The sequence below is a fragment of the Streptomyces daliensis genome, assembly GCF_054782395.1.
In genome coordinates this window covers 57,672-114,195 of record NZ_BAAGSO010000088.1, presented here as the reverse complement: position 1 = coordinate 114,195, position 56,524 = coordinate 57,672, and the positions used below count along the sequence as shown (strand labels likewise).

The 56,524-nt window shown below is 71.4% G+C and carries 48 protein-coding genes, 1 tRNA gene and 1 pseudogene (2 of these 50 only partly in view); 28 read left to right on the top strand and 22 right to left on the bottom strand.

The window, feature by feature from the left end; all coding sequences use genetic code 11:
* Both ACYVOO_RS19925 and ACYVOO_RS19920 read right to left on the bottom strand, forming a co-directional pair.
* A protein-coding gene (locus ACYVOO_RS19925; RefSeq protein WP_461016994.1) for an aminotransferase class III-fold pyridoxal phosphate-dependent enzyme crosses the window boundary here: on the bottom strand, positions 1–1,223 show its 5' portion. Its footprint begins 160 nt before the window's first position; 1,223 of the gene's 1,383 nt are visible here — the first part of the coding sequence; its start codon is at positions 1,221–1,223; its stop codon lies beyond the left edge, outside the window.
* A gap of 15 nt (positions 1,224–1,238) precedes the next feature.
* Positions 1,239–2,747 carry a CoA-acylating methylmalonate-semialdehyde dehydrogenase gene (locus tag ACYVOO_RS19920; protein WP_461016993.1) on the bottom strand — a complete coding sequence of 503 codons (1,509 nt, stop codon included), beginning with the start codon at positions 2,745–2,747 and terminating at the stop codon, positions 1,239–1,241.
* Between the two features lie 175 nt (positions 2,748–2,922).
* Here ACYVOO_RS19920 and ACYVOO_RS19915 point away from each other — a divergent pair, with 175 nt between their 5' ends.
* The gene (locus ACYVOO_RS19915; RefSeq protein WP_461016992.1) at positions 2,923–4,632 is read left to right on the top strand and encodes a PucR family transcriptional regulator; all 1,710 of its coding nucleotides are present in this window, start codon (positions 2,923–2,925) and stop codon (positions 4,630–4,632) included.
* A gap of 174 nt (positions 4,633–4,806) precedes the next feature.
* Positions 4,807–5,937 (top strand): N-methyl-L-tryptophan oxidase, encoded by a 1,131-nt coding sequence (solA, locus tag ACYVOO_RS19910; RefSeq protein WP_461016991.1) that lies wholly within the window; start codon positions 4,807–4,809, stop codon positions 5,935–5,937.
* A gap of 43 nt (positions 5,938–5,980) precedes the next feature.
* Here solA and ACYVOO_RS19905 read toward each other — a convergent pair whose 3' ends face one another.
* From ACYVOO_RS19905 to ACYVOO_RS19895, 3 genes are all read right to left on the bottom strand, one after another.
* The gene (locus tag ACYVOO_RS19905; protein WP_461016990.1) at positions 5,981–9,154 is read right to left on the bottom strand and encodes an AfsR/SARP family transcriptional regulator; all 3,174 of its coding nucleotides are present in this window, start codon (positions 9,152–9,154) and stop codon (positions 5,981–5,983) included.
* 284 nt (positions 9,155–9,438) lie between these two features.
* Complete coding sequence (locus ACYVOO_RS19900; RefSeq protein WP_461016989.1) at positions 9,439–9,864, bottom strand: DUF3662 domain-containing protein; 426 nt, start codon at positions 9,862–9,864, stop codon at positions 9,439–9,441.
* Between the two features lie 323 nt (positions 9,865–10,187).
* Positions 10,188–11,000 (bottom strand): amidohydrolase family protein, encoded by an 813-nt coding sequence (locus ACYVOO_RS19895; protein WP_461016988.1) that lies wholly within the window; start codon positions 10,998–11,000, stop codon positions 10,188–10,190.
* Between the two features lie 227 nt (positions 11,001–11,227).
* Between ACYVOO_RS19895 and ACYVOO_RS19890 the strand changes: the two genes are divergently transcribed.
* The gene (locus ACYVOO_RS19890) at positions 11,228–11,971 is read left to right on the top strand and encodes a Clp protease N-terminal domain-containing protein (protein ID WP_461016987.1); all 744 of its coding nucleotides are present in this window, start codon (positions 11,228–11,230) and stop codon (positions 11,969–11,971) included.
* A 98-nt stretch (positions 11,972–12,069) separates the two neighbouring features.
* On the top strand, positions 12,070–12,723 hold the full coding sequence (locus ACYVOO_RS19885) for a CatB-related O-acetyltransferase (protein WP_461016986.1): 654 nt from the start codon (positions 12,070–12,072) through the stop codon (positions 12,721–12,723).
* Positions 12,724–12,887: 164 nt separating this feature from the next.
* Here ACYVOO_RS19885 and ACYVOO_RS19880 read toward each other — a convergent pair whose 3' ends face one another.
* Positions 12,888–14,780: a PIG-L family deacetylase gene (locus ACYVOO_RS19880; protein ID WP_461016985.1), complete on the bottom strand. Its 1,893-nt coding sequence runs from the start codon at positions 14,778–14,780 to the stop codon at positions 12,888–12,890.
* 195 nt (positions 14,781–14,975) lie between these two features.
* On the opposite strand from ACYVOO_RS19880, the gene ACYVOO_RS19875 reads away from it, so the two are divergent.
* Both ACYVOO_RS19875 and ACYVOO_RS19870 read left to right on the top strand, forming a co-directional pair.
* Complete coding sequence (locus tag ACYVOO_RS19875; protein WP_461016984.1) at positions 14,976–15,935, top strand: Rieske (2Fe-2S) protein; 960 nt, start codon at positions 14,976–14,978, stop codon at positions 15,933–15,935.
* Positions 15,936–16,117: 182 nt separating this feature from the next.
* The gene (locus tag ACYVOO_RS19870; protein ID WP_461016983.1) at positions 16,118–17,434 is read left to right on the top strand and encodes an FUSC family protein; all 1,317 of its coding nucleotides are present in this window, start codon (positions 16,118–16,120) and stop codon (positions 17,432–17,434) included.
* 22 nt (positions 17,435–17,456) lie between these two features.
* Here ACYVOO_RS19870 and ACYVOO_RS19865 read toward each other — a convergent pair whose 3' ends face one another.
* The gene (locus tag ACYVOO_RS19865) at positions 17,457–18,056 is read right to left on the bottom strand and encodes a short chain dehydrogenase (protein WP_461016982.1); all 600 of its coding nucleotides are present in this window, start codon (positions 18,054–18,056) and stop codon (positions 17,457–17,459) included.
* A 69-nt stretch (positions 18,057–18,125) separates the two neighbouring features.
* On the opposite strand from ACYVOO_RS19865, the gene ACYVOO_RS19860 reads away from it, so the two are divergent.
* Entirely contained in the window at positions 18,126–19,148 is a 1,023-nt protein-coding gene (locus ACYVOO_RS19860) for a LysR family transcriptional regulator (protein ID WP_461016981.1), read from the top strand.
* A gap of 24 nt (positions 19,149–19,172) precedes the next feature.
* Here ACYVOO_RS19860 and hemC read toward each other — a convergent pair whose 3' ends face one another.
* Complete coding sequence (gene hemC / locus ACYVOO_RS19855; RefSeq protein ID WP_461016980.1) at positions 19,173–20,099, bottom strand: hydroxymethylbilane synthase; 927 nt, start codon at positions 20,097–20,099, stop codon at positions 19,173–19,175.
* Positions 20,100–20,299: 200 nt separating this feature from the next.
* On the opposite strand from hemC, the gene ACYVOO_RS19850 reads away from it, so the two are divergent.
* Entirely contained in the window at positions 20,300–20,434 is a 135-nt protein-coding gene (locus ACYVOO_RS19850; protein ID WP_453347541.1) for a hypothetical protein, read from the top strand.
* A gap of 38 nt (positions 20,435–20,472) precedes the next feature.
* On the opposite strand, the gene ACYVOO_RS19845 is transcribed toward ACYVOO_RS19850, so the two are convergent.
* The 3 genes from ACYVOO_RS19845 to dgoD form a co-directional block, all read right to left on the bottom strand.
* Positions 20,473–21,210: a FadR/GntR family transcriptional regulator gene (locus tag ACYVOO_RS19845; protein ID WP_461016979.1), complete on the bottom strand. Its 738-nt coding sequence runs from the start codon at positions 21,208–21,210 to the stop codon at positions 20,473–20,475.
* 40 nt (positions 21,211–21,250) lie between these two features.
* Positions 21,251–21,892 carry a bifunctional 4-hydroxy-2-oxoglutarate aldolase/2-dehydro-3-deoxy-phosphogluconate aldolase gene (locus tag ACYVOO_RS19840; protein WP_461016978.1) on the bottom strand — a complete coding sequence of 214 codons (642 nt, stop codon included), beginning with the start codon at positions 21,890–21,892 and terminating at the stop codon, positions 21,251–21,253.
* A gap of 77 nt (positions 21,893–21,969) precedes the next feature.
* Positions 21,970–23,115, bottom strand: a complete 1,146-nt coding sequence (gene dgoD / locus ACYVOO_RS19835; protein WP_461016977.1) for a galactonate dehydratase — start codon at positions 23,113–23,115, stop codon at positions 21,970–21,972.
* Between the two features lie 319 nt (positions 23,116–23,434).
* On the opposite strand from dgoD, the gene ACYVOO_RS19830 reads away from it, so the two are divergent.
* From ACYVOO_RS19830 to ACYVOO_RS19810, 5 genes are all read left to right on the top strand, one after another.
* Positions 23,435–23,953: a hypothetical protein gene (locus ACYVOO_RS19830; RefSeq protein WP_461016976.1), complete on the top strand. Its 519-nt coding sequence runs from the start codon at positions 23,435–23,437 to the stop codon at positions 23,951–23,953.
* A 117-nt stretch (positions 23,954–24,070) separates the two neighbouring features.
* A complete protein-coding gene (locus ACYVOO_RS19825) occupies positions 24,071–24,568 on the top strand; it encodes a winged helix-turn-helix transcriptional regulator (RefSeq protein WP_461016975.1) in 498 nt (165 codons plus the stop codon).
* Positions 24,569–24,702: 134 nt separating this feature from the next.
* Positions 24,703–25,242, top strand: a complete 540-nt coding sequence (locus ACYVOO_RS19820) for an SRPBCC family protein (RefSeq protein WP_461016974.1) — start codon at positions 24,703–24,705, stop codon at positions 25,240–25,242.
* Positions 25,242–26,297 carry an LLM class F420-dependent oxidoreductase gene (locus ACYVOO_RS19815; RefSeq protein ID WP_461016973.1) on the top strand — a complete coding sequence of 352 codons (1,056 nt, stop codon included), beginning with the start codon at positions 25,242–25,244 and terminating at the stop codon, positions 26,295–26,297. Before ACYVOO_RS19820 ends, ACYVOO_RS19815 begins: the two co-directional genes overlap by 1 nt.
* 71 nt (positions 26,298–26,368) lie before the next feature.
* A tRNA-Pro gene (locus ACYVOO_RS19810) sits at positions 26,369–26,442 on the top strand.
* A gap of 109 nt (positions 26,443–26,551) precedes the next feature.
* On the opposite strand, the gene ACYVOO_RS19805 is transcribed toward ACYVOO_RS19810, so the two are convergent.
* The gene (locus ACYVOO_RS19805) at positions 26,552–26,770 is read right to left on the bottom strand and encodes a hypothetical protein (protein ID WP_461016972.1); all 219 of its coding nucleotides are present in this window, start codon (positions 26,768–26,770) and stop codon (positions 26,552–26,554) included.
* Between the two features lie 155 nt (positions 26,771–26,925).
* On the opposite strand from ACYVOO_RS19805, the gene ACYVOO_RS19800 reads away from it, so the two are divergent.
* Positions 26,926–27,651, top strand: a complete 726-nt coding sequence (locus ACYVOO_RS19800; RefSeq protein ID WP_461016971.1) for a PPC domain-containing DNA-binding protein — start codon at positions 26,926–26,928, stop codon at positions 27,649–27,651.
* 190 nt (positions 27,652–27,841) lie between these two features.
* Here ACYVOO_RS19800 and ACYVOO_RS19795 read toward each other — a convergent pair whose 3' ends face one another.
* Entirely contained in the window at positions 27,842–28,567 is a 726-nt protein-coding gene (locus ACYVOO_RS19795; protein ID WP_461016970.1) for a MarR family winged helix-turn-helix transcriptional regulator, read from the bottom strand.
* 110 nt (positions 28,568–28,677) lie between these two features.
* Here ACYVOO_RS19795 and ACYVOO_RS19790 point away from each other — a divergent pair, with 110 nt between their 5' ends.
* The 7 genes from ACYVOO_RS19790 to ACYVOO_RS19760 all read left to right on the top strand — a co-directional run bounded on the left by ACYVOO_RS19790 (position 28,678) and on the right by ACYVOO_RS19760 (position 35,737).
* Positions 28,678–29,649, top strand: a complete 972-nt coding sequence (locus ACYVOO_RS19790) for an aldo/keto reductase (RefSeq protein ID WP_461016969.1) — start codon at positions 28,678–28,680, stop codon at positions 29,647–29,649.
* Between the two features lie 77 nt (positions 29,650–29,726).
* Positions 29,727–30,818, top strand: coding sequence for a Gfo/Idh/MocA family protein (locus ACYVOO_RS19785; protein ID WP_451826184.1), 1,092 nt, complete (start codon positions 29,727–29,729; stop codon positions 30,816–30,818).
* 194 nt (positions 30,819–31,012) lie between these two features.
* Complete coding sequence (locus ACYVOO_RS19780) at positions 31,013–32,128, top strand: NAD(P)-dependent alcohol dehydrogenase (RefSeq protein WP_461016968.1); 1,116 nt, start codon at positions 31,013–31,015, stop codon at positions 32,126–32,128.
* Between the two features lie 47 nt (positions 32,129–32,175).
* Entirely contained in the window at positions 32,176–33,258 is a 1,083-nt protein-coding gene (locus ACYVOO_RS19775) for an MBL fold metallo-hydrolase (protein ID WP_347576821.1), read from the top strand.
* 123 nt (positions 33,259–33,381) lie between these two features.
* Positions 33,382–34,104, top strand: a complete 723-nt coding sequence (locus tag ACYVOO_RS19770) for an alpha/beta fold hydrolase (RefSeq protein ID WP_461017285.1) — start codon at positions 33,382–33,384, stop codon at positions 34,102–34,104.
* A gap of 168 nt (positions 34,105–34,272) precedes the next feature.
* Entirely contained in the window at positions 34,273–35,415 is a 1,143-nt protein-coding gene (locus ACYVOO_RS19765; protein WP_461016967.1) for a Gfo/Idh/MocA family protein, read from the top strand.
* Between the two features lie 178 nt (positions 35,416–35,593).
* Complete coding sequence (locus tag ACYVOO_RS19760; protein WP_461016966.1) at positions 35,594–35,737, top strand: hypothetical protein; 144 nt, start codon at positions 35,594–35,596, stop codon at positions 35,735–35,737.
* A gap of 42 nt (positions 35,738–35,779) precedes the next feature.
* Here the strand turns inward: ACYVOO_RS19760 and ACYVOO_RS19755 are convergent, their stop codons facing one another.
* The 5 genes from ACYVOO_RS19755 to ACYVOO_RS19735 form a co-directional block, all read right to left on the bottom strand.
* Positions 35,780–36,370 (bottom strand): antibiotic biosynthesis monooxygenase, encoded by a 591-nt coding sequence (locus ACYVOO_RS19755; protein WP_125768477.1) that lies wholly within the window; start codon positions 36,368–36,370, stop codon positions 35,780–35,782.
* 27 nt (positions 36,371–36,397) lie between these two features.
* Positions 36,398–37,837 (bottom strand): aldehyde dehydrogenase family protein, encoded by a 1,440-nt coding sequence (locus ACYVOO_RS19750; protein WP_461016965.1) that lies wholly within the window; start codon positions 37,835–37,837, stop codon positions 36,398–36,400.
* 156 nt (positions 37,838–37,993) lie between these two features.
* On the bottom strand, positions 37,994–40,765 hold the full coding sequence (locus ACYVOO_RS19745) for a helix-turn-helix transcriptional regulator (RefSeq protein WP_461016964.1): 2,772 nt from the start codon (positions 40,763–40,765) through the stop codon (positions 37,994–37,996).
* Positions 40,765–41,667, bottom strand: coding sequence for an LLM class flavin-dependent oxidoreductase (locus ACYVOO_RS19740; RefSeq protein WP_461016963.1), 903 nt, complete (start codon positions 41,665–41,667; stop codon positions 40,765–40,767). The genes ACYVOO_RS19745 and ACYVOO_RS19740 overlap by 1 nt, the downstream gene beginning before the upstream one ends.
* Positions 41,664–43,904 carry an LLM class flavin-dependent oxidoreductase gene (locus ACYVOO_RS19735; RefSeq protein WP_461016962.1) on the bottom strand — a complete coding sequence of 747 codons (2,241 nt, stop codon included), beginning with the start codon at positions 43,902–43,904 and terminating at the stop codon, positions 41,664–41,666. Before ACYVOO_RS19735 ends, ACYVOO_RS19740 begins: the two co-directional genes overlap by 4 nt.
* A 119-nt stretch (positions 43,905–44,023) precedes the next feature.
* Here ACYVOO_RS19735 and ACYVOO_RS19730 point away from each other — a divergent pair, with 119 nt between their 5' ends.
* Positions 44,024–44,416, top strand: coding sequence for a winged helix-turn-helix transcriptional regulator (locus ACYVOO_RS19730; RefSeq protein ID WP_461016961.1), 393 nt, complete (start codon positions 44,024–44,026; stop codon positions 44,414–44,416).
* A 109-nt stretch (positions 44,417–44,525) separates the two neighbouring features.
* On the opposite strand, the gene ACYVOO_RS19725 is transcribed toward ACYVOO_RS19730, so the two are convergent.
* The 3 genes and pseudogenes from ACYVOO_RS19725 to ACYVOO_RS19715 all read right to left on the bottom strand — a co-directional run bounded on the left by ACYVOO_RS19725 (position 44,526) and on the right by ACYVOO_RS19715 (position 48,282).
* Complete coding sequence (locus ACYVOO_RS19725; RefSeq protein WP_461017284.1) at positions 44,526–45,458, bottom strand: quinone oxidoreductase family protein; 933 nt, start codon at positions 45,456–45,458, stop codon at positions 44,526–44,528.
* Positions 45,459–45,919: 461 nt separating this feature from the next.
* A pseudogene (locus ACYVOO_RS19720) lies at positions 45,920–46,237 on the bottom strand (transposase); the annotation flags it as partial.
* A gap of 1,097 nt (positions 46,238–47,334) precedes the next feature.
* A complete protein-coding gene (locus ACYVOO_RS19715) occupies positions 47,335–48,282 on the bottom strand; it encodes a LysR substrate-binding domain-containing protein (RefSeq protein WP_461016960.1) in 948 nt (315 codons plus the stop codon).
* A gap of 110 nt (positions 48,283–48,392) precedes the next feature.
* Between ACYVOO_RS19715 and ACYVOO_RS19710 the strand changes: the two genes are divergently transcribed.
* The 6 genes from ACYVOO_RS19710 (at position 48,393) to ACYVOO_RS19685 (ending at position 55,599) form a co-directional block, all read left to right on the top strand.
* Positions 48,393–49,208, top strand: coding sequence for a cyclase family protein (locus ACYVOO_RS19710; protein ID WP_461016959.1), 816 nt, complete (start codon positions 48,393–48,395; stop codon positions 49,206–49,208).
* The gene (locus ACYVOO_RS19705) at positions 49,205–50,854 is read left to right on the top strand and encodes a thiamine pyrophosphate-binding protein (protein ID WP_461016958.1); all 1,650 of its coding nucleotides are present in this window, start codon (positions 49,205–49,207) and stop codon (positions 50,852–50,854) included. The genes ACYVOO_RS19710 and ACYVOO_RS19705 overlap by 4 nt, the downstream gene beginning before the upstream one ends.
* Positions 50,855–50,941: 87 nt before the next feature.
* Positions 50,942–52,099: a thiolase family protein gene (locus tag ACYVOO_RS19700; RefSeq protein ID WP_461016957.1), complete on the top strand. Its 1,158-nt coding sequence runs from the start codon at positions 50,942–50,944 to the stop codon at positions 52,097–52,099.
* Complete coding sequence (locus ACYVOO_RS19695; protein WP_461016956.1) at positions 52,096–52,407, top strand: zinc ribbon domain-containing protein; 312 nt, start codon at positions 52,096–52,098, stop codon at positions 52,405–52,407. The genes ACYVOO_RS19700 and ACYVOO_RS19695 overlap by 4 nt, the downstream gene beginning before the upstream one ends.
* Positions 52,404–54,026, top strand: coding sequence for an ATP-dependent acyl-CoA ligase (locus ACYVOO_RS19690; protein ID WP_461016955.1), 1,623 nt, complete (start codon positions 52,404–52,406; stop codon positions 54,024–54,026). The genes ACYVOO_RS19695 and ACYVOO_RS19690 overlap by 4 nt, the downstream gene beginning before the upstream one ends.
* A 232-nt stretch (positions 54,027–54,258) precedes the next feature.
* On the top strand, positions 54,259–55,599 hold the full coding sequence (locus ACYVOO_RS19685; protein WP_461016954.1) for an MFS transporter: 1,341 nt from the start codon (positions 54,259–54,261) through the stop codon (positions 55,597–55,599).
* A 49-nt stretch (positions 55,600–55,648) separates the two neighbouring features.
* Here the strand turns inward: ACYVOO_RS19685 and ACYVOO_RS19680 are convergent, their stop codons facing one another.
* Positions 55,649–56,524 carry the 3' portion of a LysR substrate-binding domain-containing protein gene (locus ACYVOO_RS19680; protein WP_461016953.1) on the bottom strand. It continues 66 nt past the right edge of the window, so only the last 876 of its 942 coding nucleotides appear in the window; its start codon lies beyond the right edge, outside the window; the stop codon is at positions 55,649–55,651.

Here is a 56,524-nt window from a genome sequence, read left to right as displayed (position 1 = left end):
ACCGCTTCGGCCATGCCCGGGCTGCTCCCGCCCGTCGGCGCTACGGGGGTGCGAGAGGCACGGTCGGTGACCAGTTCGACGGCCCAGAACACGCCGCGCCCGCGCACCTCGCCCACGCTGGGGTGCCGCCGCGCGAGCCGGTCGAGTTCCGGTCCGATGACCTCGGCGCCGACGCGGCGCGCGTGCTCGACCACGCCGTCGCGCTCCATGACGGTCATGGCGGCGACGGCCGCCGCGCACGCCAGCGGATGCCCCGAGTAGGTGAGCCCGCCGGGGTAGGGGCGGTCGGCGAAGTGACCGGCGACCCGCTCCCCCATCACGACACCGCCGAGCGGCACGTAGCCGGAGTTCACGCCCTTGGCGAAGGTCAGCAGATCCGGGACCACGCCCTCCTCGTCGGAGACGAACCACGCGCCCGTGCGGCCGAATCCGGTCATGACCTCGTCGAGGACGAGGAGGATGCCGTACCGGTCGCACAGCTCCCGCACGCCCGCGAGGTAGCCGGGCGGGGGCAGCATGACGCCCGCGGTGCCGGGGATCGACTCCAGGAGGATCGCCGCGATGGTGCCGGGGCCCTCCAGTTCGATGACCTGCTCCAGGTGCGCGAGCGCGCGCCCGCACTCCTCGGCCTCGTCGGCGGCGCCGAAGTGGCTGCGGTACAGGTACGGGCCGAAGAAGTGCACGACCCCTGCGGTGCCCTCGTCGTTCGGCCAGCGCCGGGGGTCGCCGGTGAGGTTGACGGCCGTCTGCGTGCCGCCGTGGTACGAGCGGTAGCGGCTGAGCACTTTGGGGCGGCCCGTGACGAGGCGGGCCATGCGGACGGCGTGTTCGTTGGCGTCGGCGCCGCCGTTGGTGAAGAACGTGCGGTCCAGGTCGCCGGGCGCGTGCTCGGCGATCAGCCGCGCCGCCTCGGAGCGCTGGTCGTTGGCGTGCTGCGGGGCGACCGTCGCGAGGCGGCGGGCCTGTGCGGCGATGGCCTCGACGACGTCGGGGTGCTGGTGGCCGACGTTGGTGTTGACCAGTTGGGAGGAGAAGTCGAGCAGCCTGTTGCCTTCCCCGTCCCAGACGTAGGAGCCCTCGGCGCGGGTGATGACCATCGGGTCGAGCGCGGCCTGCGCCGACCAGGAGTGGAAGACGTGGCGGCGGTCGAGCGCGTACGTCCTGGCGGGGTCGTCGGGCAGCGCCCCCGGAGCCGAGGGGGACGTGGGGTCGGTGAGTGTCATCGGTGGTGCCCCCTCTCAGGCGTTCTGCGGGAAGCCGAGGTTGAGGCCGCCGTGGCTGGGGTCGAGCCAGCGGGTGGTGACGGCCTTGCCCCGGGTGAAGAAGTGCACGCCCTCCGTGCCGTGCGCGTGGGTGTCGCCGAAGAGGGAGTCCTTCCAGCCGCCGAAGCTGTAGTACGCCATGGGCACGGGGATCGGCACGTTGATGCCGACCATGCCGACCTCGACCTCGTTCCGGAACCGCCGGGCCGCGCCGCCGTCGTTGGTGAAGACGGCGGTGCCGTTGCCGTAGGGGTTGGAGTTGATCAGGTCAAGACCCTCCTCGTAGGTATCGACGCGCAGCACTGAGAGCACCGGGCCGAAGATCTCGTCGGTGTAGCAGCTCATGCCGGTGCCTACGCCGTCGAGCAGGGTGGGGCCGAGCCAGAAGCCGTCCTCGCCGCCGTCGGGGCGCACGGTGCGGCCGTCGACGACGACCGTCGCGCCGTCCGCCTCCGCCTGGTCGACGTACGAGGCCACCCGGTCGCGGTGTGCGGCGGTCACCAGCGGGCCCATGTCGCAGCCTCGGGTGCCGTCGCCCGTGCGCAGCGTCCTGGCCCGCTCGGCGATCTTCCCGACCAGCTCGTCGGCGATGCCGCCGACCGCGACGACCGCCGAGATCGCCATGCAGCGCTCTCCTGCCGAGCCGAAGCCCGCGTTGACCATGGCGTCGGCCGCCAGGTCGAGGTCCGCGTCGGGCAGCACGAGGGCGTGGTTCTTCGCGCCGCCGAGTGCCTGCACCCGCTTGCCGTTGGCGGTGCCGGTGGCGTAGACGTGCCGCGCGATCGGGGTGGAGCCCACGAAGCTGACCGCCTTGACGGCCTTGTGGGTGAGCAGTTCGTCGACGGCTTCCTTGTCACCCTGGAGCACGTTGAAGACGCCGTCGGGCAGCCCCGCCTCGGCCCACAGCTCCGCGATCCACAGCGCGGCCGAGGGGTCCTTCTCGCTGGGCTTGAGCACCACGGTGTTCCCGGCCGCGATGGCGACGGGGAAGAACCACATGGGCACCATGGCCGGGAAGTTGAACGGCGCGATGATGCCGACGGTCCCCAGCGGCTGCCGGGTGGAGAACGCGTCCACACCCGTCGAGGCGTTCTCCGTGAAGCCGCCCTTGAGCAGGTGCGGGATGCCGCAGGCGAACTCCACGACCTCCTGGCCCCTGGTGACCTCGCCGAGCGCGTCGGAGAGCACCTTGCCGTGCTCGCTGGTGATCAGCGCGGCCAGCTCGTCCTTGCGCTCGTTGAGCAGTTCCCGGAAGCGGAACATGACGGCGGTGCGCTTCGCGAGGGACATGTCGCGCCAGGCGGGGAAGGCGGCCGCGGCCGACTCGATCACGGCACGCGCTTCCTCACCGGCGGCCAGCGCCACCTCGCCGGTCACGCGCCCGGTCGCCGGGTTGGTCACCGGAGCGGTACGGCCGCTCGTGCCGGAATACCTCTTGTTGTCGACCCAGTGGACGATGTGCGACGACTGACCGGTCTCGGGCACCGCGGATTCCTCGCCTTCGGATGATCGGGATGAGCTTTTGGTGGACGGGGGCCGACGGAGCCTCGCCGGACCTCTCGGGCTCGCGGACCGCTCCTCAGCCCCCTCGCCTGCGAGGATGCCAGGGCCCTGGCCGACGTTCTGTAGGGGAAAGCGGCTGATTCTTTACACTGTGTCGATGATCCCGACCGTCCGCGAAGTGCTCGCGCTCCCCGTCCTGGCCGCGGGCGAGCCCCGTGTGGCCGGCGGCCACCGCCACCTGGACCGCCCGGTGCGCTGGGTGCACGTCAGCGAGTCCACCGACCTCACGCACCTGCTGGAGGGCGGCGAGCTGGTGATGAGCACGGGCCTGCCCCTGGCGGGCGACGCCGAAGGCGCGTCCCGCTATCTGCGGATGCTGGGCGAGCGGCGGGTCGCGGGGCTCGTGGTCGAACTGGGCACCCACCTCACCGCGCCGCCCGACCACCTCGGCGCCTGGGCGGACGAGGCGGGGCTGCCTGTGGTGGTGCTCGGCGCCGAGATCCGGTTCGTGGAGGTGACCGAGCAGGTGCACCGGCTGATCGTCGCCGATCAGTACGAGGAGGTGGAGTTCGCCCGGACCACGCACGAGGTGTTCACCTCGCTCAACATCGCCCGCGCCTCGACCGAGGACATCGTCACGCGCGCCTCGCAGATCCTCGGGGCGCCGCTCGTCCTGGAGGATCTGGGCCGCCGCGTGCTCGCCTTCTGCGCGGCGGGCACGCCGACGGCACGGCTGCTGGACCGGTGGGCCGAACGCTCCCGCCGCCACGACGCCCAGAGTGGCGCGGCCCCTGACCCGGCCGCCGCGTGGTCCTCGGTACGGCTGGGGGTCGGCGCCGACCGCTGGGGGCGGCTGGTGCTGCCCGTCGACGGGAGCGGAGCGGACGGGTCCGAGACGGACGGGTCCGAGGCGCGCGCCGGACTCGTCGGATCCGGGACACGGACCGGCGCGCGGGACGCGTCACGCGTCCGCATGGTGCTGGAGCGGACTGCGCAGTCGCTGCAACTGCACCGGATGATCCAGCAGGAACGCGACGCGCTCGTCGTCCACGCCCTCGGCGGCCTCCTCGACGACCTCCTGAGCGGGCGCGTGGCCGACGACGCGGAAGCCGTCGCCCGCGCGGGCGCCCTCGGACTGGCGGCGAGCGCCCGCTACGTCCCCCTCGTCATCCGCACACCCGCCCCGGGGCGGCCGGCGTCCGCCGGTGCACAGGGCCAGGGCGAACTGGCCCAGGGCGAACGCGACCGGCGCCTCCTCGAAGCGACCCGTCAGGCCGTCGCCGCGGCGGGCCACACCGCACTGGTCTCGATCCGCCGCAAGGGCGCGGTCTCCGTGGTGATGTCGTGCCCCGACCCCGCGGGCGCCGACGCCGCGCTGGGCGAGGTGTGCGGGGGGCTGCGCGAGCGGCTGCGCGTACATGACGGCACCGACGCCTGGGTCGCGGGCACGGCCCCCGCCTCGCCGAGCCTCGTCGCCGCGGCGCGGGGGCTGGCCGAGGCGGACCACGTCGCGGAGGTCGGGCTCACCATGCCCGAGGCCGCGCGGCTCTACCGCTCGGCCGACGTGCGGCTGCGCGGCCTGGTGGCGCTGCTGCGCGACGACCACCGGGTGCAGGCGTTCGCGGAGACCGAACTGGGCCGCCTCCTCGACCACGAAGCGCGCACCGGCGAGGATCTGCTGACCCTGCTGCGGACGTACCTGGAGTGCGGCGGCTCCAAGACCGCCACGGCCCGCCGCACGGGCCTGAGCCGCCCCACCCTGTACGCGCGGCTCCGCACCGTCGAACGGGTCCTCGGCACCTCCCTCACCTCACCCGAGTCCCGCACCTCCCTGCACACGGCGCTGATGGTCGTGGACGCGCGCTGAACGGAGGGCCGTGGGCCGCCGGATTCGCCTCGCCGAGGACGGCACCGCGCGCTGCTCTCCCGCGCCCTCCGCTGGATAGCCTGTCCCGCGCTTCCGCGCTCCGCGACACCGAAGCGCGGACCGGAGCGGGCCGACGAGAGCGGACCGACGAGAGGGGCGGCGTACGTGGAAACCGTGCGGAAAGACGTGATCGTGGTCGGCCTGGGAGCCTTCGGGTCGGCGGCGCTGTGGAGGCTCGCGCACCGTGGGGCCGACGTTGCGGGCGTCGAACGTCATGGCATCGGACACGGTCTGGGCTCCTCCCACGGCGCGACCCGGCTGTTCCGGATCGCCTGCCTGGAGCACCCCGGCCTGGCGCCCGTGGCCCTCAAGTCGCTCGGCCTGTGGACCGAACTGGGCGAACGGACCGGCGAAGTCCTGGTACGTCAGACCGGCTGCCTCAGCACCGGTGCGCCGGACAGCGCCCCGGTCAGCGGCGCCCTCGCCGCCGCAGGCGCGGCGGGCGTGCCCGTGACCGAGCTGGACCACGAAGGGCTCGTCGCGCGGCAGCCCCAGTACGCGGGCCTGGCGCCCGGCGACATCGCCGTGTGGGACCCGGGCGCGGGGATCTGCTATCCCGAGCGCAACGTCAGGGCGCAGACCGTCGCCGCGCGGCGACTGGGCGCGGACGTCCACGCCCACACTCCGGTACTCGGCATCGAGTCCGGCCGCGACAGCGTCACCGTGTACACGCCGACGATGGAACTGCGCGCGCCACAAGTGGTGGTCGCGGCCGGTGCGTGGCTGGGAGAGCTCGTCCCCGGCCTGCCCCTGTCGCCGCGCCGCACGCCGATGTCCTGGTTCCGGCCCGGGGACCCGGGCTCGGACGACTTCGCCCTGGAGCGGTTCCCGGCCTTCATCTGGCGCCGTCCCGGCGGCGAAGCGCTGTGGGGGCACGGGTCCGACGAGGACTACGGGGTCAAGATCGGTCTCGCGGAAGCGGATACGGCACCGGGCGGCTCGGAGGACGCCATGGACGGACTCGTGGAGCGGCTGAGCGCGGTCGTCGCCGAGGCGCTGCCCGGTCTCGACCCGCGTCCCGTGCGGTCCGGGCCGTGTCTGATCACGGACTCGCCCGACGGGCAGTTCCTCGTCGGACGGCTCCCTGACGACCCGCGCGTGGTGGTCGCGGGCGGCGGCAGCGGCCACGGCTTCAAGCACGCGCCCGGCATCGGCGAGCTGCTGGCCCAGACCGTGGCAGACGAACGTGCCTACTGCGCGACGGACTTCCTCGATCCGCGACGGTTCCCCGTCGGCGGTTCATGACGCGGACCGGGCCCGCGACGGCGCCGTACCGCGCTCGGGGGTGTCACGCGCCGCCCACACGCCTGCCGCTCCCGCCTCGTCCGCCCCGTCCGCCGGAAGTGGCCTGGTCGTCGCCCAAGGAGCCCAGTTCTCCCTCCAGGCGGGACGCCTGGAGGGGGCGGTGCTGGGCGCGGTAGAGGGTGAGGGCCTGCTGCCAGGCGTCCCGGGCGGGCGCGGCGTGGCCCATGGCGTGGTGGACGTCGCCCAGGCAGGCCAGCGCGTCCGCCTCCTCGTAGGTGTCGCCGAGTTCGCGGCGCAGGGCGAGTGCCCGCTGGTAGTGCTCCAGCGCCTGGGCGTGCGCGCCGCTGCGGTGGGCGAGGTAGCCGAGGCTGTCCTGGGTGAACGCCTCGCCCTCGCGGTAGCCGAGCCCGCGGCACAGCGCGAGGGCCTGTTCGCAGTAGTGGCGCGCGTAGCCGTGGCGCCCGAGCCTGGCCAGGTACCAGCCGACCGCGTTCAGCGCCTCCGCCTCCCGCAGCGGCTCGTCGAGCACCCTGCGGATACGGAGGTTCGCGACGGCGTGGGACAGCGCTCTGCGGTCGTCGCCCTGGTGTTCCCAGGCGAGGGCCAGGTTGAGGTTCGTCTGGGCCTGGCCCGAGGCGTCGTGGGCCGCGGCGTAGAGCGCGAGGGCGCGGTGCAGTTGGTCCAGTGCCTCGGTGTGCTGTCCGAGGGGGACGTGCGCGCGGCCGAGGAGCCGGTGGGCCAGGGCCCTGTCCGCCGGGTCGCCGAGCGCGTCGGACGTGGCGAGGGCGGCGAGGGTGGCGCCCAGCACGGTGACACGGTCGTTGTGGCGGCCCCTTCGCCACTCGAAGGTGTCCAGGGACCAGGCCAGCCGCCATGCCTTCCCGTACCACCCGTCGGACCCGTCGGACCCGTCGGACCCGTCGGGCTCCGGGGACGGGTGGCCGGGACCGTTCTCGCTGCCCTCCGTGCGCTCCGGCCCTTCCGACGGCCGCCGCTGGGCGCGTCCCCGCTCGACGGCGAATCGGTGGATGTCGAGGAGGCAGGCGTGCTCCGTCTCGAACCACGCCATGGCGGCTGCCGCGTCGGCGAGCGGCTGGGGTGCGGGGAGCACCGCCGGGGGCGTCCGGTCGATCGGCGTCCGGTCGATCGGCGTGCGCTGCGGGGACAGCAGCCGGTCGGCCGCGTGGGCGGTGTCGGCGTAGAAGGAGACGAGGCGGGCCAGTGCCGCTTCGCGGTCGGGCCGCGTCAGGTCGTGTTCGCCGCGCTCGGAGGCGTAGAGACGGACGAGTTCGTGCATGCGGTAGCGCCCCGGCGCGTGTTCCTGGAGCAGGTGCGCCGCCTCCAGTCCGCGCAGGAGCGAGCGCGTCGACGCGGCGGTCAGCCCCGTCAGCGCCGTGGCGGCGGCCAGCCCGATGTCGGGCCCGTGCGCCTGGCCGAGCAGCCCGAACACGCGGGCCGCCGAGGGCTGGAGCGCGCGGTAGGAGGTGGAGAAGACGGCGCGCAGGTCGGCGGTGAAGTCGTGCGCGTCGAGCGCGTCGAGCCGTGCTGACCGGCTGCGCAGTTCACCGGCCAGCACGGCGAGAGGGAAGTCCGGGTGGGTCGTGGCGCGCGCTGCGACGAGGCTGACGGCCAGGGGCAGGCCCGCGCAGTGGTCGGTCAGCGCGGCGACGGCACCGGGCTCCGCCGCAGCGCGCTCGGCGCCGACGTACCGGACCAGCAGTTCCCGTGCCTCGGCCTCGGTCAGCGTGTCCAGGGGCACGGCGCGTGCCCCGTGCGCGGTGATCAGGCCCGTGAGCTGGTTCCTGCTCGTGACCAGCACCGTGGAGGCGGCGGTTCCCGGCAGCAGGGGCAGGACCTGTTCGGTGTCGCGGGCGTTGTCGAGGACGATCAGCATCCGTTTCCCGGCCGCCAGGCTCCGGAAGAGCGCCGCCCTGCTGGGCAGGTCCACCGGCACGGCCGCCGCCGCCACGCCGAGTGCGTGCAGAAAGCTCAGCAGCACGTCCTCCGGTGGCACCGGTTCCGCCGCGACGGCGAAGCCGCGCAGGTCGGCGTAGAGCTGCCCGTCGGGGAACGCGGCGGCGTTCTGGTGCGCCCAGTGGACGGCGAGCCACGTCTTGCCGATGCCACCGGTACCGCCGATGACGGCGAGGGGCATCGCACCTCCGGACGCGCCCTCGCCGCCCAGTGCCTTGTCGAGTTCGGCCAGCCGGGGGGCTCTCCCGACGAACAGCGGCATGGGCGGGGGCAGTTGGCGCGGTACGGTCACGGGGGCCGTGGGCGGGACGGGCGCCTCGGACGCGCCCGGTGACGTGTCCGTGCCGCCCCGCTCAGCCGCCCTCGCCCCCGCCCCCACTCCCACCCCTACGCGGTCCTCGGCGCCGGGCTCTTCGGACTCCCCGGGCTCCCCGGGCTCCTCCGCCGCTTGCCCCGCCCGGGGCGTCAGGGAGTCAGGTGGGTCCGGTGTGCCTGGTGGGTCCAGCGCGGGGTCGTTGGTGAGGATTTGCTGGTGCAGCGTCCGCAGCGCCGGGCTCGGGTCGGTCCCCAGCTCCTCCGCGAGCCGTTCCCGCACCCGCTGGTAGTGGGCGAGGGCCTCGGCGGGCCGCCCGCCCCGGTACAGCGCGAGCATGAACTGCGCCGCGAGCCGCTCGTCCAGTGGATGGGCCCGCACGCGGGCGGGCAGCTCGGCGAGCAGTCCGGCGTGCTGACCGAGCCGTAAGCGCGCCTCGCCCAGGTCCAGTTCCGCCGCGAACCTCTCGCCGCGCGCCGTCTCCCGTAAGGAGTGGAACCACGGGGTGTCGAGCGCCGCGAAGGCGTCGCCGCGCCACAGGCCGAGCGCGCGCTCGAACAGCGCCGCGGCCTCGGCCACCTCGTCGGCCGCGCGTGCCGCCCCGACGAGGCCGCGGAACCGGTGCAGATCGACGGACGCGGGGTCCGCCTCGACGAGATAGCCGCCGTGCCGCCGGGCGATCCGCGCCTCGTCCGCGGCGGGGGCCAGCGCCTGGCGCAGCCGGGAGAGATAGCTGTAGAGGGTGCCCTGCGGCCGTCGCGGCGGCCGGTCTCCCCACACGCGGTCGACGAGGCGGTCCACGGGCACCGGGCGGTTGACGTCGGCCAGCAGCGCGGCCAGGACACACCGCTGCCGCACGTGTCCCAGATCGACCGGCTCTCCGTCGATACGCGCCTCGACGTGGCCGAACACCAAGAACTCCACCGCCATCACGCGCCCACCTTCCGCTGCGGCACCCTAACCTCAGCAAAGGCGCTGTGAACAGGGGATTCAAGCTCTCTTCAAGGTTCGTCCAACATTGGACCGTCAAAGTCTTCAGCACGGGGGAACGTGACCGTGCCGCTCGCCGGGGAGGCGGCACGGCCACGCTCCCGCGTGGCCTTCCGGCGCACGCGGCGTCCGGGGGACGCCGTCGGCGGGCCGGGGCGCGGGAAGACCGGGCGCGTCGCAGAGCGGGGTGCGCGGGCAGAACGGATGCGCGCTCCGGACCGGCGTCAGACGGTCACCGCAGGCAGGGCGCGGGTGAGGTCGTCGGTGCGCGCGGGCGGCCTGGTGGGGTCGATGTGGCTGCGGATGCGGTAGCGGAAGCCGCTGCCCGCTCCGTCGTAGCCCCGCAGCCGCACCCGTACGGGCCCGGCGAAGGTGTAGTGCCGCTCCGCCGCGTACTGCCGGATCCGGGTGGTCAGCCGCTCGGCCAGCACCTCCGCGTGGCCGTCGAGTTCGCGGTAGCTCTCGCGCGGCAGCTCGATCGTGAAGTGGTTGGGCACCACGGTGCGGCCCCGGCCCACGATCACCGCGTTCTCGTCGCAGGCGCGCAGCAGCCCGGCCACCACCTCGATCGGCTTCTCCTTCTCGCGACGGAGGGCGGCCCACAAGGTGGCCGTCCACCGCTCCATGGTGCGTTCGATGCTCGCGATCATCGCCGTCTCCCTCCGCGGTCCCTCGCCGTGTGTCCGGTGTGTCCACCGTCCGGCGGGCCCGTGCTGTGACGTTCCGTCAGCGCCGTTTCCCGCCGCCTGGCTTCCGCACGCTCCAACAGCGCGAGGGGCCGAGGGGACACGCACCCCGTGGGCCGTCCGGCCCCCTGTGGCTCCCCTGTTACGGGGACGGCGTACGACGGTGACCCGCCCGCTGACGGTCCGGGAGGGGCGGACGGCCCAGAGGGGCGGGAGGGTGACGGACGGTGGCGTACGGCCGTCCGTGAGGCGTGCGCGAGACCCCCTCGGCTCCCGTACGCCCGCCGCTACAGCCCGAAGACCCTGCGGGCGTTCCCCGCGAGGAAGAGGTCTCTGGCCTCCTCGTCGAGGGCCAGCTCCGCGAAGCCCGCGAGGGCCTTCTCGGCGGGGATCATGGGGTAGTTGGTGCCGAAGAGGTCCTTCCGTCTGCCGTGTCCGCCCAGATACGTCACGAGTTCGGCGGGGTAGCGGCGGACGGTGCAGGCCGAGGTGTCGATGTGGACGTTCGGGTACTTGGTGGCCACCGCGATCATCTCGGCCGTCCACGGGTAGCCGATGTGACCGGCCACGATGGTCAGCTCGGGGAAGTCCAGGGCCACGTCGTCCAGGTACGGGATGGGGCGGCCGGTCTCCGAGGTGCGCAGCGGGCCCGTGTGGCCGACCTGGGTGCAGAACGGGATGCCCAGTTCGACGCACTCCGCGTAGAGCGGGTAGTAACGCCGGTCGTTGGGCGGCAGTTCCCACAGCCACGGCACGACACGCAGCGCCCTGAACCCCAGCTCGCGCACCGCTCGGCGCAGCTCGCGCACCGCGTCCATCGGCCGGCGCAGATCGACCGACGCCACCCCGAAGAGCCTCCCGGGCGCCTGGGCGGCGAACCCCGCGACCTCGTCGTTGGAGATCAGCGCGCCCTCCGGCCCGTGCCAGGCGCTGATCAGCGCCTGGTCCACTCCCCCGGCGTCCATGGCCGCGAGCGTGCGCGCCACGGGCAGGTCCTCCGTGAGGGCCGGTTCGCCGGTCCAGCGGCGCAGTGACGCGAACATCTCGTGGCCGCTGAAGCGCGGTGTCGGGTGCTGGGCCCATACGTCGATGACGGGCACGGGACGGTCCTCCCTCCGACGTGGCCTCCGGCACCGGCCGCGTTCCCGGGTACCGGGACGGCGCCCGCGGCGCGGACCGGTCCGCGCCGCTCACCGGGTCAGGCTGCCCGGAATACCGGCGGGGCACAACAGCCCCGGCACCGCCCCGGTGCCCGGGAACGGGTCTCGGCCCATCGATCGTCAACTCATGGTTGACGGTATTCCTGGCGTCAACCTATGGTTGACGCATGACGCAGCCCATAAGCTCGAACCACCCCGTACGCCTCGACGATCTGATCGAGGCCATCAAGAAGGTCCACTCCAGCGCCCTCGACCAGCTCTCCGACGCGGTCATCGCCGCCGACCACCTGGGCGAGGTCGCCGACCATCTCATCGGCCACTTCGTGGACCAGGCCCGGCGCTCGGGCGCCTCCTGGACGGAGATCGGCGCGAGCATGGGCGTCACCAAACAGGCGGCCCAGAAGCGCTTCGTCACCAAGGGCTCCGACCAGCCGCTGGACCTCGACCCGAGCCAGGGCTTCAGCCGCTTCACCCCGCGCGCGAAGAACGTGCTGATGGCGGCGCAGAACGAGGCCCGCACGGCGGGCAACGACGAGATCGGCCTCGCCCACCTCGTCCTCGGGCTCCTCGCCGAGCCGGAGGCCATCGCGGCGGCGACACTCGTCACCCTGGACGTGCCGCTGGACACCGTCCGGGAGGCCGCGACCGCCGCGCTGCCCCCGGCCGCCGCCTCGGTCCCCGAGCTGATCCCGTACGACGCGAAGTCGCGCAAGGCACTGGAGCTGACCTTCAGGGAAGCGCTGCGCATGGGGCACAACTACATCGGGACCGAGCACATCCTGCTCGCCCTCCTCGAACTCGAGGACGGCCAGGGCGTGCTGACGGGTATCGGCGTGGACAAGGGGAAGGCCGAGGCCGTCATCACCCGCGCGGTGGCCGCGGTCGCGGCCCGCCAACAACAACAGCAGTGACAGCGGCGAGGTGAGCGTCGGGAGGGGGCGCGGGCGCGGGATGTCCGGCGCCCGGTGGGACGATCAGCCCTCTGCCCCCGACCCGAGAGCGACCACCAGTGACCGCCACACCTCCGATTCCCGCCGACCCGACGGTACTTCACCCCTTCCCCGACCAGCCGCGCGTCGTCCTGCTCAAGCCGCTGGTGACGTCCGGACTCATCGAGGCCGGGGAGTTCTCGTACTACGACGACCCGGACGACGCGACCGCGTTCGAGACCCGCAACGTCCTCTACCACTACGGCCCGGAAAAACTGGTCATCGGCAAATTCTGCGCGCTGGGCACCGGGACGCGGTTCCTCATGAACGGCGCCAACCACCGCATGGACGGCCCCTCCACCTTCCCGTTCCCCATCATGGGCGGCTCCTGGGCCGAGCACTTCGACCTCATCACGGGGCTGCCGGGGCGGGGCGACACCGTCGTCGGCAACGACGTCTGGTTCGGCTACGACACCATGGTGATGCCCGGCGTCCGCATCGGGCACGGCGCCGTCATCGCCTCCGGCTCCGTGGTCGTGGACGACGTGCCCGACTACGGCATCGTCGGCGGCAACCCGGCCAAGCTCCTCCGCAAGCGCTACAGCGACGCGGACATCGCCCGCCTCCTGGACATCGCCTGGTGGGACTGGCCCGTCGAGCACCTCACCGAGCACCTGCGGGTCGTCATGTCCGGCACGGTGGACGAACTGGAGGCGGTCGCGCCGGGCGGGTGACGGGGGGGGCGGCCGGGTTCCCGGTGTCACCCTGCTCGGCGACGTCGAGACCGCGCTCGGGGGCCAGTTCGCCTAGCGCCGCGCCCAAGCGGGCTGACCGGCCACCCCTCGCGGGCGGCCGGTCGGCACCGTCAGGGCATCCAGCGCTCAGCCCCGGTCCGCGTTCACCTCCGCTCCCCCGGATCGCGGGGCCCGGCAGCCAGCGGGACGCCGGTGCGGCGGGACTGGGCGACCGAGGCGGGCGAGTCCTTGCTCTGTGCCGCCTCCAGCGGGATCACCGGCGGTGTCTGCGGGCGCTCGGGCGGCGCGGTGAACCCGTCGAGCCGGGCGCCGCCCCAGACGTAGGGGTCGGCCTGGGCACTCCCGTAGGGGGACCAGGCGAGCCGGGTCTGGCCGGTCTTGTCCTGGGTGTCGGAGTCGTACAGGAGGAAGTTGGCGGTCAGGTTCCGTGGGTCGACGGCCGCAGGGAGGTCGCTCAGCGGGATCTCCGCCTCGACGGTGTAGCCCGCGTACGCCGCACCGTCCTGCGCCCCCTTCCCCTCCTTCTCCTTGAGGGTGGAGGCGATGTCCATGCCCGGCGCCGTGGTCGAGGCGGGGCCCTGGTGGTTGTCGGCGTCGCGGCCCGCGCAGGGGCCGCCCTCCTTCGTGTAGGGGAGGATCCCGGCCTTGAAGGTGGTCGAGGTGTCGTCCGAGGTGCCGCGCGGGTCGAGGTCGATCTCGACGGAGTCGGTGCGCCAGTGCCGTTTGCAGTCGGACTGCTCCAGCGCCGTGCCGCGCTTGTCGTCGGTGACGTCGAAGAGCACGTAGAGGCTGTCACCGTGCCAGGCGGTACGGGCCGTCGCCGCGCAGTCGGCCGTTCCGTCGCACTCCTCGTTCTGCCAGTGCCGCAGCGGCAGTTCGGGGCCCGGGTACTCGTCCGGGCCCGCCTTGCCGTCGACGGTGGGCTTCCGCTCGGCGCGGGGCACGCTCGTCGAGGGGTTGTCGGGGTAGTCCGGCTGCGCCTCGTTGGCCAGCCAGGGCATGCCCGCGCGGGTGGCCCAGTCGCGGAACTCCGCGTAGAGGGGCTTCAGTTCGCCCTGGGGCCGCACCTCGGCCTTCACGGGTTCGCCGCGTTCGGCCAGTACGGAGAACCACTCGCAGCCCAGCTCGTCCCGGGGTGTGGTGACCTTCGGCGGGAGCATGGTGTCGAAGCCCTGGGTGCGGAAGACGCGGGCGGCGTCGCGCTCGACCTGCGCCCATGTCGTGCCCGTCTCACGGGAGATGGCACCCGTCCACGCGCCCGTGACGGGAAGGCCCGTGTGCGGGTCCTCGCCACGGTGCGCGGCGCACTTCTTGCCGACGGGCCCCTCGTAGGCGCCGTTCTGCGCGAGCAGCCGCGACGGCTGCCAGGGACGGTACTTCTCGCGGCTGATCTGTTCGGGGAAGGCGGTGCGCTTGCCCGCCAGTCGGAACGCCTCCGCCGCCAGCCGCGCCCCTTCCTGGTGGGCGCCGTGCTGGTCGAAGGGGCGCGGGTCCATGGTCACCACGGTCTTCGGTGTCGTCGCCCTGATGAGGCGGACGAGGCGCTCCAGGGTGTCCTGGCGGTTCTCGCCGACGGCCCAGAGCTTGTCGGCCAGGGGTGCCGAGAGCGTGTACCAGAAGTCGGGCTTGTCGAGGTAGAAGACGTTGCGCACCCCCGCGTGCGCGACGGCCTCGCGTTCCTCCGTCTCGCGGATCAGTCCAAGCTGGGGGCCTTCCTCGGGGCCCACCGCGTTCCCGCCGCCCTCGCCACGGGTGATCGTGACGACGCCGGTGCTCAGGCCGTGCCGCTCCTTGAGCTGGCCGAGGGTGGCCAGCGACATGGATTCGTCGTCCGGGTGGGCGCCGATGAACAGCACGTCCGTGTGTGCCGGGTCCTTCTTCTCCCGCCCGGCCTCCTCTTCCCCGGCCTGCTCCTGCCCGGTGAGGGGGTGCCGTGGTGCGGCCTCGGCCGGGGGCGGCGCTGCGGCGACCGCACCGCCGAGGAGTCCCGCCAGCGCCAGCAGGGCCGGTCCGGCCCGCCGTACAGCGTTCTTCATGTCTTGAGCTCTCTCTCCCGTGGGGTCGTGCACGAGCGGGGATCTCAGATCCGCGATGGAACGACTCGTATGGTGCCCCGCCGTCCGGCCGGTGAGAAGTGCTCATGCCCGTCCGGCCGGGCGGACGGTGTGTTCGCCGCGGGCACCCCCGCACCGCACCGTTTGAGCGGCAGGCCCACGGCTACTCGCCCTGCCATGCGGTTCACCTTCTCGCAGCACCGAAGCCCGGCACCCTCTGCCTCCGCGTCGGACGGCGCCGTACGGGTCCCGCCGTCACGGGTCACGCTGCCGGGGGCGCTCGACGCGCTGGAGCGGGCCGAGGCGCTCGACCGCGCGATCGGCCCCGTCCAGCGCGTGGTGCGCGGACTGCCGCTGGGACGACGGCTCCGCGACGTCCTCCACGGCCGCGCACTGGGACATCCGCTCCATCCCGCGCTGGTCCAGCTTCCGATGGGGGCCTGGCTGTCGGCCGCCGTGCTCGACGCGGTACCGGGAGCGGAGAAGAGCGCCCGCCTCCTGGTGGGCGCGGGCGTGGCGGCGGCTCTTCCGGCGGCGCTGGCAGGGTGGGTGGACTGGTCGGAGCAGCACGAGCAGCAGATGCGCACCGGCCTGGTGCACGCGGCGTCGAACGCCCTGGCCGTCGGCCTGTACGCGGGCTCATGGGTGGCCAGGGGCCGCGGGCGGACGGGACTGGGCCGCGCGCTGGGTGCGGCCGGGCTCTGCGCAGCAGGCGGCGGCGGTCTCCTGGGCGGCCACCTCGCCTACCGGCAGGGAGCGGGCGCCAACAAGACGGAACCCGTGCCGCATCTGCTGGAGCCCGGCTGGCACACCCTGTGCCCCGTGACGGAGCTGACCGTGGGTCAGCCCGTACGCAAGGAACTGGGCGAGGTGCCCCTTCTGGTCGTGCGGGAGCCCGACGGCGAGGTACGTGTGCTCGCCGACCGGTGCAGTCACCTCTCCGGTCCGCTCTCCGGAGGCGAGATCTCCGATGGCTGTGTGACGTGCCCCTGGCACGGCAGCGTCTTCCGCCTGTCGGACGGCTGGAACGTACGGGGCCCGGCCACCGCTCCCCAGCCCGCCTTCGAGACACGGGTGAGTGGCGGGAACGGTGACGGAGGCGGGACCGTGGAGATCCGGCTTCCCGGCGCAGGCTGACGGGCCTCCCCTCTCCCCCGCGCCCACGCCCGCTCTCCCTCCCACCGGAACAGAAGTGTGTCCCGCGCCACGGGTCACGGCTGTTCCCCGTGAGGCTTTGCGGGGACTCGCCTTCTGCCCCGGCGCCGACGACACGGCCCGCCGGGGGAACGCGACCGTGGACGAGGGGAGTTGAGGGAACGTTGAGGGCTGCGCGAGAGGCCGGGGGCGCGGGGAAGGGCAAGGGGACCGCGAAGGCCGGACCCCAGCAGGAGCGGCAAGGGCAGCACGAGCGACAGGAACAGCAGCAGGGGCAGGGGCAGCAGGAGCCCATGGTGCGTCAGGGCCGGTCCGTCGCCGAGCGGTGGCAGGCGGCCCTGCGCGCGCCGGGCCGCCTGTGGCGGGGCCTGAAGCGAGCCAAGGAGCACTCGGGGCCCGAGCGGGACACGCTGTTCCTGCTGTTCAAGAGTGCTGTCGCCGGGGTGCTCGCCTGGGCACTGGCCCAGTACGCGTTCGCCTCCCCGCAGCCCACCTACGCGCCCTTCACCGCGCTGCTGGTCGTCCAGTCCACCGCGTACCGCTCTCTGTTGCAGTCGGTGCGCTACGTCATCGCCGTCGTCCTCGGCGTGCTGGCGGCCGGGGCCGTCGGCCCGACGCTGGGCGAGAACGCCGCCGCGTTCGCGGTGATGCTCGGCCTCACCCTGGCCGTGGGACGGTGGAACCGGCTGGGCAGCCAGGGCATCCAGGTCTCGGTCGCGGGAGTCTTCGCGTACAACGCGCTCTCGGGCACGCACGAGCAGATGCTGTGGCAGATCATCCTCATGGCACTGCTGGGCGCGGGCGTCGGCATCGCCGTCACCCTGCTCCTGCTGCCGCCCCTGCGCTACCGCGCCGCCACGCAGGGCGTCCACGAGATATCCCACACGGTGGCCACCCTCCTGAACGACATCGCCAGGGGGCTCGGCGAGGGCCTGCCGGAGCGGGATGTGGTGGCCGACTGGCTGCACCGTGCCCGTCGGCTCGACGCCTCCGTCGACAGCGCCAGGTACGCGGTGGAGTCCGGTGCCGAGTCCGTCGTCTACAACCCCCGTCGGCTGCTCCCCCGCAACACCCTCCCCACGAGTTTCGCCGGGTACCGCACGTTCGTCGAGGCCCTCGCGCGCGCCAGCGAGCAGATCCGCAGCATCTGCTACGGGCTGCTGCGGATCATCGACGACGAGTCCGGGCCCACCCCCGGCGACGACTTCCTGTGCCCGTACGCGGACCTCCTCGGCACCCTGTCCCGGGCCGTCGGCCAGATCGGGGCGCACGAGGACGGCCAGCACCGGCGCAACCCCTTCGACCAGGCGCTGGAGGACGGGCGCGCCCGGCACCGCGAGCTCACCGCCGCGGCGGAGGGCACCGCGGCCTGGGCGAGCCACGGCGTGCTGCTGACCGACGCCGACCGGCTCATCGAGGAGTTCGCCCACGCCCACTCCCAGGGCGCCGTCCAGCCGCACCCGGAACACCACAAGGACTGAAGCGGAACCGTCCCCGTAAGGGTCAGGACAGCCCGTAGATCTGGCCGGTCTGGCCGCCTTCGACGGAGCGGACGTATGCCTGCGCGACCTGCGCGAGGTCGACAGGAGGCACGCCGGGGAAGAAGTCGCCGTAGTCGGCGAGGCTCTCGGTGAAGACCGTGGGGCTGACGGCGTTGATGCGCAGCGGGGCGATCTCGATGGCGGCGGCCCGTACGAAGGACTCCACGGCGCCGTTCGCCATCGAGGCGGCGCTTCCCGTGGGGATGGGGTCGCGGGCCAGCACGCCGGTGATCAGCGTGAAGGAGCCCCGCTCGGCGATCCGGGACAGGCCCTGGCGCACCAGCTCGATCTGGCTGAGCACCTTGCCGTGGAACGCGGACTCGTAGTCCTGGGGCGTCATCTCGCTTACGGGCTTGTAGGGCACGTCGCCCGCCGCGCTGGCCACCGCGTCCACGGGGCCGACGCGTTCGTAGAGCGCGGCGGTGGCGGCGGGGTCGGCGATGTCGCAGCGCAGGTCGCCGCTGGTGCGGCCGACGGTGAGGACTTCGTGGCCGCGTCCCGCCAGTGTCTTGTGGACGGCGGCGCCGAGCTTTCCGGCCGCCCCGATGAGGAGAATCTTCATGCCCGCGACGCTAGAACCGTCCGGACGCGGAGGGAAATGCCGTCCGCGCCACAGTTATGCTTGCTGGTTATGAATGTGGAGCTGCGGCATCTGCGCGCGCTGGCCGCGATCGGCGACGAGGGCACGGTCACCGGGGCCGCGGCGACGCTGCGCGTCAGCCAGCCCGCGCTCTCCCGCACCCTCGACCAGATGGAGCGCAGGCTCGGCACGCGCCTCGTCGAACGCACCACGCGGCACCTCGCGCTCACCGAGGCGGGGCAGCGGCTGTGGGAGCACGCCCACCGCATCCTGCGCCAGCTCGACGACGCCCTCGCCGAGGCCGCGTCCGGCGGTCCTGGACCGCTGCGTGTCGGGTTCGCCTGGTCGGTGCTCGGCCGCCACACGGTGCCGCTGCTGAGCGCGTGGCGCGAGGCGCACCCGGACACTCCCGTGCGGGTGCGGCGCTGCGACGATCCGGAGGGCGCGCTGCGCCGGGGCGAGGTCGATGTCGCGTTCCTGCGCACGGGTTCCGCGCCGTACGGGCCCGACCCGACGGCGCGCGCGGAGCTGGCGGCTCTCGACCTCTACACCGAGCCCCGTGTGGCGGCCGTCCCCGACAGCGGCCCGCTCGCGGGACGGAGCACCGTGCGGCTGGACGACCTCACAGGACGTCCCGTCGTGCTCTGCGCCACCGCGGCGACGACCGGTGCCGAGCTGTGGCCGGGCGCGGGCCACGGGCGGGCACCGCGCACGTTCGAGGTGCCCGGTGTCGACGAGTGGCTCACCACCATCGCGACCGGCGAGGCCGTCGGGGTCACCTCGGAGGGCACGGCGGAGAGCCATCCGCATCCCCGTATCCGCTATCTCCCGCTCGTGGACGCGCCTCCCGTGACCGTCCGCCTGGTGTGGCCGCGCGAACCCGTCCACCCGGCGACGCACACGTTCCGCGACTTCACGGCACGCCTGCCCCTCTCCCCCGCCCCCTCGTCCGACGTCGACGGCCCACGCGACCGGGACCACCACGCGGTACCGCCCCAGCCCCAGCCCCAGCCGACGAGGGGACGCCAGCGCGGACGCCCCACGACACACTCGGCCCGCCACTCGAACCACTGAGGGGACGCGCCACCGACCGCGAGGTCAGTGCGCGATGCTGTCGATCAGGTCGCGGGCGCCCTGGCGCAGGAGGGCGACGGCGACGGAGGTGCCGAGCGTGGACGGGTCGAGCCGGCCCGCCCACTCGTGCGCGTTGAGGACCGTCTTGCCGTCCGGCGTGAACACGCTGGCGCGCAGGGAGAGTTCACCGCCGCGTGTGGTGGCGTATCCGGCGATGGGGCTGTTGCAGTGCCCCTGGAGCACGTGCAGCAGCATGCGCTCCGCCTGTGTCTCGCGGTCCGTACCGGGGTGGCCGAGGCCGCTGACGATCTCGCTCGTCGCGGTGTCGTCCTCGCGGCACTGGAGCGCCAGGACACCGGCCCCTACCGGCGGCAGCATCGTCTCCACGGACAGGATCTCCGTGATGACGTCCGTGCGGCCGATGCGCTCCAGCCCCGAGACGGCCAGCAGGAGGGCATCCGCGTCCCCTGCGGCGAGTTTCTCCAGGCGCCTGTTCGCGTTCCCCCGCATGGGCACGCACTCCACGTGCGGGTAGGAGGCGGCCAGTTGCGCGACGCGGCGCACCGACGAGGTTCCGATGCGGGTGCCGGGCGGCAGCTCGGCGAGGGTGCGGCCCTCGCGGTCGATGAGCGCGTCGCGGACGTCGTCGCGTTCGAGGAAGGCCGCGAACGTCGTGCCCGCCGGCAGCGGACGGTCGGCGGGGATGTCCTTCACGCAGTGCACGGCGAGGTCGGCGGCACCGGCGAGCAGCGCGGCGTCGACCTCCTTCGTGAAGGCACCCTTGCCCTCGACCTGCGAAAGGTCCCCCATCCAACGGTCGCCGGTCGTCTTGACCGGCACGACCTCGGTACGCAGCTCCGGACGCAGCACGGCCAACTCGGCGCGGACGCGCTCCACCTGGGCGAGGGCCATCGGGGAGTCGCGCGAGACGATGCGGAGCGGATCAGACATAGAGGCACGATAGCCCCTCCAGCGCCCGCCGCGTCGAGGACGAAGAGCCCTTCGACGAGCGCGCGGGGCCCCTCAACCGCCCTGCGGAGAAGCCAAGTTCACCCGTTCGGCCGCTCTCGTCGGGTAATCTGCCTCTCGCATCCCGACTCACTTGGTCAGACCCGCTGGGGGAGGTCAGTCCAAGGAGGGAGGTGCGAGGCTTGAACGAACAAGAGCGTTCGAAGCCGGAGAAGACCGCCACGCCGCGAGGCGGGTTCGGCCGCCAGGTGGCGGCGGGACTCGTGAGCAGGGCCGTCTGGTGGTTCCTGCTCGTGCTGTTCAGCGGCGACGAGTAGCGCGACGAGCGGGGCCTCGGCGGAAGCCCCGGCCCCGCTCACCCCTCGGGGCGCGCGACACCCCGTCCCCCCGCGAGGTCCCTTACCGCGAGACCGGCGTCCGCGTCGGCCTTGGTGAGGAGGTCGGCCATGGCGGCGGAGGCGCGGTCCGCGTCGCGGGCCCGGACGGCTTCGAGGACGGCGCGGTGGCTGGGGACCGGGTCGTCGGCCACGCCGTGCGGCGCGTGCACGATGCTGTCCCGCGCGTGCAGCACCGGCTCCATGAGCTGGTCGAGCCGGGCCAGCATCTCGTTCCCCGAGGCGGTGAGCAGCGCCCGGTGGAACGCGACGTCCGCTGCCGCCGCCTCGGCGGCGTCGTCACCGGCCTGGCCCATGGCCGTCAGCGCCCGCTCCAGCGCCGACAGGTCCTCGTCGGTGCGGCGTTCGGCGGCGTGCCGCACCGCGGCGGGTTCGACGATCATCCGCAGCTCGCCGAGGTCGCGCAGCAGGCTTTCGCCCTTGCCCGCGGCCACGCGCCAGCGGATGACGTCCGCGTCGAGCATGTTCCACTCGCCGCGTGCCCGTACGAACGTCCCGCGCTTCTGCCGCGCCGCGACCAGCCCCTTGCCCGCCAGCACCTTGAGGGACTCACGGATCACCGTGAGGCTGAGGTCCCACTCCCGCGCCAGCGCCCGCGGATCGAGCGTGTCGCCCTCGGCCACCTCGCCGGAGACCAGGCGGTAGCCGAGGTGTTCGACCACCTGACCGTGCACGCCCCGGCCCGCGTACGACGTCATCCGCGCCGCTCCCCCTCTCCCTCCGCTCTCGCCGCACTCGTCACGGCTGGGCGTCCTCCGCGCACACGGCGATGAACTCCCGTGCGCGTGCCCGCAGCGCGCCGAGATCGCCGCCGTGCGCGGCGTCGCCGACGAGGGGTGAGCCGACGCCGACGGCGGTCGCGCCCGCGGCGAGGTAGTCGCGGGCCACGGCGGCGTCCACGCCTCCGACGGGCACGAACGGCACCTCCGGCAGCGGGTCGCGGAGCGCCTTGAGGTAGGAGGGGCCGCCCGCCGAGGCGGGGAAGAGCTTCACGGCGTCGGCTCCGGCCCGTACGGCGGCGACGGCCTCGGTGGGGGTGAACGCGCCCGCCAGCACCGGGAGTCCTGCGTCGGCAGCGACCCCGACCGACTCGGCGACGGCGGGGGTGACCATCCAGCGCGCCCCCGCCTCGGCGGCGGCGTGCACATCGTCGGCGGTGAGCACCGTGCCCGCGCCCAGCGCGGTGCCGGGGGCCAGTTCGCGTGCGGCGCGGGCGATGACGCCGAGTGCCTCGTCGGTGTTCAGCGACACCTCGATGAGGAACACGCCTTCCTCCGCCAGCGCGAGGACGGTACGCAGCGCCGCCTCCGCGTCGCTGCCGCGCACGATGGCGACGAGGCGTTCGCGGCGGAGCCGGGCGAGGAGGTCGGGGCTGTCCATGGCGATGTCTCCAGGTGGTGCGGGGTGTCGGGGTGCGGTCGCTGGCCGGGGGGGCGCGAGGAACGGGCAGTGGCGGGTCACCACTCGGCGAACGAGCCGTCGTGGTGCCGCCAGACGGGGTTGCGCCATGTGTCGTAGCCGTCCGCGGCGCGCACCGCGCGCTCGTCCACCTCGACGCCGAGGCCCGGCGCGGTGGGCCGGGCGAGGTACCCGTCGTGGAAGCGGAACGGCTCCTTGTCCGCGACATAGTCGAGCACCTCGGCGCCGGTGTTGTAGTGGATGCCGATGCTCTGTTCCTGGATGAGGAAGTTCGGGGTGCAGAAGCCGATCTGGAGGCTGGCCGCCAGGGAGACAGGCCCGAGGGGGCAGTGCGGCGCCACGGGCACGTCGAAGGTCTCCGCGAGCGCGGCGATGCGGCGGACCTCGGAGATGCCCCCGGCGTGGGACAGGTCCGGCTGGAGGACGGCGACCCCGGCCTGGAGCGCGGGCAGGACGTCGCTGCGGGAGTAGAGCCGCTCGCCCGTGGCGATCGGCACCGGGGAGGCGGCGACGAGACCGGAGAGCAGGTGCGGGTACTCCGGCAGCAGCGGCTCCTCGGCGAACAGCGGGTTGTACGGGGCGAGGTGGGGCAGCACCTTGCGCGCGTTCGCGGCGGTGAAGCGCCCGTGGAAGTCGACGGCGAAGTCTCCGTCGGGACCGAGCACCTCGCGCGCTGTCTCGGCGCGGGCGACGATGCCCTCGATGTCCCGTACGGTGGCGAGCCGGTTCATCCGGCCGCTCGCGTTCATCTTCACCGCGGTGAAGCCCGCCTCCACCTGCCGCTGCACGTGATCGCGGAGCTCGGAGGGCTCGTCGCCGCCGACCCAGCTATAGGCGCGGACCTTCTCGCGCACCGGGCCGCCCAGGAGTTGGTGCACGGGGGCGCCGTAGTGCTTGCCCGCGATGTCCCACAGCGCTTGGTCGAGCCCGGCGACGGCGGAGGAGAGGACGGGGCCGCCGCGGTAGAAGGAGCCCTTGGTCATCTGCTGCCACAGGTCCTCGACGCGCAGCGGGTCCGCGCCTATCAGGAACTGCCCGGCCAGCTCCTCCACGGCGGTGCGCACCGTCGCGGCACGCCCCTCGACGACCGGCTCGCCCCAGCCGACGTGCCCCTCGTCGGTCTCGATCCGGCACAGCAGCCAGCGCGGCGGCACGGCGAAGGTCTCGACACGGGTGATCTTCATGGGGGCTCCTGACGGAGGGGTGCGAGAGGCGTGCGGGAGGATCCAGTACCGCTATTAAATATGAATTAATCGTCGAGGCCAAGGGCCACCGAGGTGCCGGCCCGACGAGGCCGCCCCCTCCGGACCCGCCCTGATCAGCGGTGTTTCCCCCGGCCCGCGGTGCGAGGCAGGCACTTCCGCGGTGCGGAACGTTGCCGGGAACGGGAAATGCGGCGGCGGCCACCTCGCGGGGAGGATCGCGGAGAAGGCCCACGGGCGAGGCCGACCCGCCGGGTCCGCGCCCTGCGCATGGCTCACCGAGCAGGCGGCGAAAGGCACGATGGCAAGCAAAGACAACAGAGTCCGTCCCGGTGCGAAGGACCGCGGCCCCTCGCTGCGGCGGGTCAGCTCGGCGGACTACGAATCCACTCCCCCGCGCATGATCGACCCCGCGCCGCTGACCCGGCTGCTGGCGGCCTGGTCTGGCACGGGAACCGAGGAGGCCGCCGCGCAGGCGACGCGGGAGCTGGCCGAGGACGACCGCGACGGCCCGATCCACCTCGTCCGCGTGCTGGCAGCGCTCGACGTGGCCGCGCGCAGGACGGGCGGCAGCCTGGCCCACCTCACCGACACCCCCGCCGTCACGGCCACCTGCGGCGGAACGCTCCACCATCTCGTCGAGGTCCTCCACTCCGGCGGCCTCCAGGCGGCCACCACGGCGGCCCGCGACCTGGACGCCCAGGCCCGCTTCCTCGCCCTGACCGCGCTGCGCCCCCACTGGCAGGCCCCGCTGCACGCCCTCACGGCGCCGCTCCACGACGCGCAGGTGATGCCCCGCAAGAGGCCGTGGGGGTTCTGACGGAGGGCCGGGCTCCGCGGACCCCGACGGCCTGAACAGCACCTCCCCGCCCGGTGCTCCTCTCCGTACGCCCCCGCACTCCTGCCCATACGCCCCGGCACTCCTATCCTTACGGCCATGAAACGCACCTCCTTCGCGCAGTGGCCCTGCTCGATCGCACGCACGATGGACCTGCTGGGCGACTGGTGGACGCCGCTGGTGCTGCGCGAGGCGTTCTACGGAGTGCGCAGGTTCGACGAGTTCCAGCAGTCCCTGGGCATCGCGCGCACCACCCTCGCGGGGCGGCTGCGGCGCCTGGTGGACGAGGGGCTGCTGGAGAAGCGGCTCTACCAGGAGGAACCGGCGCGCTACGACTACGTCCTCACCGAGATGGGCCGGGACTTCTTCGGCGTCCTCGCGGCGATGTCACGGTGGGGCGACCGCTGGCTGGGCGACGGGGAGGGGCCGCCCGTCGTCCTCCACCACGACCGGTGCGGCCAGGAGAGCCACGCCGAGGTGACCTGCGCGGCGTGCGGGGAGGCCATGACGGCGGAGAACACCCGCCCCCGGCTGGGCCCCGGCTTCCCGTCGAAGCTCGCACAACGCCCCGACATCCAGGAGCGGTTCACCCGCTGAGCCACCCCCGCCCGGTCGCCCGGCCGTCGCGAGGGAGAACTCTTGACGGGTGAGTCCAACTACGAAACTCTCATGCTCAGCCCCCGTTTCCGAGGGTCTTCCACAGTTCCGTAGGCATGAGGAGGCGTCCGACGATGGAGTGGACCGGCGCGCGCTACGCGGACGGGCCGACCGCACAGGCCCGCACTTGGATCGGCGCGCCACCGGAGGCGGTGTGGGAGCTGGTGTCCGACATCGCCCTGATGCCGCGCACCAGCACCGAGCTGCGGTCGGTCGAGTGGCTGGACGGCGCGAAGGGCCCCGCGCCGGGCGCGCGCTTCCTGGGGCGGAACGAGCACGAGGCGTTCGGCACCTGGGAGACCACCTCCCAGATCGTGGAGTGCCGCGCGCCCGAGGTCTTCGCCTGGTCCGTCCACGACCCGGCGTCCCCGTCGGCCACCTGGCGCTTCACCCTCGAACCCCGCGACGGCGGCACCCTGCTGACCCAGTGGGTACGGATGGGCCCGGGGAAGTCCGGCCTCTCCGACGCCATCGAGCGGATGCCGGAGAAGGAGCAGAAGATCGTCTACGTACGCCTCAAGGAGCTGGAGGCGAACATGACTGCCACCTTGGCCGCCGTCAAACAGCGGGCCGAGGGCGTACGGGTAGAGGACGTTCGGGCGGAGGGCGCCTGATGCGTACCGCGACCACCGTCGAGGCGTCGGGCGGCAGTTGGCGGGAGACGGTCGCCTTCGTCACGGAGGCCGAGAAGCTGGGCCTGGACATCTGCTGGGTGGCCGAGGCGTGGGGCTCGGACGCGCCGTCGCCCCTGGGCTATCTGGCCGCACGGACGGAACGTCTGCTGCTCGGCTCGGGCGTCATGCAGCTCGGCACCCGCACCCCGGCGGCCGTCGCGCAGACCGCGATCACGCTGTCGCAGCTCTCGGAGGGCCGCTTCCTGCTCGGTCTCGGCCCCTCGGGGCCGCAGGTGATCGAGGGGCTGCACGGTGTGCCGTTCGCCAGGCCGCTGAGCCGGACGCGGGAGACCGTGCGGATCGTGCGGCAGGCGCTCGCGGGCGAGAAGATCACCTGGGAAGGGCGGGAGTTCCACGTCCCGCTGCCCGGCGGTGAGGCCCGGCCCATGCGGCTGTCGGCCAGGGTCGAGCACGACATCCCCCTCTATCTGGCCGCGCTCTCCCCGAAGATGCTGGAGCTGACCGGGGAGGTCGCCGACGGCTGGCTGGGCACCAGCTTCGTCCCCGAGGGCTCCAAGGCGGCCTACTTCGACCACCTGGACGCCGGGTGCGCCAGGGCCGGGCGCAGCCGCGCCGACCTCGACATCTGCCAGGGCGCCGAAGTTGCCTTCGCCGAGGACGAGGAGGCGCTGCGCGCGATGGTCGCGGGGCGCAAGAAGGAGCTCGCCTTCAGCCTGGGCGGAATGGGGTCGGCATCCACGAACTTCTACCACGACGCGTACAGCCGTCAGGGCTGGTCCCAGGCCGCGGCCGAGGTCAGGGAGCGCTGGCAGGCGGGCGACCGCGAGGGAGCCGCCGCGCTCGTCACCGACGAGATGGTGCTGGGCACCACGCTCATCGGCACCGAGGACATGGTCCGCGCGCGGCTGCGCGTGTGGCGTGACGCGGGCGTGGACACGGTCCGCCTCTACCCCGCGGGCGACACCCTGGACGCCCGCCTCACCACCCTGGGCCTGGCCCTGGACCTGATCCGCGGCCTCGACCTGCCCGGCTAGGGCGCGCCCCACGTTGGCGACAGGCCCCCTGACCTGCTGATACACTCCTTCTCGTGCCTACGGGCGCAGCACGGGACGTGGCGCAGTTTGGTAGCGCACTTGACTGGGGGTCAAGGGGTCGTGGGTTCAAATCCCGCCGTCCCGACAGGTAAAGCAGCAGGTGAGGGCGGGTCTTCCGGCATGGAGGGCCCGCCCTCATCGCTGTTGGGGAGAATTCTGGGAGAAGATCTTGGAATTTTCGGCCCTGACGATCCCTAGTGCGAGGCCCGCAGGAGGCGGTCGAGCCCCGCGACGGGCGATCCCGGAGAGAGTGCCCGGCGCTGCGCCAGAGCCTCCTCCCACAGTCGGGTGAGCCCCTGCATGAGGTCCCGTCGCATCGCGTCCGTGACATGGGAGTAGCGGGCCGACATCGAGCTGTCGACGTGTCCCATCCGTTCGTCCTTGAGCACCTTCGGCGTTCTTCGCGTGTCCATGTCGACGCTGTGCGAGTGCCGTTTCCCGTGCGGCTCGGCGATGATCTCGGCGCGAGGTGCGTGACGTCCGTGCGACCGTGCGCCGCGGCAGCGTAGCGTGACAGCGGTGCGACCGGGGCACGTTGGCATGAACAGCACCCGAAGAGAGCAGGACGATGCCCCAGGACGTCGATCTCTACATCCCCTTCCCCTCCTTACTCAGCGCAGAGTTCGAACGCGTCACCGCGAACCAGCTCATCTGGCCACGGAAACACCGGCTCACGCCGAGCAGGGAAGCGGAGGAACGACACCTCGCCCTCACGCTGGCCGAACGGGGAGCCCGCTTCCACCCCCACGCGACCGGCCCCGACCTCGACCTCGGGTGCGACCAGCAGCATTGGCTGTTCCTCTTCGACGACATCTTCGAAGGCAGATGGGGCCAGGACGCCGAGCACGCCGCACATGTCGTGCGGCAACACGACGGTGAGGACTTCATGACCGGCCTGACCGCGTTCTGCGCCGAGCGGGAGGTACGGTCCGGCTCGCTGTCGTTCATCGGCGGTTTCCGCAACGCCCGTCTGGTCGGGTCCTGCACTCCCCTGAAGAATCCTGAAGCCCCCCTCTGGGACGACGTCAGCGTCGACTACCTGGAGGTGTTCGGGGGCGGCACCCTCGCCTGGGACACCGAGGAGAACGTGCTCGCTCCCCACATCCACGTGGCCGCGGGCATCAAGGGAGCCTCCGCAGAGGGACGCGTGTCCCATCTGCTGGAGGCGACCGTCCAGTTCATCTGCGAGATCACCGTGGTGGAGTTCACCGGCGACGGAGGAGAACCGCCGCTGACGCGCCGCCGAGCGCCGGAGCTGTACAACGTTCCCCTCCTCAGCTTCGCGACCTCCTGACGAACAAGGGAGCGACGTTACGCAGAGAGCTTCGGTTCCGGGCGGGGCTCCGAGCTCCGCATCGTCGGCCCGGGGGTGCTCCCACCACGCCAGCGCGACACGATCGGCGGCGGGAAAGGCTTCCCGCCGTGTGCTGTGGTGCAGCCCAGCACGGCCCGCAAGCTGAGCGGACATCACTCACGTCCGCCAGTTAGGGCTGGTCAGGCTCTTGGCCGGCGGGCCCGCGGGGAGTCACGATCAAGGTGTCGGCCGGAGGCTGCGAAGCCGGATGAATCGTGGGTGACTGGCCGTCCGCCGCGCCGTCCCCCGGAGGCGAAGCCGCAGAGCCCGCGTCGGGTTGCCCGCGCTTGATGGCCGCGTCCACCGCGGCACCGATGCGGCGCAGTGCCGCCAGCTCCTGAGGACCGAGATCATCGATCAGGTACTCGCGGACTGCGGCGACGTGTCCCGGCGCCGCTGCCACCACTACGTCGTAACCGGCCTCGGTCAGCGTCGCGGTGGTGCGCCTTCCGGAACCGGGGATCCGCTTCCGTGCGAGCAGTTCGCGCTTCTCGAGCCGACCGACGACATGGGAGAGCCTCGACAGTGACGCCGCCGTTCGCGCGGCCAGGGCGCTCATCTGCATGGTGCGATCCGGCTGCTCGGAGAGGACCGAGAGCACCATGTATTCAAAGAAGGTCAGCTGAGCCTCGCGCTGCATGCGCGCATCCAGCGCGGCCGGCAGGCTGATCATGATCGCGGAGTTGGCCAGCCACGCCGCCAGCTCGTCGCCGTTCAGCCATCGCGTCTCGGCAACCGGACCGGTGGACTCCCCCGAGTCGGAGCCTTCGTCGGCACGAGCCGTCGCCTCGGATGCCGGCCCGTTCCGTGGTCGCCGACGGCGCCGGCCGTTCGTGTCATCTGCCGTGCTCGCCATGAGGACATCCTAGACCCACTTATTGACGCGTCAAGTTCGAAGGAGTAGAACTTGACGCGTCAAGTTCGCTCTGCGGCGCTGAGGCCCGCCCCACACGGAATGGACAACAGATGCAGTCCACGTCGCTCGGCAGGCTCGATGTCCCGCGCATCGGCCTGGGTGTCATGGGGATGTCGGCGTACTACACCGGCGCCGGCCGGGACGGAGCCGAGTCGATCCGCACCATTCGTCGCGCCGTCGACCTCGGTGTCACCCATCTGGACACCGCCGAGGTGTACGGCCCCTACGTCAACGAGGAACTGCTGGGTCGCGCGATCAAGGGCCGCCGGGACGAAGTCGTCCTCGCCACCAAGTTCGGCCTCGTCTCCCACACCGGCCGGCCGGGCCCGGACAGCACCCCCGCCAACATTCACACGGCTGTCGACGGCTCACTGCGTCGGCTCGGAACCGACCGCATCGACCTCTACTACCAGCACCGGGTCGACCCCAACACTCCCATCGAGGAGACGGTGGGGGCGCTGAGCGAGCTGGTGGAGGCGGGCAAGGTCCTCCACGTCGGACTGTCGGAGGCGGCAGCGGCGACCGTCCGCCGGGCCCATGCGGTCCATCCCGTGGCCGCTGTCCAGAGCGAGTACTCGCTGTGGACGCGGGACCCGGAGGCCGAGGTGCTGCCCACGCTGCGTGAGCTCGGCATCGGACTGGTTCCCTACGCACCGCTGGGACACGGCTTTCTCACCGGTGACATCCGCACCCTGGACGGCCTGGACGCCGCCGACTGGCGTCGCTCCAATCCCCGGTTCACCGGCGACAACCTCACGCGCAACCTGCGCATCGTCGACCAGGTACGCGAGGTCGCCGACGAGGTCGGGGCCACGCCCGCGCAGGTCGCTCTGGCCTGGCTGCTCGCGCAAGGAGACGGCATCGCGCCCATTCCGGGGACGAAACGCATCGACCGCCTCAAGGAGAACAGCGCCGCCGACGGCATCCGACTCACCCCGGGCCAGATCGCCCGCCTGAACAACCTCACACCGGCGTCCGGCGAACGCCATGCCGAGCCCGACATGGCCGCCGTCGACCAGTGAGAGAAGCGCGAACGCGCCGATTCGCCCCGCGCACCACACCACGTCTTGCTTCAGTGAAAGAAACGGAACACCACATCATGTCAAGCAATCTCATTCGGGTCGGCATCATCGGCGCGGACACGAAGGCGAGCTGGGCGGGCGCATCGCACATACCCGCGCTGGCGGCACAGCCCGACTTCCACCTGGCCGGTGTGGCGACGCGGCACGAGGAGAGCGCGCGCGGCGCTGCCGAGGCGTTCGGCGCCGAGCGTTGGTTCGCGGACCCCTACGCGCTCATCGGTGACCCTTCGATCGACCTCGTCACCGTCGCGGTGAAGGTCCCGGCCCACCGCGAGCTCGTCCTGGCGGCCCTCGCGGCGAACAAGGCCGTGTACGCGGAGTCGCCGCTGGGCGCGACCGTCGCGCAGACGGAAGAGATGGCTGAGGCGGCCGGCTCACTGCACACCGCGATCGGCCTGCAGGGCCGGCTCAACCCCTCGGTACGCCGCGCGGCGGAGATCATCGCTGAGGGCCGGCTCGGGCGGCTGCTCTCGGCGCGAGTCGCCGCGACGACCTTCGGCAACGGCCCGGAGTCGGTGAGCGCGTACGAGTACTTCGACAAGGCAGCGTCCGGAGCCGGTTTCCTCACCATCGCCGCGGGCCACGTGCTGGATGTGGTCGAAGCCGTTCTCGGCGACATCACCGAGATCGACGCCCGCACCGAACTCCTTTGGCCACAGGTGAAGTTGGTCGACACCGGCGCGATATCCGTCCGCGAGGTCCCGGATCACCTCGACGCCATCGCCAAGACCTCCTCGGGGGCGCCGGTCGGGGTGCAGATCCTGGCGGGCGTGCCCGCCCCCGACGCCCACTTCAGTCTGGAAGTACGCGGCTCGGAGGGCTGGCTGAAGCTGACGGGCGACCACCCCGCGGGCGTTCAGGTCGGCGACCTCACCCTCTCGTCGAGCGTCGACTTCACCGCGCCCGACCGCCCGGTCGCCACCGGCGCGGGACCCACCGCCGCCGACATCTGGACGGGCGCCTCCATCAACGTCGGCGAGGTCTACGCCAGCCTGGCCCGCGACATCACGAACGGCACCCACCACACCCCGGGATTCCAGCACGCCGCCCACAACAGCCGTCTCATCGCCCGAGTCGAACAAGCCGCCCGGACCGGCGTCCGGCAGTGACACCACCGCACCTCGCGGCACCGTGCATTACCGCCATGACGGATACGGCGACCGATCCGCGGGCACGGGCGGCCGACATAGGTTCGGACCCGCTGAAGGGTTCCTGAGGCCCACCCCCCTATCAGGGAGTCGTTGATGATTTCAGTCCCTCGTCACCATGGCCCTCGCGGCGCTTCGCGGCAGGCTCACGGCGTATGACCACCTCCGCGCGCGCCGCTGTTCTCGAAGCGCAGGACGGGCCCTTCGAATTCCGCGACATCGAGATCGAGGACCCGCGGCCCGACGAGGTACTCGTTCGCATGGTCGCGACCGGAATATGCGCGACCGACGCTCAGGTGCGGGCACAGCGCATGGCGACGCCGCTGCCGGTGGTGCTGGGACACGAGGGAGGAGGAGTCGTCGAACGCGTGGGGGCCGCTGTCACCACCGTCGAGCCCGGTGACCACGTCGTCCTCTCCTACCACTCGTGCGGCCGCTGCAAGCCGTGCATGTCCTCGCACGCGGCCTACTGCGACAACGTCTGGGCGGCCAACTTCGCAGGTGCCCGCCTGGACGGCTCGAACGGTCTCCACGTCGCCCACGGTGCTGAGCCGCACGGTCACTTCTTCGGCCAGTCCTCGTTCGCCACCCACGCCCTGACGCACCAACGGAACACGATCAAGGTCCCCCGCGATCTGCCCCTCGACGTCATGGCTCCGCTGGGGTGCGGGCTGCAGACGGGCGCGGGGGCCGTACTCAAGGCCCTCACCGTGCCGGCGGGAGCGTCCTTCGCGGTCTTCGGCGTGGGAGCGGTGGGCCTGGCTGCGGTCATGGCGGCACATGTCGCGGGTGCCACCACCATCGTCGCCGTCGACGTCGACGCCGGCCGCCTCGATCTGGCCCGCGATCTCGGAGCGACGCACCTCGTCGACCCCGGCCGGGTCGAGGATCTGACCGGCGCGCTCCGCGCCGTCGACGAACGCGGTCTGGAGTACGTCCTCGACACGAGCGGCCGCCCGGAGAACCTCGACGCCGGGGTCGGCGCCCTGGCACCGATGGGCCGATTCGGCTTCGTGGCGTTCCACGAAGGAACGGGCGCCATGCTCGACGCCGGCCGGCTCACGCTCGGCCAGTCGCTTCAGGGCATCATCCAGGGCGACGCCGTCTCGTCGCTCCTGATCAACGACCTTGCCCAGCTCTATCGAGCGGGCCGGTTCCCCATAGACCGACTGCTGTCCTTCTACGACTTCGCCGATATCAACACCGCGTTCGAGGATGCGGGCTCAGGCCGCGTCACCAAGGCAGTCCTTCGATTCACGTCACCGGGATAGACCACCCGTTCGACAACTTCCCAAGAACACAGAAAGGCGTCCCGCCTATGTGCCAGAGCAGTCAGATACCCATCAGCGTCGAAGAAACCCCGAGCTTCTACGGGATCGACCACTATGGATTCCCCCGCGCTGGGGCGGACGACCCGTTGGACCCCGCGGGCTATTACCCCCCGTATTTCCAGAGCGAACACTTCCAGAAGTACGGCTACCACGTGGAAGAACTGCGCGGCGGCTTCTACTGGGTCACCAGTGCCGGCTACGACGCCGCATTCGTGGTGACCGAGGAGGGCGTGGTCGCGATCGACGCACCCCCGACGCTGGGCGAGAACATGCTGGCGGCGATCGAGGACGTCACCGACCGACCGGTGACCCACGTCATCTACAGCCACTGGCACGCCGATCACATCGGCGCGGCCTCCGTGTTCGGTCCCGACGTCGAGATCGTCGCCCACCGCATCACCAAGGAACTCCTGGAACGCTTCCCCGACCCGAAGCGCCCCCTGCCGACAAGGACGTTCGACGACGAACTCGTCCTCGAAGTGGGCGGCGTGAGCCTGCAGCTCTCCTACAGGGGAGAGAACCACTGCCCCGGCAACATCTTCATCTACGCACCGCGGCAGAAGGTGCTCACGGCCGTCGACATCGTCAGTCCGGGAAGCGTCACGTTCATGCACTGCGACGCCTCGCAGAACATCTCCGGCTGGTACGAAGCTCAGTCCCAGATCCTCGAATACGACTTCGACTACTTCGTCGGCGGGCACCACATGCACTACGGCACCTACGAGCAGGTGAAGCTGTGTGTGGAGTACTTCACCGACGTGCTCGAGGGGGCGACTGCGGCGGTCGAGCGGTTCAGCCGCTCGGATGCGCTCGCCGACATCGTGACCGGCACCGGCTGGAACAGGATCTTCGTCGGTACCGAGAACTGGATCAGCTCCATGGCGAACTACACCACCCGCCACGTCCTCGAGAAGGAGACGAGCGACGGCCGGCTCTGGTGGGAACGGCTGGCAGGAGCCACCACCCAGACCAAGTACCACGCGTACACCGTGCTGGAATCGATCCGCCTCGAACGGCCCCGGCCCGACTACCGCCTGCGGGGCGAGAATCCTCCGGTCTTCCTGACCTGACACCGTTCTGAACGGTGCGAGCGAATGACCCTTGTATACCTGGGAGTTCGCATGCACATCGGTTTCTCGCTTCCTCAGTACGGCGCGATGTCCGACCAGCTCGAATCAATTGGAGAATCCGAAATGCCTGCAGTCCTCGTCCATGGTGTACCTGATACCCACCGGCTCTGGGACACCGTCCGTTCCTATCTTCAACGCGAAGATATTGTGACGATCGATCTCCCCGGGTTTGGCGTACCCATACCAGCGGGATTCACGTCGACGAAGGAAGAGTATCTCGATTGGCTTATTAAGAAGATCGAAGAAATCGGCGAACCCGTCGACCTGGTCGGTCATGATTGGGGGTCTCTGCTCACGGGTCGTCTCGCGTCTATCCGGCCAGATCTGGTGCGGACATGGACAGGCATCAGCGGACCAATCGATCCGGAGTATCCGTGGCACTATCTTGCCAAGATCTGGCAAACGCCGGGCGAGGGTGAGAAATGGATGGCGGACCTCGACCTCGAGGCGTTCGCAGCAAGCCTCAACGAGGCTCAGATGCCGCGCGACGCGGCAGACGAAGCGGTCCGGCATATCGATGCCACTATGAAGGCAAGCATTCTCGCCCTTTACCGTTCGGCGATCGAGGTCGGGGCGGAGTGGAAGCCAGGTTTGAGCAACGTGACCGCACCAGCGCTAGTGATCTGGGGCCTGGACGATCCGTTTCTTCCTCACCGCTTCGCCGACGAGCTCGGTAATGCCACACGCGCACGTGCCGTCTTCAAGCTGCGCAGCTCGCACTGGCCGATGATAGAGCGTCCGGCCGATGTCGCGCGCGAACTCGAGGCCCACTGGGCTCACGTGTAAAACCTGCGCTTGGGTCACTCGGGCTCAAACTCCGCAGCCGCTACGCGAACGGCAATAATTGCTCGCTCGCCATGGTGAGCCCGAGTGCCCACGCATTTGTCCGGAAACGAATCATCGTGACGCAGCCCGGAGAGCGTTGCCGGGGCTGCACACGGCAGGAGCATCCTAATGACGAATTCAGCAAATACCCGGATCGGCGTCGGCCTCATCGGGGCTAGTGCCGATCGGGGTTGGGGCGGAATTGCTCACGTCCCGGCGCTGCAGGCGCTCGACGCGTTCCAGATCCGCGCCGTCAGTACGACTCGTATGGAGAGCGCGAACGCGACCGCTCGTCGGCTGGGCGCCGATCTCGCATTCGACACACATGAGGCTCTGGTCGTGCGACCGGAGGTCGACCTGGTGGTGGTTGCGGTCAAGGTGCCGGAGCACAAGCAGATTGTTTCCGACGCGCTGGCCGCAGGCAAGATGGTTTATTGCGAATGGCCGCTCGCAAGAAACCTATCGGAGGCCGAAGCGCTGGAGGGGGTTGCCCGCGAGCGGCGGCTGCGGACGGTTGTCGGATTGCAGGGCGGCCTGCACCCGCCGATCCTCTTCCTTCGCGACCTCATCGCGCAAGGCGTGATTGGCAAGCCGCTCAGCACGAGCATCCGAGCGCATTTGACCGACGACATGTGGGTCGGCCGATATGACCCGCCGGTCGAGTACATGGCTCACGCAAAGCATGGCGCCACGCTTCTGAGCATCATGCTCGGCCACGGGCTCGAACCGCTTGCGCGCGTGCTCGGCACGTTCGAGAGTCTGTCCGCCGTCGTCGCCAATCAGCGCGGTGACGGCGTCCGCCTCTCCGATGGCGCGTCGCTGCCGAAGGACGCGCCGGATGAGATCGTCGTCGCCGGCGTTCTCGAAGGCGGGATCGTCACGTCGCTGCACTACAGTGCCGGGCAGTCTGCCGGCTCGGCGACGGTATGGGAGATCCAGGGCACCGAGGGCAGTGTGCGTGTGGAGTCGGCGTCGGGCTACATCCATTTCACCGATTTCACCATCACGCTGCGCCGCGGCAGCGAGCCTGTCCAAGTGCTACAGGTCCCCCCCGCTTATGCGGCTCCTGACCTGCAACTCGACGCACCCGCAGCGGGGGTCGCCCGCCTCTACGCCCAGTTCGCCGCCGACCTCCGCGACGGAACCGCCGAAGCGCCGGATTTCGCGGTCGCACTCGACCGCCACCGGGTACTCGAGGCGATCACACGGGCCGCTGAAACAGGTCATCGGCAGCATCTGTCCCGCCCCGACCGAATGAACTCCAATCTTTGAACCCGGGAGAGGCACTGCCGCAGGACCCGAGGAGATGGCGATCCGCGAGCTAACCCTGACCTGATCGCACAGAGCTGACCCGCGCCGTGCAGCGCTCATCCGCATCGCCGAGGCCGAGGGCCGCGACCCGGCCGGCATCGACGCCATCCTGAGGGTCAGCCCCACCACCGAGTCAACCGTGCCGGAGATCGCGGACATCATCCTCCGTACGGGAGACGAGACGGACGTCGACCACGTCTTCGTCGACTTCGTCCACCTGGCCGACCAAGGCGTGGACCAGGCCCTGGAACTGCTGCGTCAGACGATGGAACTGTGCCGCTGAAAGCCGAGCCGCAAGACGGCGCGGTCCGCCCCGGGGGCCGCGTCATCGCGTCGGTCCCTCGCGCGCGGTCGAGGTGGCGGCATAGAGCCAACGGCGCAGGACGAGGGTCACAGCCGGCATCATCAGATACGTCATCAACGTACTGAACAGCAGCGCGAGCATCAGCACCCGCGCCACAAGCGGCCAAGCACGGAGCGCCGGCCCCAGAAGACCGTTGCCGATCAGGGAGATCGGGAGTACGGCCGCGAAGGCGGCGAGCGCCATCTTCCACCGAGGCGGCGCCGTCGTGGGCGTGTCGTGCGCAGTGGTGAACAGGGTCTCCATGCCGGAGAGTTCGCGACGCGCCACCTCGCTCTGATGATGGCCCTCGCAGTGGTCGAACAGTGCGGCCCGCTCAGGTGACGTCGTCCAGTGCCGCGCGGACTCCTGGTCGCGGAACCGGTGGATCAGAACCCATGGCCCGGCGGCCGTGGCAGGCCGGAACAACCCGTCCCCCAGGTGTCCGGGAAACGCTGAGGCGGTGTCGGTCACCCGCCCGAACCACTCCCGGAAGTCCTGCTCGTAGCCGGGTTCCACAGCGCGCGCGGTCAGCAGGGTGACGTCGGCCGGGCCGACGTCGTCCGTCTCGGTCATCGATTCTCATTCCGCCGTCGAGAGCTGTCAGAGCTGCGGTGCCACATGCACGAGGTGCTTGGTCTCCTGGAATTCCTCGATCCCGCGAATGCCGTTCAGGCGGCCCACTCCCGACTGCTTGAAGCCGCCCTCCTCGAACTGGTCGTGGACCATGGCCCATGTGTTGGTCCAGACGGTCCCGGCCCGCAGCTCGCGGCCGACGCGCAGGGGGCGGTCGACATCACGGGTCCAGATGCTCGCGGCCAGGCCGAACTCGGTGGCGTTGGCACGCGCCACGGCATCGGCCTCGGAGTCGAACACCTCGAAGGTGGCGACCGGCCCGAACACTTCGCGCTGCACGATCGGCGAGGACACGTCGGCGACCTCGATCAGGGACGGGCCGAGGAGCGCCCGGTCCCGCTTGCCCCGCACGAGGACGGTGGCGTAGTCGGCCGCGGCGGCCACGGTCTGTTCGACCCGTTGGGCGTTTCCTTCGTCGATCATGGCGCCCATCTCGCTGGCGGGGTCGTCGCCGGGCCCGACCCGGACCGTTTCGAGGGCGGCGACGAGCCGCCGCCGGAGTTCGTCGGCCACGCCGCTCTGGACCAGTATCCGACTGCCCGTCATGCAGAACTGGCCCGCGAACATGGTGACGGCCTTGGCGAGCACGGGCACGACGGCGTCCAGGTCGGCGTCGTCGAAGACGAGCATCGGCGTCTTTCCGCCCAGCTCCATGGACAGCGTTTTCAGCGTCGGGGCGGCCTGTTCCATGATCACGCGGCCGACCGCGGTGGAGCCGGTGTAGCTGATCACGTCGACGTCCGGGGAGGAGACCAGCTCCGGAGCCCCGGCGTTTCCGCTCTCGGTGAAGACATTGAACACGCCCGGGTCCAGGCTCGGCGTGTCGGCGATGATCTCGCTCAGCACTCCGTTGACCAGGCCGGTCTGCGCCGGCATCTTCATGACCACGGTGCAGCCGGCGGCCAGGGCGGGTGCGAAGGATCGCGCCGAGAGGATGACCGGTGAGTTCCATGGCACGATCACCGCGGCGACGCCCGCGGCTTCGCGCAGGGTCATCGAGTACATGCCGGGCCGCACCTCCCCGGCCCTGCCGTGGTCGGTGAGGGAAAGCGCCGCGTGGTAGCGGAGCTTGGGCACGGTGCCTTCGACTTCGAGGGCCGCCTCGGCGAGTACTTTCCCGTTCTCCCGCGCCAGGAGGGTGATCAGTTCGTCCTTGCGCTGCTCGAGCCGGTCGGCCAGTTCGTGCAGCGCTGCCGCACGCCGGTGACGGTCGCGGGACCAGGCGGTGGAGTCGAAGGCCCTTCGGGCCGCGGCCACGGCGGACCTCGCCTCCCGCGCACCGCCGTCGGCGAAGGTGCCGAGCAGGCCGTTGGTCGCGGGGCTGCGTGACTCGCCGCGGGCGCCGGAGTCCTGCCACTGCCCGTCGATGTAGTGGCGCGCGTGGGGCAGGGTTTCGGATGTGGGCATGAGGTGACCTCTCGTCATGCGTCGCACGGCGTTTCGCCGCGGCGCGGGACAACGTCAGCGACGCTACAAATCAGGGCCGGTGAGCGAATCGGGCGGGCAATCCGTCGTTTTCCGCCGGAGGCGTCGTGCGCCCGCTCCGCCGCGGCCTCCCTGCGCTCACGGCGGCTCACAACCGGCGTGGAGGTCGCTCAGCTCGGTTCGGGTGTTGATGCCGAGCTTGGCGAACACGTTCCCGAGGTGGTGGCCCACCGTGCGGTGGCTGATCCGCAGCTGTACGCCGATCTCGCGATTCGTCAGCTGGTCGGCGGCCAGTTGGGCGACTCGCTGTTCCTGGGCGGTGAGCCGGTTCATCGCCCTGGTGTCCGAGCTTCCCCGGCGTCCCGGCGCTCCGGTGAGGTCCTGCTCGCGCTGCGCGCGTTGGCGCAGCGGCTCGGCACCGAGCCGGTCGAACGCCTCCAAGGCGGCGCCGATCCGGACGCGCGCATCGGTCCGCCGGCGGCCCCGTCGCAACCACTCGCCGTAGGACAACTGAGCGCGCGCGTAGAGCAGCGGGTGGGATCGGGCACCCGGCACGTCGAGTGCGGCCCGGAAGGCACCCTCGGCCCGGGCGCCGCCGAGGAGCCCGCGCGTGACGTGCGCCGCACAGCGGGCCCACGGTGCTCCCGTGCGCCGCTCCCAGGCTTCGAGCACCCGTACCCGTTCGTCCGCGAGGTCGCTTCTGCCGACGCGCACGGCCGCCTCGGCCGTGTCGAGAGCGGCCAGGAGCGCGAAGGTCGGGTGTTCCGCGCCATGGCCCGGCTCGGTCAGGCGCACCAGGATGTCCAGTGCTTCCTCGGGACGCTCGCGAAACAGCGAGGCCATGCCGCGGTTCCAGTGCGCGGCGGCGCTCAGCGCGCGGACGCCCTGCGGGAGTGACGTCTCCAGAGTCCTGGCGGTGGCCTCCGCGACGGCGTGTTCGTCACCACGCGCCGCGGCGAGCCAGCCCAGGCTGGTGCGGCAGTGGGAGGCGATGTGGTCGGCACCCAGGTCCTGGGCCAGCCGCAGTCCCTCAGCGGCCGAGGACTCCGCTTGCGGCCAGCGGCCGGCAGCGTTGTCGAGCATCGCGGTCTGGGCCAGGGCGGCGGCGAGCCGAGCGCGCTCGTTGCGCCGCCGCAGGTGCGGTAACCGGCGGCGCAGCGCGTCCGCCATCGGCTTGTCGATCCCCCAGGCCAGGGCGAGGGGTGTCGGCGGCAGCAACGGCAGGATGGTCGTACGGGCCCGCGCGGCGGCATCACCGAGGTCGGGGGTGTCCGCCGGCGCCGCGTCGGCAGACACGTCGTCGCTCCACCAGGCAAGCGTGCCGGGTAATCCGGTCCGGCCCTCGACGTCGTCTTCGCGCAGCAGCTCCAGCGCTCTGTCCCGCAGGTCGCCGCGTCCGACGGACCAGGCGGCGCGCATGGCCAGCGTGCCCAGTTCCAGCGCCGTTCCCGGTTCCGGGACGCGCTTCATGTCGGTGATCAGGAAGTGGTGCGCCATCTCGGGCATGCCTCGGGCGAACTCCATGATCCCCCGCAGACCCCGGCTCCGCCGGGCGACGTGAGCACCGGGGGCCAGCCGTTCCGCGTCATCGAGCAGGCGCTCCGCCGTGGCTGTCCACCCGGCGTCCCAGGAAGCCCTGGCCGCCTCGGCAAGGCGTTGTGAGGCGTCGATCGGTGCGGCCGACAGTTCGGCGGCCCGCCACCACGCCCGTGCCGCCGTGTTCGTGGCCCCGCGGAGCCGGGAGCGGGCGGCGGTCCGTTCGAGGAGCCGCGCGACGTCCTCATCGCGTCCGTGGGCCAGGGCGGCGAGATGCCATGCGCGCTCCTCCGCCTCGTCCGGCATCGTGGCGGCCAGGGCGCGGTGAGCCCGGCGCCTCGTCGCGGCGCCGCAGCCCTCGTAGACGGCTCTGCTCACGACGGGGTGGCGGAAACCGACGCGGTTGCCCGCCACGTGGAGCAGGCCCGCGTTGGTCACTTCCTCCCAGACGGCGTCACCGGCACCCGACGCACGGCCGGCCCGCTGCACCGTGAGCCGGTCGCCGTGCTCCTCGGCCGCCGCGAGCACGGTCAGCAACTGCGCCGGAGGGCTCAGGGCCTCGATCCCGGCGCGGAAGGCCCGCTGCAGGCGCGGCCCGACGGGCGGTCGTCCTCGCTTCCGGCGATGCTCGGCGTCGTCGAGGTCGCCCCCGAGCGTGGCCAGTTCGTGCAGCGCCAAGGGGTTGCCCCCGGCCTCCCGGACCATGTTCCGCGTCGTCGCCTTGTCGGTGAGCGGCGCCACGGCCGCCACAAGCTGCCGCGCGCTCTCGTCGCTCAGGCCGTCGACCCGCACGTCGGCCACGCCTTCCCAGGGCCGGGCGGCCGGATCGCTGTGATCGGCGAGCACGACGACCACGGGATGCGCTCCTACGCGTCGAGCGACGAACCCCAGGCACAGCGCGGTGGCCTCGTCGAGCCACTGCCCGTCGTCCACCACGACGAGCACGGGCTGCCGCTCGGCGAGTCCGCAGAGCAGCGACAGCACGGCCGCCCCGACCATCAGGCGGTCCGTCGGCTCACCGCTCAGCCCGAGCGCGGTACGCACAGCGGCGGCCTGGGCCGTCGCCAGCAGCTCGACACGGTCGGCCAGCGGTCGCAGCAGCCCGTGCAGCCCCGCGAAAGCCAGGTCCGACTCGGGCCGGGTGGCCGAGTGGCTCAGCCGGACGAAGTCCGCGGCCTGGCCGTACACGTGGCGGAGCAGAGCTGACTTGCCGATACCCGGCTCGCCCCACACCACGAGCGCGCCACCGCTCCCGCCGCGGGCCTGCGTAAGCAGCCCGTCGAGAACCGCGGTCTCCTCGCGGCGTCCGAACAGCTCCGTCGGCGCTGCCGCTGTCGCAGCTCCGTCACCGGGCCCGCCACGCGCCCACCGCATCACGTCACGCGTTCGGACTGGACGAGTTCGCGGGCGCGCGGCGCGACCTCGTGACCGAAGAGGTTCAGGTCGGCGGGCTCGTCCGAGGCGAGGATGAACCCGGATACGCCGTACTGCAGGGCGAGGTCGGCGATCTGTTCGGCCCAGTCGCCGGGAGTCCCCTGCAACAGGCCGCCGCCGGCGCCGGACGTGAATCGGCCGCTCAGGTTGAGCAGGCGGCTGACCGCCGCGGGCTCCCGACCGGTGGCGGATGCGGCCTCGTCGATCTGCTCGTTCATCGCGCGCAGCGATGCCGGGCCCTCGGGCAGGAAACCCAGGGAGGGCAGCCAACCGTCGGCGATCTTGCCCGTCAGCCGGAGCATGCGCGGCTTGTAGGCACCGATGCGGATCGGGATGCGATGGGCGGGTGCCGGGCCGCGCTTGGCGCCGTTCACGGTGTAGAACTCCCCGGTGACACGGAGGGGCCCGGTCTCGTCGGTGGCCCACAGCCCCCGGATCACGTCCACGGCCTCCTCCACCGCCCGCACGGCCTGGGCCGGTTCGAGCCGGCGGCCTCCCATCGCGACGATGCCGTCCCAGAACGCGCCCGCTCCGATGCCCAGTTCGACTCGCCCGCCGGTCAGCCGGTCCAGGCTCGCGGCGGCGCGGGCCAGCACGGCCGGGGGCCGCAGCGGAAGGCTCAGCACGTTGCCGCTGATCCGGATCCGTTCGGTGCGTGCGGCGACGTACGACATCAGGGTCCAGGTGTCCTGGAACGCCGACTGGTAGGGGTGGTCCTGGAAGCTGACCAGGTCGAGGCCGGCCCTCTCGGAGGTCAGGGCCAGCTCGACCGGCGCCTGAGGCGGGCGGGCGGTGGGGGTGATGAAGCTGCCGAACCACAGTTCGTGGCCGTAGTCGCTCATGGGGTGCTTCCTCCGGGGTGGTTCGCGGCGGGCGTGAGGGCGAAGTTGTCGCCGAACACGCCCTCGGGGTCGTAGACGCTCTTCAGCTCACGCAGACGCGAGAGGGTCCGTGGGGGCCAGGCCGCGGCGATCCGCTCGGCCCGTAGGCTGGACTCGAAGCTGATGTAGAGGCCGTCGAGGAAGGGGCTCAGCCGGGCCCAGGCCCGGTCGACCACCTCGTCGGCACCGCCCATCACCACGAGCGAGAAGTTCGCGTCGCGGTGGGCGTAGGCCGTGGCGTCCGCGGGGACATCGGCGACGGCGCCGCCGACCGAGCGGAGCTGGAACCAGCCGATCGCGCCGCTGCGGATCATGCGAGCCGCCGCCGCGGCGAACTGCGGGGTCACGTGCCGGAGCAGACCGCTGCGTGAGACCGGTTCACCGTGGGAGACCGGTGGGTCGTCGCTCGCGTTGTCCATCACGGCCGCGTAGGACGTGATGACGATGTCCTGGGCGTACATCTTGGAGATCGCGGCCAGTGGCTCCAGCCGGGCGCGCACGGTCTCCGGGTCCGAGGAGTCGACCATGGTGCGGCTCACCGCGAGCGCTGGTCGTCCGCCGCGCGGGGGCGCCACGATGACGAAGCTGGTGAGGTCCCGCGGTGAGTCCTCGACCGCCCGGCCCCACTCGACGAGGTAGCGCTCGAGGTCGCTCGCGTCCTGGGTGAGCCGGGCGAAGGCGACCGCGCCCACGTCGTCGGCCTCGAACTCGAAGGCAGTGACGATCCCGAAGTTCGCGCCCGCCCCTCGCACGGCCCAGAAGAGATCGGGGTTCTCCCAATCGTCGGCCCGGACGGCGGAGCCGTCCGCGAGCACCATCTCCACGGCCCGCAGGCGGTCGATCGTCAGGCCGTGCCCGCGCGCGAGGTACCCGATGCCCCCCGCCGTGGCGAGACCGCCCACGCCGACACCCCCGTAGTCGCCCGAACTCAACGCCCAGCCGTAGGGCTCCAGTGCGGCCGCCACCTCGGCCCAGCGCGCACCCGGGCCGATGCGCACCCGGCGTGTCTTCCTGTCGAGCACCTCGATCGCATTCATCAGTGACACGTCGATGACGATCCCGCCGTGATTGGTGGAGCGGCCGGAGACCCCGTGTCCGGCGCTTCGCCGAGACAGGGCCACGCCGGGATGCCGGCGGGCGAACGCGAGCGCTTGGGTCACCTGCTCGTTCGTCGCCGCCCGCAGGATGATGCCGGGCGCACCGCCGCGCAGATATCCGGACCGCAGCCGGGCGTAGGCCGGATCACCGGGCTCGACGACCTCGGCCATCTCCGGCGGAGTGCCCTCGTAGTCGATCCCCGGCAGGCGCCTGGCGCGCACGGCGGACCGCCTGACCCGCGCGCCCGACCATCCGCGCGGAAGCACCGCGTCCACGGCCGCCCGCAGGGCCGGGGCAACCTCGCTCGCGAAGCCTGCCGCGACGTCTCGCTCCACGGTGTCCAGCACGATGGTGCCCACCCCGTGCTCGACGACGAGTGGCAGCAGGTCGTTCACCCAGTCCGCGGCGGTCCCGGTGAACCTGCCTGTCCGCTCGCCGAAGCCACCGCGGATCGTGACCCGTCTGCGGATCTCGCGGGGATCGCGGCCTGCCCCTCGCGCCGCCTCGTCGACTGCGCGGTTGCCCTGCGTCAGCGTGACGGCGTCGCACCCTGTCGACCACTCGTCAGCCCGCAGCCCGACCAGCCGGAGCAGGTCTTGGCCCTGGCCGTCCACGGAGATCGGCACGTCGTGCGCGGGCGCGGCCTTCTCAGCTCCCGCGAGACGGTAGAAGCGGCCGGTGAACCGGCCGAGGCCACGGTCGAGGACATTCCAGAGCTCGCGAACGACGGCGATCGCTTCACCCAGTGCCGCGACCGAATCGGCTGTCCCGGACGCGGCGGTTGGCGGGCCCGCTCGGAAAGCCAGTTCGACCCTGCCTTCGGTGAGCCGATCCAGGCTTGCGACGGCGCGTGCGAGCATCGCCGGATGGAGGGTGGCTGGGCGTGCCTCCAGCACCAGTCCGAGAGAGACCGTCGCCGCGGCGATCCAGGACGCCACAGTCGACGGTTCGAGATCGTCGCCGCCGGTTCCGGCCGGGACGACCAGCAAGTCCAGTCCCCACTGCTCGGCCAGGCCCGCCACTGCGACCAACCGGCCGGGTCCGCAGTCGGCGTCAGAGGGCAGGTGCAGTCCGAACCTCAGCGCGTGCCCGTAGTTCATCGCGCGTGGTGACAGGCCGAGTGTGCGTTCATGGACCAAGGCTGCACGGCGATGATCACAGGCAACAAGCGGGACATGACCAGGTCATCAAAAGTGACACGCTCCAGTATCGTGACCGTATGACCGGTCCTCGACAGCCCAATGATTCCTCCGCCACCGCGGGCCAGAGCCGCCCGGAAGCGGGCTATGAACACATCGACGACGACGTGTGCCGCAGTTTTCAGCGCTCGGTCGAGATCGTGGGCAAGAAGTGGAGCGCCGCGGTGCTCCTGGCGGCGATGCGGGGCGCGCGCCGATTCGTCGACTACCGAGCGCGGATCCCCGGAATCTCGAACCACCTGCTGTCCCAGCGTCTGCGTGAGCTCGAAGGCCACCAACTGATTGAGCGGCTCGTGGTGCCGACGACGCCGGTCCAGATCACGTACCGGCCCACCGAACAAGGCGCCAGCCTGATGCGTGTCCTGCATCCGCTGATCGAATGGAGCGCCAAGAACGAGGACATGGACACCTGACGAGCTGGTCGCATGCCGCCCACGCACCCGATCCGTTGCGGACTGGGACCGGTGATTGCGCGGGCGGCCGCTCGCGGTGTGGCTTCAGCGGTGCGGGGACAGGAACGGGTTACGGGACCAGGACGATCTTTCCCGTGGTGTGGCCGGCCATGATCTTGCGGTGGGCAGAGGCGGCCTCGCGCAGGGGGTAGCTGTCCGCGATCACGATGCGCAGGCGGCCTGCTGTCGCGGCTTCCGTGAGCTGCAGGCGGGCGGCTTGGCGGATCTCGGTGCCGGGATCCGCGCCCGGCACACCACCCAGGAGCTTGATTCCCGCGCGAGCCCCGCGCTCGTGGCCCGCGATGGTGGCGATACGCAAGCGGTCCGGCACGAGCTCCACGGAGACGTCCACCGCCTCCTCGGTGCCCACGAGATCGGCGGCCGCGTGCACGCCCTCCGGCGCCACCGCGCGCACCCTGTCCGCCAGTCCCGGACCGTAGACGACCGGGATCGCTCCCAGCTCTCGCAGGAGGTCGTGCTTGGCCCGGCTCGCCGTGGCCACGACCGTCGCGCCGCGTGCCACCGCGAGCTGCACGGCCACGAGACCGACGCCTCCCGCGGCACCGTGGATCAGCACCGTATCGCCCTTGCCCAAGCCGATCGCCTCAAGCGTGTGTACGGCTGTGGCCCCGGCGGCCAGCAGCCCGCCGGCCTGCTCCCAGGACAGGGCGACGGGCTTCGGCACCACGGACGGGGCGGGCACGACGATTTCGGCGGCGTAGGCCCCCGGTGCGGAGTGGGTGATCACTTCGTCACCCACCGCGATCGGACCTGCGGGGCCGATCGCGTCGGTACCGACGGCTGTCACCACGCCCGCCGCCTCGACACCGAGCCGGACCGGCAGTCTCTCCGGATCGGTACCGAAGGCACCGCTGTATGACTGGTAGTCGAAGGGATTGACGCCGGCCGCGCGGACCTTGATCCGTACCTCGTTCGGCCTCGGCTCCGGGACGGCGACATCGATCACCGACAGGACCTCGGGACCGCCATATGCGCCCGCCACTACCGCAGTTGTTTCGCTCATACGAGAGGACAACAGGTGCGCGAGGTGCCCCATTCCTTCGGTCCGACGGGACCGGTCACCCGGGCCAGGCACGGTCGCGTCGTTCAGGGCCGGGGCGCCGCCCCGTGCGGGGACTCGTCCACGGATGCACGGCGAGAGCGATCTTGCCGCGCGGGCGTCCGCGTCCTGGGTCGACGGAGCCGCCTTCCAAGAGGCTGTGGGCGTGGGCGACGTCGGCCAGCGGCAGCACGGCGCCGATCACCGGCCGGAGTGCTTTCCGAAGCCACCGAAGGCGGTCAGTTTCATGGCGGTGCCGCGTTCAGCTCGTGTGAGCAGGGGCTGACCGGGGTCTCGCTCGAGCCGATTGGGCTGCTGGGTGAGCGCCGGTGCGCCGGTGCGGTGTCTACGTTGTGGGTCACCTCCGCCTGGGGCGGCCGGGGTAGGACTTCCCAATGAAGATGTCAAGCCGCAGCGGTGTCGGGCGGTGAAGCGTGATAGCACGCACCGTCACGAATCATGGTCCACAGGACATTGACGCGCCGTCGTGCAAGGGCCAGCAGAGCTTGTTTGTGTCCCTTCCCCTCGTTCCTCTTGCGCCGGTAGTACGCCTTCGAGGCTGGACAGGACTTCAGGCTCGACATCGCCGACAGATACATCACTCGCAGCAGGCCACGGTGGTGGCGCTTGGGTCTGCGCAGGTTGCCGCTGACGCGTCCGGAATCGCGGGGCCGCGGTGCCAGGCCGGCGAAGCCGGCCAGCCGGTCGGCGCTCCCGAACGCGTCCAAAGCGCTTAGCGGCACCGCATGACACCAGCCCTACACCCAAGATCCTAGCCATCTCCGCCGCCGTCACTCACTCCCGCCAGCAGGGTCCTCGACTACCTTCAGCCAGTGCTCGACGCCATCCGCATATGCCCGGACTGCCTAGGTGGCGCCCGGCCGCCGTCCAGACTTGCCCGACCCACCTCCCAGCCCGCACCGGCAAGGCCGGGCGCCGCTCCTTCGAGGCGATCCGACATGATCTGCGCCGGACATCTGGCGTACGTACGGACCCGGCGGACCTGGCCGCAGCGCTCAGCAAGCTGCTGGGCAGTTCCCGCTCACGCGTCGCGGTCCCGGCCCACTGGGGGAAACGGCGCGAAACAGGAAACAGCCCTGAACCGGACCACCGTCCTCCCGACCTTGTGAACGGGAAAAACAGCCAGAGGCGGTGGTCCTGTCGCTCCTGGCCAGGCCTCCGTGACGCGGAGGGCAAAGACGGGCCCGGCCAGGACGGCCTCGGAGGAGGATTGCGCGTCCACGCGCTTCCCTGTTCACACGAAGGTACGAGCATGCGCTGCTGGACGGATACGGCCAGAGGGGCAGGGGTAACGCCAGCCGTCCTGAAGGATTCGCCATCGTGGCAGATGCACTCCCCCGCCTCTGAGCAAGAAGAGCATCACGCGTCGGTCACCGGGACTCAATGACCAGTTCGGGCTACGAGGCTTCGCCCCAGAAGACGAACTCCAGGACACCACTGAGGAAACGTGTGCCGTCTTCGCGCACCGCGCAGATCTTTGGCACTACGGGCTGGGGCCGGGTCCGGGCCCAGCCGGGCGCTCTTCGAGCAAGCAGAAGTGAAGCAGTCACGGCGATGACGGCACGTGCTCGTACGCGCTCCTCGGAATCCCAGTACCGGAGCCCGACGCAGCACCTGCGCCTACAAGCTCTGGGAGAATTCTGGGAGATGATCTACCTCGCCGGACCCAGACCTGCGCCATTCCCTCGCAGCGGCTCGATGTCAAATCCGCACTCGCGCGGATCGTTGAGGATCGGATCGCCCCGGTACTCCGTCACGGTAGGACACTCGACCCGCTGAACGGACCGGCCGCGTCCGGTCATCTGCGTGGTTCCAGCAGCGCGGAGTCGGTCTCCCGGGCGACTGCCACGATTTCCTTGATCAGGAGCCGGGTACTCGCGGACGGCGGCCGGTCGGCGACCGTGCTGATCCCGATCTCGCGGGGCACCGTGTCAAGAGCCAGGGGCAGTACGGCAAGCAGGGGGTCCCGTGCGCCGATCAGCATGGGCAGTGGAGCGACGGCGTCTGTTTCCAGCAGAACCGTCCTCAGCGTGAGGATCGTCGAGCACTCGATGATGTTCGCGGGGAGGGGGAGGCCCCGGCAGTCGAAGAGTTCGTCGATTTCCTGGCGTAGCTGGGTATTGCGGCCCGGCAGGATCCACGGCAGGTCCATGAGGTCCTCGATGCCGCTGGTGGGTTTCCCGCGGCAGGGGTGCTCATGCCGGACGACGAGGCGAACCGGTTCGTCGTAGAGCCGCACGTGACGCAGCGTGGCGTGCGGGCGGGACGGCTGGAGTCGGCCGACCAGAACGTCCACCTCGCCTCGGGAGAGTTGCAGGCCGAGTTCCTCGGGCATCGCCTCGACGACCGAGACGGTGAGGTGCGGGTGGGTCTTCTTGAGCCGTATCAGGGTCTGCGGCAGCAGGGAGTAGGCGCCGGCGAGGATGGTTCCGACCCGGACGGGCTCCATGCCCAGCCGCTGGAGTTCGTTGATACGTCCGGCGGCGGCCCGCACATTGCCCACGACCGCCCGGGCGTGCTCGATGAAGACGTCGCCGTACTGGGTCGGGCGGACACCGCGCGGCCCCCTGGCGAAGAGTTCGACGCCTGCGATCGACTCGATCTCCTGGAGGCTCCGGGTCACGACCGGCTGGGTGACGTGCAGCGCCTTTGCGGCACCGACCAGGGTGCCCTCATCGGCCACGACAGTGACGAGCACGAGGTGGCGCAGTTTGAGCCGACCGTCCAGGAAATGATCCACGTTCATGTCGCGCCATCTCTCCGTAGCATGATGTTGGTCTTCGGTATAGCCATACATGCATAGCGCCGACGGGAGAAGCATTAGTCAGGACCCGGCCCCTGCCAAATGATGGGGCCATGTCTTCGACACTCCCCGCAGAGAGCGTACTGAGCAGCCTGACCTCTGCTCTGGCCTCCGGTGATGTCCGGGTGGTCGACCTGACCGCCCTCCTGTCGCCGTCGACGCCCGTGCTCGACCTTCCGCCGGACATGGCGCCGATCCCCCACTTCGAGCTGGAGGAGCTCGCGCGGTACGACGAGCGAGGGCGCACGTCCTACCAGAACGGCATTCACACCGGTGAGCACGTGGGCACCCACTTCGACGCACCGTGCCACTGGGTCACCGGCGCCGACAAGGAGGACGTCGCCCAGGTACCGGCCCGGCGCCTGACGGCTCCCGCTGTCGTGATCGACAAGGCCGCCGAGTGCGCGGCCGACCCGGACTTCCTGCTGACGCCTGACCATGTCGAGGAGTGGCAGCAGGACAACGGCCCGCTACCGGACGGCGGCTGGCTGCTCTATCGGACCGGCTGGGGCGCGCGCTCGCACGACCAGCGGCTGTTCCTCAACGCCGACGACAGCGGGCCGCACACGCCGGGTATCACGGCCGAGTGCGCCCGCTGGCTGGCTCACGAGTCACCGATCGTCGGACTCGGCGTGGAGACGGTCGGGACCGACGCCGGGCAGGCGTTCGCCTTCACCCCGCAATTCCCCGCGCACCACTACCTGTTGGGCGCGGGCAAGTACGGAGTCACCCAGTTGCAGAACCTCGACCGGCTACCTGTCACCGGCGCCGTCCTGATCGTCGCTCCGCTCCGCATCGCCGGAGGGTCCGGCAGTCCGGCGCGGGTGCTGGCCCTCGTAGAGAACACAGAGAACGGAGCAGGCCAGTGACCGTGCTCGTCCACGAGGCCATCGGCAAGCAGCTCACCGATCTCGGTGTCCGTATGGCCTTCGGCGTCGTCGGCAGTGGCAACTTCCACTTCACCGACGCGATGGTGCGCGGCGGCGCCCGGTTCGTCGCCGCACGCCACGAGGGCGGCGCGGCCACCATGGCGGACGCGTACGCCCGTATGTCCGACGAGGTCGCCGTGCTCTCCCTGCACCAGGGCTGCGGTTACACGAACGCCCTCACCGGGATCACCGAGGCCGCGAAGAGCCGGACGCCTCTGCTGGTGCTCACCGCCGAGGCCGCCGATCCCACCTCGAACTTCGCGCTCGACCAGGCGGCCATCGCGACCGGCATCGGAGCGGTCGCCCTGCGCGTCCGGTCTCCCCGCACCGCCCTCGATGATGTGGCGCGGGCCTTCGCGATCTGCCGCCATCAGCGGCGCACGGTCGTCCTCAACGTTCCGATCGACGTTCAGGACGCGCACCTGGACGCGGAGGGGCCCGCCCGGGAGTACCGCCCGGTCGCCGAACCGCGGCCCGACGACAGTGAGATCGCCGCGTTCGCCGAGCTGCTGGCACGCGCCGAGCGGCCGGTCTTCATCGTCGGACGTGGTGGCCGCTCCCCGGGGTCCGCGGAGGCCGTCCGCGAACTGGCCGTCGAGGCGGGCGCCCTGCTCGCCACATCGGCCGTCTCCCGCGGGATGTTCAACGGCGACCCCTGGAACATCGATGTCTCCGGCGGCTTCTCCTCGCCGCTGACTGCCGAACTCGTCGCGGGTGCGGACCTGTTGGTGGGCTTCGGCTGCGCCCTGAACATGTGGACCATGCGGCACGGCCGGCTCATCGCGCCGGACGCGGCCGTCGTCCAGGTCGACATCGAACCGGGGGCGATCGGCGTACACCGTGACGTGGACCTCGGGCTGTGGGGCGGTGTCGCGGGGACGGCCCGGGCCACGGCCGCGTGGCTGCGGGCCAACCCGCCCGGCGCGCGTACGGGTTACCGCACTCCGGACGTGGCCGAGCGGCTCCGGTCCGGCCTGCGCTGGAACCAGATCGGGTTCGAGGACAGGTCGGCGGACGGGCGGGTCGACCCGCGCGGTCTGACCGTCGCGCTCAACGACATTCTGCCCACCGAGCGGATCGTATCGGTGGACTCGGGCAACTTCCTCGGCTACCCGAGCATGTACCTCGACGTGCCCGACGAGTACGGGTTCTGTTTCACCCAGGCGTTCCAGTCCGTCGGCCTGGGCCTGGCGACCGCGATCGGTGCCGCGCTGGCGCAGCCCCACCGGCTCCCCGTGGCCGGCTGCGGCGACGGCGGCTTCCTGATGGGACTGTCCGAACTGGAGACCGCCGTACGCCTTGGCCTGCCCATGCTGATCGTCGTTTACAACGACGCCATGTACGGCGCCGAGGTGCACCACTTCGGGCCCGGCGCCAGCGGCCTCGACACGGTGGCCTTCCCCGACACGGACATCGCGGCGCTCGCGCGGGGACACGGGTGCGAGGCGCTGACCATCCGCAGGCCCGAGGACACGTACGCCGTGAAGGAGTGGCTGTCGGCCGGCCCCGTCCGCCCCCTGGTGCTGGACGCCAAGATCGCCTCGGACGGGGGTTCCTGGTGGTTGCAGGAGGCATTCGGGCACTGAGGCCCCGGCTGGGGCACAGGCATCCCTGGGCCGCCGGATCGAGCGTGAATCCCCCGGCCCCGTCACGAAACGGAACAGCACACCTTGATGAGAAAGACGACAAGCGACGTCTCCGTCATGGGCGCCGGTGAGTCGCCCTACACTCGGCATCCGGCATCCGGCACGACCACGGAACAGGTACTCGCCGACGCCGTACGTCGCGCACTGTCCGATGCGAACCTCCAGACCGCCGATGTCGACGGCTTCGGTGTCTCCAGCTTCACCCTTGATCCTGACCACGCCATCGACCTGGCCTGGCGGCTCGGGCTGCGGCTGCGCTGGCTGACGCAGGACACCAACGGCGGGGCGAGCGCGGGCACGATGCTGCAACACGCCGTGCGGGCCGTGGAGTCCGGTGACGCCTCGGTGGTGGTGCTCGTGGCCGGCGATCTGATGGACCGGGAAGTCCACCTCAAGATGGTGGCCGAGTACAACCGGGCGACCGCCGACCATTTGGTTCCGCTGGACATGCTCGGCCCGAACGCTCTGTTCGCCTTGCTGACTCAGCGTCAGATGGCGGCCGAGGGGCTCACACGTAGCGACTACGGGCGACTCGCGGTGGCACAACGCTCCTGGGCCGCCCTCAACCCCGGGGCCGTGTACCGCGAGCCGCTGACGCTCGACGACTACCTCAACGCCCCGATGGTCGCCGAACCCCTCGGCCGGTACGACTGCGTGCCGCCGGTCACGGGCGCCGATGCCGTGGTGGTCGCGGCCGACGAACGGGCCACGGGCACCCGGCGGGCCAGGGTGCTCACCGTGTCGGCCCGTTACAACAGCGACGACCAGGCGGGCGACGGCCTGTCCACCGGCCTGGCCGACTGCGCGTCCGAGCTGTGGGACACCGCAGGGCACGGTCCCGCCGACATCGACGTGGTCAGCGTGTACGACGACTACCCGGCCATGGCGCTCGCCCAGCTCAAGGATCTCGGTCTGGTCGCCGGCGGTGAGATGCCGGCGTTCATCGCCGAGCGCGTCGCCACCCGCGAACTCGCCGTCAACACCTCCGGTGGACAGCTCTCGGCAGGACAGGCGGGTTCCGCGGGAGGCATGCACGGACTCGTGGAGACCGTCAGGCAGCTGCGCGGCCAGGCCGGGCAGCGGCAGGTCGACAACGCCAGGATCGGCCTGGTCAGCGGGTACGGGATGGTGCTCTACCGCTACGGCGCGTGTGCCAACGCCGCCCTTCTGGAGGCCGCCGTATGAGTGTGACCGTGCAGAGCTGCCAGAAGTGCGGCGGCCAGTGGTTCCCCGCCCGGTTGATGTGCCCCCGCTGCGGGGGCACCGAACTGGCGCCCCGAAGCGTCGAGCGCGGTGTGGTCGAGCAGCTGACCCACCTCGGCGACGTCGTCATCGCGTCGGTGGCCTGCGACCCCGAACCGCTGCTCGTGGCCAGGTTGTACGGGCCGGCCGAGACCGGTGACGTCGTGGAACTCACCGATCGCCCCGACCTGTCCGGCCGTCCCGTCGCCTTCGTACCGCCGGGCGACCGGCCCCGAAAGGAGCTGTCATGAGCAACCTCGCCGATACCGCCGACGTCCCCGGCCTCACCCGGGCGAGCATCCCCGCGCTGCTGCGATGGCGCGCCGAAGTCACCCCGGACAGCATCCTGCTGCGCTGCGGGAACACGCGAAGGACCGCAGCCCAGATGCTCGAACGGGTCGCCGTCGCGGGGGGCCTGTTGCGCCGGCACGGGGTGGAGCGGGGCGACCGGGTGGCGCTGATGGCGTCCAACCGGGTCGAGTTGCTGGACCTCATTCTGGGCTGCGCGTGGATCGGTGCCGTCGCCGTGCCGATCAACACCGCCGCACGCGGTGAGCAGCTCCAGCACATCCTGACCAACTCGCAGGCGGAGCTGCTGGTCGTGGAACCCTCTTTCCTCGCGCAGGTGGAGGCGCTGCCGAGCACCGCCGCGCTGCGCCAGATCTGGCTGCTGGACGAGCACGAGGTGGCCACGGTGCTGCCGGTCCCCGTCGACCTGCTCCCGGACGACGGCCGGGCCGTGGAGCCCGTGGCGGTCGGCCCCGGCCATCCCGCGGTGATCCTCTACACCTCGGGCACCACCGGGGTCTCCAAGGGAGTCGTCTGCCCGCACGCCCAGTTCTACTGGTGGGGCCGCAACGTCGCGGCCCAACTCGGCATCACCGCGTCCGACGTTCTGCACACCTGCCTGCCGCTGTTCCACACGAACGCGCTCAACGCCTTCAGCCAGGCGCTGGTCAGCGGCGCGCAGTACGTCATCGGTCCGCGCTTCTCGGCCTCCCGCTTCTGGTCGGACGTGACCGCCAGCGGGGCGACCCGCACCTACCTGCTGGGCGCCATGATCAGCATCCTGGCGGGCCGGCCGCCCGCAGAGCACGACCGGGCGCACCGGGTGACCGCGGCCCTGGCACCGGCCACCCCCGCCGGGCTGCTCCGGGAGTTCGAGGAGCGGTTCGGTGTCGTCCTCATCGACGGCTACGGCTCGACCGAGACCAACGCGGTGATCTCCGCGAGCCGCACCGAACAGCGGCCGGGATACGTCGGCCGTCTCCAGGAGGGGTTCTCCGCCCGGATCGTCGACGAGAACGGATTCGACGTCCCCCCGGGCACCCCGGGCGAACTGCTGCTGCGCAGCGAGCAGCCCTTCGCCTTCGCCTCCGGCTACCACCGCATGCACGAGGCCACCGTCGCCGCGTGGCAGGACCTGTGGTTCCACACCGGTGACCGGATGGTGATCGAGGCGGACGGGTGGATCAGGTTCGTCGACCGCATCAAGGACGTGATCCGGCGGCGCGGCGAGAACATCTCCTCCGTCGAGGTCGAGAGCGTCCTCGCGCAGCACCCCGGCGTGCGTGACGTCGCGGTGTACGCCGTGGACTCCGAACTCGGCGAGGACGAGGTGATGGCCGCCGTGGTCCCGGCCGAGGGGAAGGAGCTGGACTTCACCGAGCTGCTGTCCTTCTGCGAGCCCCGGCTCGCGTACTACGCGATTCCCCGCTTCGTGGCGCTGTGCCCGGAACTGCCGCTGACCGAGAACGGCAAGGTCCGCAAGGCCGTGCTGCGGGAGTGGGGAGCCGCCCGCGCCGACTGGGACCGCGAGGCCGCCGGTGCCGGATCGCGGCGCGACCAGCCCCACACGGCCCGCTCCTAGGGAGCTTGGCCATGACCGAGCACCGCGACTTCGCCGGTGGCCGGTCCCCCGACGACCGCTTGGCCGAAGCGGCGGCCATTACCGGACAAGGCCCGGCCGTCAGCGGCGGCCACTGAACCACCTCCCCTCGGGCGGATCCCGCCCCGGCGCATCCCCCTTTCCCGGCCATCGGGACGTCACCGCGTGATCCTCGACGTCCCGATGGCCACCGTCCTCCTTGAGAGGTAACGCGATGAGCCCCACCACCCCGCACAAACCGGCAGCCGGACCGCCGTCGATCCGCAAGGTCGCGATCGCCAGCCTGACCGGCACCGCACTCGAGTGGTACGACTTCTTCCTCTACGGCACCGCCTCGGCGCTGGTGCTCGGCACCCTCTTCTTCCCCGAGGCCAGCTCCCTCGCCGGCACCCTGGCCTCCTTCGGCACCTTCGCTGTCGGCTTCGCGGCCCGCCCCCTCGGCGGCATGATCTTCGGTCACTTCGGAGACCGGCTGGGCCGCAAACCGATGCTCGTGATCACCCTGCTCGTCATGGGGCTCACCACCTTCCTCATCGGCGCCCTGCCCACCTACGCACAGATCGGCGTGTGGGCTCCGGTCCTGCTCACCCTGCTGCGGGTCCTTCAAGGCATCGCGGTCGGCGGCGAGTGGGGCGGCAGCGTCCTCATGATCAGTGAGCACGCCCCCGCGGGACGACGCGGCTTCTACTCGGCCTGGAGCCAGGTCGGCATCAACCTCGGTTTCATCACCTCCGCCGGAGTCTTCGCCGCGGTCCAGGCCCTGTCCGACGAGGCGTTCCTGTCCTGGGGCTGGCGCCTGCCCTTCCTCCTCGGAGCCGTCCCCGCGCTGGCCGGTCTCGTCATCCGGCTGAAGATCGAGGAGACACCGGAGTTCCAGAGCGTCCAGCACAAGGGTGAGAGGCAGCGACTGCCGGTCCTGCACGCCCTGAAGACCCAGCCGCGCTCCATCCTGATCACCGCCGGCGCCCGGATGGCGGAGAACGGCGCGTCGTACATCTTCCTCGTCTTCTCCCTCGCCTACGGCAAGCACATCGGGGTCGACAACGGCCTGCTGCTGACCGGGATCATCGTCGCGAACCTCGTGGAAGCCGTCTCGATGGTGGGATTCGGCGCCCTCTCCGACCGCATCGGCCGCCGCCCCGTCTACATGGCGGGAGCGGCCACCCTCATCGTCTTCGCGTTCCCCTTCTTCTGGCTCGTGGACACCGGCATCCCCGCGCTCGTCTGGCTCGCCTTCGTCATCGCCATCGGCATCGGCCACGGGGCCATGATCGGAACCCAGCCGAGCTTCTTCACCGAGCTGTTCGGCAAGAGCTCGCGCTACAGCGCCATGTCGCTGGGCCACGAGCTCGCCTCGGTGTTCGCGGGCGGCCTCTCGCCACTCATCGCGACCGCTCTCCTGGCGGCCACCGACTCCTCCTGGCCCGTCTCCCTGTACCTCGTCCTCCTCGGCTGTATCACGCTCGTCTCGGTCTACTTCGCCCGCGAGACGGTACAGCGCGACACCGCGCCCACGCCTGACCAGCGGCCGCAGCCCGTCGGAACACACGAGTAGCGCTCCGCGACCGCATACGAGCCCCACGGGCCCTTCGCGCGGTCGGCGCTCAGCCGGGTTGAGCCGTCCGTGGGTGCATGGAGTGTGCGATGGCGATGAGCGACTGCGTCATGGCCTCCGAGGCCGGGCTCAGACGGCGTCCGGCCGCGCGGGTGATCCCCACCCGGGTACCGACGAGGTCGAGCGTGACCGGCAGCGCGGTGAGCCGAGGGTCGCTCGCGCCGATGAGTTCCGGCAGCGCGGCCACCATGTCGGTCTCCACGAGGAGCTGGCGGACGGTGAGGAACGCGGTCGCCTCGACGAGGTTGGGGGGCAGGGAGCAGTCGTTGCGGTGGAAGAACTCCTCGAGTTCCGTACGCAGCGCCGTCTCCACCCCCGGCAGCACCCACGGGTAGGCGATCAGCTCGTCGAGCGGGATCCGGGTGCGTGCCGCGAGCGGGTGCTCACTGCGAGCGATCACACGGATGGTCTCCGCGTGCAGCGTCTGCTGGATCGTCCCCTCCGGGGGAACCGGCGCCAGACGGCCGACGATGAAGTCGGCCTTGCCCGCTGCGAGGTCTTCGAGCAGCGCCTCCGGCATCGCTTCGCGCACCACGATCCGCAGCGCTGGGCGGTCCTGCTTGAGATGAGCGATGGCCCGAGGCAGCAGGAGATTGGAGCCCGCGAGATGGGTGCCGATGACCACGTGGCCGCGAGTGGCGTCGGCTATCTCCGCGAGATGCCGGCTCGCCTGGTTCATCTCGGCCAGCGCCGAGCGCGCGTACTGGGTGAAAGCGTCTCCGAACTCGGTGGGCTCGATCCCTCGCGGGCCGCGTTCGTAGAGGGTGACGCCGAGGATGCGTTCGAGGTCCTGGAGGCTGCGGGTGACCACGGGCTGGGTGACGTGGAGCGCGGCCGCGGCGCCGACCACGCTGCCCTGGGCGGA

Coding starts and splice junctions, on each gene's coding strand:
- ACYVOO_RS19715 (WP_461016960.1), bottom strand. CDS start 48,282: ATGAACGTGGATCATTTCCTGGACGGTCGGCTCAAACTGCGCCACCTC.
- ACYVOO_RS19740 (WP_461016963.1), bottom strand. CDS start 41,667: ATGAGCGACTACGGCCACGAACTGTGGTTCGGCAGCTTCATCACCCCC.
- ACYVOO_RS19795 (WP_461016970.1), bottom strand. CDS start 28,567: ATGGCGAGCACGGCAGATGACACGAACGGCCGGCGCCGTCGGCGACCA.
- ACYVOO_RS19820 (WP_461016974.1), top strand. CDS start 24,703: ATGGAGTGGACCGGCGCGCGCTACGCGGACGGGCCGACCGCACAGGCC.
- ACYVOO_RS19840 (WP_461016978.1), bottom strand. CDS start 21,892: ATGGACAGCCCCGACCTCCTCGCCCGGCTCCGCCGCGAACGCCTCGTC.
- ACYVOO_RS19845 (WP_461016979.1), bottom strand. CDS start 21,210: ATGACGTCGTACGCGGGCCGGGGCGTGCACGGTCAGGTGGTCGAACAC.
- ACYVOO_RS19875 (WP_461016984.1), top strand. CDS start 14,976: ATGCGGTTCACCTTCTCGCAGCACCGAAGCCCGGCACCCTCTGCCTCC.
- ACYVOO_RS19780 (WP_461016968.1), top strand. CDS start 31,013: ATGACCACCTCCGCGCGCGCCGCTGTTCTCGAAGCGCAGGACGGGCCC.
- dgoD (WP_461016977.1), bottom strand. CDS start 23,115: ATGAAGATCACCCGTGTCGAGACCTTCGCCGTGCCGCCGCGCTGGCTG.
- ACYVOO_RS19750 (WP_461016965.1), bottom strand. CDS start 37,837: ATGCCCACATCCGAAACCCTGCCCCACGCGCGCCACTACATCGACGGG.
- ACYVOO_RS19685 (WP_461016954.1), top strand. CDS start 54,259: ATGAGCCCCACCACCCCGCACAAACCGGCAGCCGGACCGCCGTCGATC.
- ACYVOO_RS19830 (WP_461016976.1), top strand. CDS start 23,435: ATGGCAAGCAAAGACAACAGAGTCCGTCCCGGTGCGAAGGACCGCGGC.
- ACYVOO_RS19825 (WP_461016975.1), top strand. CDS start 24,071: ATGAAACGCACCTCCTTCGCGCAGTGGCCCTGCTCGATCGCACGCACG.
- ACYVOO_RS19700 (WP_461016957.1), top strand. CDS start 50,942: ATGAGAAAGACGACAAGCGACGTCTCCGTCATGGGCGCCGGTGAGTCG.
- hemC (WP_461016980.1), bottom strand. CDS start 20,099: ATGTCTGATCCGCTCCGCATCGTCTCGCGCGACTCCCCGATGGCCCTC.
- ACYVOO_RS19860 (WP_461016981.1), top strand. CDS start 18,126: ATGAATGTGGAGCTGCGGCATCTGCGCGCGCTGGCCGCGATCGGCGAC.
- ACYVOO_RS19790 (WP_461016969.1), top strand. CDS start 28,678: ATGCAGTCCACGTCGCTCGGCAGGCTCGATGTCCCGCGCATCGGCCTG.
- ACYVOO_RS19765 (WP_461016967.1), top strand. CDS start 34,273: ATGACGAATTCAGCAAATACCCGGATCGGCGTCGGCCTCATCGGGGCT.
- ACYVOO_RS19800 (WP_461016971.1), top strand. CDS start 26,926: ATGCCCCAGGACGTCGATCTCTACATCCCCTTCCCCTCCTTACTCAGC.
- ACYVOO_RS19745 (WP_461016964.1), bottom strand. CDS start 40,765: ATGCGGTGGGCGCGTGGCGGGCCCGGTGACGGAGCTGCGACAGCGGCA.
- ACYVOO_RS19775 (WP_347576821.1), top strand. CDS start 32,176: ATGTGCCAGAGCAGTCAGATACCCATCAGCGTCGAAGAAACCCCGAGC.
- ACYVOO_RS19690 (WP_461016955.1), top strand. CDS start 52,404: ATGAGCAACCTCGCCGATACCGCCGACGTCCCCGGCCTCACCCGGGCG.
- ACYVOO_RS19915 (WP_461016992.1), top strand. CDS start 2,923: ATGATCCCGACCGTCCGCGAAGTGCTCGCGCTCCCCGTCCTGGCCGCG.
- ACYVOO_RS19865 (WP_461016982.1), bottom strand. CDS start 18,056: ATGAAGATTCTCCTCATCGGGGCGGCCGGAAAGCTCGGCGCCGCCGTC.
- ACYVOO_RS19890 (WP_461016987.1), top strand. CDS start 11,228: ATGACGCAGCCCATAAGCTCGAACCACCCCGTACGCCTCGACGATCTG.
- ACYVOO_RS19785 (WP_451826184.1), top strand. CDS start 29,727: ATGTCAAGCAATCTCATTCGGGTCGGCATCATCGGCGCGGACACGAAG.
- ACYVOO_RS19735 (WP_461016962.1), bottom strand. CDS start 43,904: ATGAACTACGGGCACGCGCTGAGGTTCGGACTGCACCTGCCCTCTGAC.
- ACYVOO_RS19770 (WP_461017285.1), top strand. CDS start 33,382: ATGCCTGCAGTCCTCGTCCATGGTGTACCTGATACCCACCGGCTCTGG.
- ACYVOO_RS19815 (WP_461016973.1), top strand. CDS start 25,242: ATGCGTACCGCGACCACCGTCGAGGCGTCGGGCGGCAGTTGGCGGGAG.
- ACYVOO_RS19755 (WP_125768477.1), bottom strand. CDS start 36,370: ATGACCGAGACGGACGACGTCGGCCCGGCCGACGTCACCCTGCTGACC.
- ACYVOO_RS19695 (WP_461016956.1), top strand. CDS start 52,096: ATGAGTGTGACCGTGCAGAGCTGCCAGAAGTGCGGCGGCCAGTGGTTC.
- ACYVOO_RS19905 (WP_461016990.1), bottom strand. CDS start 9,154: ATGGCGGTGGAGTTCTTGGTGTTCGGCCACGTCGAGGCGCGTATCGAC.
- ACYVOO_RS19900 (WP_461016989.1), bottom strand. CDS start 9,864: ATGATCGCGAGCATCGAACGCACCATGGAGCGGTGGACGGCCACCTTG.
- ACYVOO_RS19805 (WP_461016972.1), bottom strand. CDS start 26,770: ATGGACACGCGAAGAACGCCGAAGGTGCTCAAGGACGAACGGATGGGA.
- ACYVOO_RS19880 (WP_461016985.1), bottom strand. CDS start 14,780: ATGAAGAACGCTGTACGGCGGGCCGGACCGGCCCTGCTGGCGCTGGCG.
- ACYVOO_RS19710 (WP_461016959.1), top strand. CDS start 48,393: ATGTCTTCGACACTCCCCGCAGAGAGCGTACTGAGCAGCCTGACCTCT.
- ACYVOO_RS19730 (WP_461016961.1), top strand. CDS start 44,024: ATGACCGGTCCTCGACAGCCCAATGATTCCTCCGCCACCGCGGGCCAG.